Source organism: Acidobacteriota bacterium, assembly GCA_016196035.1.
Classification (GTDB): domain Bacteria; phylum Acidobacteriota; class Blastocatellia; order RBC074; family RBC074; genus JACPYM01.
In genome coordinates, this window is record JACPYM010000010.1 from 57,672 (window position 1) to 115,342 (window position 57,671).

The following is a 57,671-nucleotide window of genomic DNA, read 5'->3' on the forward strand; positions in this document are numbered from 1 at the left end:
ATTCACGTCGCGGGCGAAAAGTTCGTGCATAAGCTGTAAGCGCTGCGGCCTGAAATCACCAACCGCGCGGCTGCCCTGGCACTGAGTCCGAGCAGCCGCGCGGGAATAGCAGGCTGCGGCCTGCGCTCAGTTTGCCAATAGGAGTAGTTATGAAAAGGCAATTCTGTGGATTTTGTCGAAGCACCTTTTTGTCTGCGCTGACTCTGATTGCCTTGCTGTCCAGTGCGTCTCAGAGCGCATTGGCACAGCAGCAATTGAAGGCAACCGCCTTCGCCCCGCCAGCCGCGCAAAAAGACAATGCCAGCCGCATCACCATCAGCACCGAGTTGGTTTCGTTCACCGTGACCGTCACAGACAATCAGGGGTGTCACGTAACCGGACTCGACCGCCGGGCCTTTGCGGTCTACGAAGATAACGTGCGGCAGGAGCTTAACTTTTTTAGCGACCGTGACGCGCCTGCTTCGGTCGGCGTGGTCTTCGATGTCTCCGGCTCGATGCGCGGGGAGAAGGTCATTTTCGCCAGAGAAGCACTCGCGCGCTTTATTCAAACCAGCCATCCCGAAGACGAATACTCGCTCATCAGCTTCAATGATTCTGCCAGGTTGCTGTTCGACCGCACGCGTGACGGCGAGGCGCTGCTCGCGCAGTTCGGCAGCGTTCATCCACAGGGCAACACGGCGCTCTACGACGGCGTTGCCCTCGGCCTCGAGGCGCTCGCGCACGGTCGTTATGCGAAGCGGGCGCTGATCGTCATCAGCGACGGCGAAGACAATCGCTCGCGCTCCACTTTCAATCAGGTTAGGCGGAAGTTACAGGAATCGGGCGTAACGATCTACACCATCCTGATTGGCTCGCCGCCGCCCCACAGCAATGGCGGAATCGTAATGGGTCAACTGGCCGCAGCTTCCGGCGGGAAATCTTTCTCTCCGGGCGATGGTGAAGCGCTGAGCGAAGCCTTCGAGCAGATCGCGCTGGAACTGCGCCATCAATACTCCCTCGGCTACACGCCGACGAACGTCACTGACGACGGCCAATGGCGTCGCCTCAAAATCATCGTTACGCCGCCCGCTGAATCGCCGCGCTTGATTGTGCGCAGCCGTAAAGGTTACTACGCAGCCGCCAGTCTGGCTGAGCGCGCTGAATCGGCCAGTGGCGCTGACATTGCTGCTCAGCCAAGTGCCGCAAGTGCCGGTAGAGGGTCAGAGTGTTGTCAGTGTCCTTGTGAATGTTGCCCCGCCGCTATTGCACGCGATCAGCAATCTCAGGTGCTACGCTCCGAAGCCGAAGGGTGTCAGTGTTGAGCCGGTGACGATTGCCGAAGGAGAGAAGGAGAGTTTTTGATGAAGCGAAAAAACTGTTTTAGATTGTCCGCAGCTTTGCTCTGGCTGAATTGTGCCGCCGCGCTTGCCCTGGGGCAAGTTGCGAGTGTGCCAGTGGAATCGGCGCCCGCGCCCGCCAGCGCTGCGCCGATCTCTGTCTACGCGCGGCTGATTGATCCGGCGAAGGGCATGACAGCGGATGATTTGGTGCGCTATGCCTTGGAACACAACGGCGAGTTGCTGGCCGCGCGCAGGATGATTGCCGAGGCGCAGGGGCGTTTGCGGCAAGCCGGTTTGAAAGCCAATCCGATGCTGGAAACCAGCGGCAAACAGGCCGTGACCACGCCGGACAACAACCAGATGTTCAGCGTCGAACTGCCGCTGGAATTGGGCGGACGGCGGCAGGCGCGCGTGCTTGTCGGTCAGCGCGAAGTCGAAATGCGGCAGGCCGAAGTCCGCGATTTCGAACGCAAGCTGGCCGCCGAAGTGCGGATGAAATACGCCGACGCCATTGCCACAGCGCGCAAGCTGAAATTGACCGAAGAGTTATTGGAATCCACCCGCAACTCGCATCAACTCGTGCAGGCGCGCGTCGAACACGGCAAGAGCGCCGTGTTGGAAAAGAACGAAGTTTGGGTCGAACTCAATCGCGCCGACGCGGCTCGCCTCAATGTCGAGAGCAAAGCCGAAATCGCTTTGCTGGAATTGAAAAAAGTCATCGGCGCGCCGCCGGAAGAGCAGTTGGAACTGCGCGGCGAATTCGCTGCTGTTCAGCCTGCGCCCGCTGCTGCCGAACTGTTAAAACAGGCATTGGCGATGCGGCCTGATTTGATGACCTTGCGCGCGGCGGAACGTCTGGCCGAGGCGCAGATTGAGCAGGTGCGGCGCGAAGGGCGCATTGAGGCCAGCGTATTTGCGGGCTATGAGCGGATGAGCAACGGCTACGATGTGCTGGGCTTTAACGAAGCGGGCCGCTTGACGCCGGTCAATGCGGTCTTTCATTACGCGACCTTTGGCGTGCGCTTTACGCTGCCGACCAGAAACAAGAATCAGGGGATGATCGAAGCGGCAGTCGCGGCGGCGGAGGCGGCACGGCACCGGCGCGAATTCGCCGAACTGGTCGTGCGTAATGAAGTGGCTTCCGTCACGGCCCGGCTCGAAAGGGCACGTGCGGCGCTGGCTGTCTATCGCGAGCGCGTGCTGGCCCCGGCGCAACAGAATTTGGACGTCGTGCAAAAGACTTACACGCTCGGCTACAAAACGGCGCTGGATTACCTGACCGAGCAGCGCCGCTACATCGAGGTTGAGAACGATTACACCGAAGCGCTTAAGGAATACTTGGAAGCCTTGGCCGAACTGGATCGCGTCGCGGGCGTGACGCTACGAGAGGAGAAGCAATGAAACAGCAACGTTGGTTGTGGATTGTCGTAACGGTTTTTGTATTGGCGGCTGCGGCTGGCGGATTCTGGTTCTGGCGCGGCAAGAGTTCAAGCAGTGTGGCCGGGCGTCCGGTGCCGACGCCGGATTTTGACGTGGCCGCTACGCCCGCGCATGAAACCTCGGTGGCGCGCCCGGATGATATGTTGATTAGCTTGCCGCCGGAAAAACTAGCCAACGCCAGCTTCAAAATCGAAGCCGTGCAACCCGCAATGGCTGCGCCGACTAGCGGCGGCTTGCGCGCGGTGGGCACGGTGCAATCCAACCCGTACAAAGAAACGCCCGTGATGCCGATTGCGGGTGGCATCGTGCGCGCCGTCAACGTGACGCTGGGCGAACAAGTCACGCCAGGCCAAACGCTGGCGACCCTGTTCAGCACGGAACTCTCCGAAGCGCAGACGGCTTATCTGAAAGTCCAGGCTGAGATCGAAAAGCATCACAAACATTTTCGCCGTGCCGCCGATCTGGTCGAACTGGGCGCGATCAGCCGTGAGGAATACGAGGACACGCAGTCGCAATACAAGACCGAGCAGGCCGAATTGGGCGCGGCACGGCAACGGTTGGTGCTCTATGGGCTGACGGCCAAGCAGATTGATGCGTTGCAATCCGGCGCGGAAGCGAGCGCGTTGATTACGATCACCGCGCCCGTTTCCGGCCTCGTGCTCAACCGTCTCGTCAACCCCGGTGAAGTGGTCAACATGGGCAAAGAACTGTTCCGCTTGGCCGACCTTTCGACGGTCTGGGTGATCGGCCAGGTTTACGAACAGGATTTGGCTCGTGTGCGTGTCGGGACGGCGGCGGCAATCACGGCGGCGGCCTATCCGCAACGCCGCTTTACCGGGCGTGTCTCATATATTGACCCGCGCATCGAACCGCAAACCCGCACGGCGCAGGTGCGCATCGAGGTCGGCAACGCCGGGCAGCCGCTCAAATTGGGCATGTTCGTTGATGTAAATTTTGGCGGCGACGTGCCAACCAGGACAGAGGCAAACGCGGCGGTGAGCGTTCCGCAATCCGCTGTGCAATTGATCGGCACGAAGCCGGTGGTGTTCGTTGCCACGGCAGAGGCGGGCGGCTTTGCCCAACGTGCGGTTCAGGCTGGCCCGGCGGTGAATGGCGTCGTGCCGGTCTTCGATGGTCTTAGTCTCAACGACCGCGTGGTGACGGAAGGCAGTTTTTTGCTGCGCGCGGAAAGCTTGAAACTCGATCCGGCCCAGACGCGCGAGGCTGCGCCGGAACAGCGTGCGCGGGCTGACCAGCACAAGGCAGCGCCAGCAGACAAGGCGGCCACGGCGGCGGAAATCCAAACGGCCACGGTCGTTTTGAATGAGAAAGGTTACCAGCCGGGCACCCTGCGGTTACGTCCCGGCATCCGAGCGCGCGTCACGTTCCTGCGCAAAGTCGAGGCGACCTGCGGCACCGAAATCGTGCTGGCGGATTACGGCATCAAACGCGCACTGCCTTTGGGCCAGCCGGTGACCATCGAATTCACGCCGGCCAAACCCGGCGAATTCAAATTTTCGTGCGGGATGGATATGTTGCAGGGCAGCATTGTGGTGAAGTGATCCGGCTGCGTTTTTTATGAGTGGAGCTTACGAAGGACGTTGCCACAGAGGCACAGAGACACCGAGAAAAGACTTTGAGACCAGCGCACTATTTTCCCCTCTGTGCCTCTGTGCCTCTGTGGCAATGCCTTCCAAAGCTTTTGCGCTTTAATGAAAAGTCTACGAGAGGCAAGTTGAGTGGATGGAAAAACGAAGCGGTTTGGCTTATGCTGACGCCGCTTTTTGAGCGCCCACAAGGCGTTTGGGTTTGCTGCCACTTGCGGATCCCCGCTTTCCCAAGCTTCCCCTGACCCAAGCTTCCCCTGAATTGATGCGCCCGACCGAGCAAGTCAACCAAACATGATCCCGCATTTCCGGAGGAATTATTTCAGTGCAATCCACTGCCAAAGCGAAAGCCGCCAAATCGGCTGAGTCCGTCAAGTTTGCCGCGTTAGATCAGCGCGAAATCAGCGCCGTCACGCCGAGTTGGCTGTTACGTTACGCCGTTGTGGTGTGCGGCGCGTCGGTGATGGTGGTGGAAATTTTAGGCTCGCGCATCTTGGCCCCCACCTTCGGCACGACGCTGCACGTCTGGAGCGCGTTGATCACGGTGACGCTGGCGGCGCTGGCGCTGGGTTATTCCTTTGGCGGACGGCTGGCCGACGACAAACCTGGATTGCGCACCTTGATGATCGTGATCGGGATTTCGGCGGGGACGCTGTTGCTGTCTGACCTGCTCACCGCGCCCGTCTTGCGTTTTGCCTATGGCGGCGGAATGGTTATCGGGACGTTTGTGGCCGCTGTCTTGCTCTTTCTGCCGACGCTGTTTTTGCTAGGGATGGTTTCGCCGATGGCCGTGCGCGCGGCAGCCGATCAGAACCATTTGGGCCAGAGCGTGGGGAACCTGTATGCGCTCTCGACGGTCGGTTCGGTCGCGGGCAGTTTGGCCGTGTCGTTATTGCTGATTCCGCGGCTCAACGTGCACACAGCGGTGATTTTGACGGCGGTGGCGCTGGGCAGCGTGCCGCTGTGGTATTTGCTGAGCGGCGCGAAAAAACAAATGGGCGTTTTGCTGTTGATGGGCCTGGCGCTGGGCGGTGTTGCCACCAAAGTCCTGGGCGAAGACGCCGACCGCACGATCTATTACAAGGGCCGCCCCTTTCCGGTCACGGCGCGCGAACCGTCGTCGTATGGCGATCTGGTCGTGAGCGATCATCAGGGTACCAAGTATTTATTTCTGAATGGCGTGCAGCAGGGTTCGTTGCGTGGTGACAATTCGGGCGCGCGTTATGCCTATGGTTTGGAGCGGCTGGCGACGGTCAACGGGGTGCCCAAAAACATGCTGGTCTGGGGCCTGGGCGCGGGCGTCTATGCGCGCAAGATGGCCGAGGCAGGCACGCAGGTCACGGTGCTCGAGATTGACCCGGCTTCGGAAAAAATCGCGCGCGAACATTTTGGCTTGCCAGCATCAGTCAAAGTCATCATCGGCGACGCGCGGACAGAGACGTTGCGGCTGAATGAAAAATACGAAGTCATCGTGCTGGACGCCTTCAGCGGCGACACGCCGCCCTTTCACCTGTTGACCAAAGAAGCGTTTGAAAGTTTGCGCACACGCCTCGCGCCCAACGGCTTGATCCTCGCCAACATCGTCGGCGCGGCACAGGGCGAAGGCTCGCGCGTCGTGGCCTCGGTGGTCAAAACGCTGGCGGCGACGTTTGGGAACGTGAGCGTCTTTGCGCCCAATCGCAAACTGGATGCGCGCGACGATCCCAACTATGTTTCGACCATGTTCCTGGTCACAGGCGCATTGCCCGCCCAGGCGGCGGCGTTCCCGTTACCGGTGCCGAAGGAAATGCAAAGTTATTTAGACAGCGTGCTCACGGCGCGCATCAACGATGTGACGCAAGAGGGCGCGGTGCTGTTGACCGATGCTTACGCGCCGTTAGAGGCGTGGTCAGACGCGGCGGTCAGAGCGATGCGTTAAAGCAGGCAGAACTTACGCAAGGATTTGCCACAGAGGCACGGAGACACAGAGGAAGACCGCGATCTGCGGCAGAACTGTAACAAAGCTCTGTGGCTCTGTGGCTCTGTGGCTCTGTGGCTCTGTGGCTCTGTGGCTCTGTGGCTGATTTGGTTGTGTTCAAGGTGCCCCGAAATAAAACGATTGCTTGCGGCCCAATCGCCCTCGCGCGGTTGGGTGCGAACTGGAAGGGTTGGCGAATGAAAAGAACACGTTTTTCATCTTTGTTATTGCTGGTGACTTGTTTGGTGCTGGTGGGTGGCTTCCTGGGCGACATGCGTTCGACCGCGCATTCCAGCGCGTCTTATAGCGCCGTGCCTGCCGCCGCGTTGAACAAGCTGGCGCCCTGGGTGCTGGCGCATTCGACGCAGGGCGCTGAGATCGAATTTCTGGTCGTGCTCAAAGACCAAGCCGATTTGAGCGGCGCGGCGCAGCAGACGACCAAACTGGAAAAAGGCCGCTTTGTGCGTGAGACGCTGTGGGCCAAGGCGCAGACGGCACAGGCGCCGTTGGTTGGCTGGTTGAAAGAGCGCAACCTGTCTTACCGGTCGTTTTACATCATCAATGCGCTGTGGGTGAAAGGCACGCGGGCCGTGGCGGTTGAAATCGCCGCTCGCCCCGAAGTCGCCCGCGTCGAAGGCAATCCCTTGTTAAGCGGCCTCAGTCCCATCGAACGCGAAGCCCAACCTGATGACAATCAGCGGCTAATGGCTGAGTTGAGTGTCGAACCTGGTGTCAGCGCGATTCGCGCGACCGAGTTGTGGGCTTTGGGGTTCAACGGGCAAGGCATCGTCGTTGGCGGACAGGACACCGGCGTGGAATGGACGCATCCGACCTTGCGGCTGCGCTATCGCGGCTCGGCCAGTCCGGTGGTCAGTCACGATTACAACTGGCACGATTCGGTGCACACGGGCGGTGGCGCTTGCGGCCCTGATTCACCCATGCCTTGCGACGATCACAATCACGGCACGCACACCTTGGGAACCACCGTCGGTACGGATGGCGACGCCAATCAAATCGGCGTCGCACCGGGCGCGCAATTCGTGGCCTGCCGCAATATGGATCGCGGCAACGGCACGCCCGCGACCTATCTGGAATGCTTTGAATTCATGCTCGCGCCCTATCCGGTCAATGGCACTCCTGCGCAAGGCGATCCGAGCAAGGCGCCTGATTTGACGGTGAATTCGTGGACGTGCCCGGCGTCGGAAGGCTGCGCGCCCGATACGTTGCGGCTAGCCGTCGAGGCGCAACGCGCGGCGGGCATTTTCACCGTCGTTTCCGCCGGGAATAGCGGCCCCAGTTGCGCGACGATCAGCGAACCGCCGGGCCATTACGCGGCGGTTTATTCGGTGGGCGCGTTTGATGCGCGGACGGGCATCATCGCCAATTTCAGCAGCCGTGGCCCGATCCTGGTGGATAACAGCGGGCGCGGCAAACCGGACATCGCCGCGCCCGGCGTGGCGGTGCGTTCGGCGATTCGGGGCGGCCTTTACGCCAGCTTCAATGGGACTTCGATGGCTGGGCCGCACGTGGCGGGCGCGATTGCCGTGTTATGGTCGGCGCGGCCTGAGTTGAAAAATCAATTGGCCTTGACCGAGGGTTTGCTGAACGAATCCGCCGTGCGCGTGGACGCGAACACTTGCGGCGGCAACGGCGCGCAAAACAATGTGTATGGTAATGGGCGGTTGGATGTGAAAGCCGCCTATGATCTGGCGCTGGCCGATGTCTCGCCTTTGTCCGACACGATCAGCTTTCGCGGTGGCAACGGGAAAATCCAAGTCAAAGCCCTACCCGATCTGAAATGGCGCGCCGTCAGTAACACGCCGTGGATCACGTTCACCGGCAGCAGCGCAAATTTCACGGGCAGTGACAACGCGCAATTCACGGTGGCCGAAAACAACAGCCCTGAGCCGCGCAGCGGGATGATTTTGGTCGCGGGCCGCCCGATCACGATTACGCAATCGGGCACGGCGCCTTTCGCCGTGGCCGGGCGCGTCGTGGCGCAAGACGGCACGCCCGTGGCGCGCGCGACGATCTTGTTCACCCACGTCAAAGATGGCGCACCGGGGCCGGCTTCCGTCCTTACCGACGACGAGGGGCGTTGGAGCCGGGCCGGTTTTGAACCGGGCGTGACGTACCGCGTGCGTCCGTCCAAGGGCCGCCAGTCGTTCGAGCCGAATGCGCTTGATTTTGCCGCGCCGGTGACGAACCTCAATTTCACCGCCATCAATCGCCGCATCATCTTCGGCGCGCAGTAGCCGTGATGATTTGCTGAAATGGAAACCGTGCTGACGACTTCGCCGCCACTGGCCGCCCAATTCATACGGCGCGGCGAAGTCGTCGCCTTTCCGACCGAGACTGTCTATGGTCTCGGCGCCAATGTTTTTGACGAAGCGGCCATCCGCAAAATTTTCCAGGCCAAAGGCCGCCCGACCGACAACCCGCTCATCGCCCACGTCGCCAATCTGGCACAGCTTCAAACGCTAACCACGCACTTGCCCGCAAACGCCGCGCAACTCATCGCCGCCTTTTTCCCCGGCCCGCTGACACTGGTGTTGCCCAAACATCCGGATGTATCGTTGCTGGCGACAGCCGGTTTGCCAACCATCGGCGTGCGCATGCCGCGTCACGCGCTGGCACTCGAATTCATCACCGCCTGCGGGGTGCCGCTGGTCGCGCCCTCGGCCAATCTTTCTGGCCGGCCCAGCCCTACGACCTGGCAAGCCGTGCAAGCCGATTTGGACGGGCGTATCGCCTGCATCCTGCAAGGTGAGCAGGCCGAAGTGGGGCTGGAATCCACGGTCGTAGATTGCACGGGCAATGCGCCGGTTGTTTTGCGCGCCGGGGCCTTGACGTTGGAACAATTGCAAACCGTGCTTCCCGCCAGCCGTTTGGCGAGTCAGCACGACGTTGCCGTGCCGAAAAGCCCCGGACTGAAATATCGGCATTATTCGCCGCAGGCGCGCGTCGTGCTGATTGATAACGTGGCCGGGCTGAGCGCCAGCTTGGCCGCAGCGTTTATTGGCTTAAACGCGCCGCCCCGCAGGGACGAATTTCGCTGCCTTAAGCTTTGCGCCAACGTGGCCGAATATGCGCACGAGGTATTCAGCTTTTTTCGGGTTTGCGATGCAGCGGGCGTGCGGGAAATTTATTGTGAGGTCGTCGAAGAGCGCGGCTTGGGGCTGGCCTTAATGGATCGCCTCAAACGCGCGGCCCAGAATGTGGCGCCAGCTTAGGCCAAAAAAATAACCCTTGGCCTGGCGCAAGGGTTATCTCAATTTCAGTTTTATGGCGGCTCTGCCTTACCACTGCAAGACCATCAAGATCCATAACAGCGGCAAGTAAATGACCGAAGCTTTCAGCAACCGCAAGGCATTCTCGCGGGTCAATTCCTGAGCCGCTGCAAAACTTGCGCGCAGCAAGTAAACGCCCAGCAGCAAGGCGCCCGCCAAATAAACAGGCCCGGAAAGACGCAACAACGTCGGCAACAAGCTGATCGGCAGCAACGCCAGCGAATAACCCACAATCTCGCGCGCCACGGCTTTGCCATCCGGGCTGACCACGGGCAGCATGCGAATACCCGCCTGCGCATAATCATCGCGATATAACGTGGCAATGGCGTGAAAATGCGGAAATTGCCAGAGGAAAAGAATGCCGAACAGCACCAGCGTTTCGACGCCAACCGCATTGCGCGCCGCCGTCCAGCCCAACACCGGCGGCAAGGCACCGGGGAAGGCTCCGATGAACGTGCACCACGTCGTGCGCGTCTTGAGCGGCGTGTAAAGGAAAAGGTAGCTCGCAAATGCCGCCAAGCCCCAATACGCCGTGAGCGGGTTAATGAAATAGGCCAGATAGATTTCGGCCAGCAGGGAGATAGCCAGTCCAAACCAGAGCGCTTTGACCGGCGCGATCAGGCCCGCCGGTAAAGGCCGTCCTTGCGTGCGCGGCATCCGCGCGTCCAACGCGCGTTCCCAGTATTGATTCAGCGTGGAGGTGCCGCTGACCAACAGGCCGACACCCAAAGCGACGTGCAGCAGACCGGTCACGTTGACCGCGCTGACCGAACCGAGTGTATAACCAGCCAGGGCGGAGAGCGTGACCAAAAACGTAATGCGCGGCTTGGTCAGCGCGCAATATGCAGAGAGCTTGCCACTCCAACGCGGCGCGGGCGCTTGACGCAGCTTCGCCGGAACCGCAGCCGGTTCGACCCCGAACTCCACACCAGCAGGCGTGGCGGGCGTTAATACTTCCATTACACAACCTTTCAAGATGATGAAAAATGAAGGTGACAGCACTTAAGTCGCGGCCAAGATAGCAAAGCGGTTGTGCTTTTCCAAACGGCGTGTTCAGGCCACGGGCGCTGGCTTGGCCTGAAGTAGGGCAGGCGGCAACTTGAAGCGTGCGGATTGTTGACTTGACAGTCTTTGCGGCGGCTCCCTATACTCCGCGACTTGCAAACGCCCGGTCAGTCTCGTCTGTGGCGCACATCATTAAGTTCTGAAGAGAGTTTTCAAGGAGAGTTTCGAGTTATGCCGAATCATAAGTCTGCTGAAAAGCGCGACCGCCAGAATGCGCGCCGCAATGTCATCAATACCGCCAGCCGCACGCGCTTGCGTTCCAATATCAAAAAGATTCGCACGGCCCTGGCCGCCGGCAAGAAAGACGAAGCCCAGGCCTTGCTGCCCGCCATCGTTTCTGTGATTGACAAGTCAGTGCAAAAAGGCGTCCTGCACAAGAACGCCGCCGCCCGGCACAAAGCGCGCCTGACCGGCCACGTCAACGCATTGCTGGCCAAGTAAGAGCCGCAGCGCACAAGACATTCAGACCACAGTGAAGTTCGCCAACAGCCTGATTCGCAGCGGCGGGTCAGGCTGTTGCTTTGTACAGTACCGCGCGCGTGAGCAAGCGGAGCGTGTTGGTTGTCTCAACCGGTTTAGAGCTGAAGCTTCCGCTTGCGCGCGCGCGCGGTACCGCATTCAATTCAGTTGCGCCCGGCGTTGTTTCAAACCGGCGATTTTCTCTTTGATTTTTGCCGCGTCTTTGGCGTCCGGCGCGCGTCGCAGGTAGGTTTCCAGGTCGGCCAGCGCGGGGGTCAAGCGTTCCAGCGCGGCATAAATCAAGCCGCGATCCCGCACTTCATTGAGCGCGTCGGGTGTGATGAGCAGGGCGCGTTCGATCACGCCGAGCGTTTTGTGGTGATCGGCGGCGCGGGCGTAAATGCCTTTCAGGTTTTGCAGCATGCGCGTGAGGATTTGTTTTTTGCTGACGGCGGTTAGGAACGAGCGTTCAAAGACGACGCTGCCCTGGTACATCTGCAAGACCATCTGGAAGCAATCCGCTTCTGACAAGAGCCGCCCGCCGTGAAAGGGGTCAAGCAAGATTTCATCGTCTTCAGCCTGATACTTGACCAGGAAATGGCCGGGCATGCCGACGCCCAACACGCGCAGTCCCAGGCGGCGCGCCACTTCCATGTAAACCACTGAAAGCGTGATCGGAATGCCGCTGCGCCGTTCGAGCACATCACTGAGAAAGCTGTTGCGCGCGTCGAAATAATTTTCGGTATTGCCGCGAAAGCCCAATTCGTCAAAAAGCACATCGTTTAGCCGCAAGAGCCGGGTGATGGGCGAGGCATGGGTGTCATCATTGCTGCGCGCCCGGGCCGCGAAATCGTCGAGTTGGGCCAGGTAAGGTTCAAGTTCCAGTTGCGGATATTCTTCCGCCGCGAGCAGCAACGCGGCGCGGTCAAGTTCCAGTTCGTCTTCGTTGCGCGCCACTTGCAGGGCGAATTGCGCGCGGGCTTCTGTGGTTTTCATGGCGGGCGAAGTTTAACACAACGCCCTGGCTGTGCAGTCGCCACAGGTTTGCTCTTCACTTTCAATGGTGCTCAGCACAAAATGCCGAATCGTTATGACAGGACTCACTACACAGCAATTACAGGCGTATGACCGCGACGGCTTTCTGGTGCTGGAAGGTTTTGCCAGCCGCGCCGCGTGCGAACGGTTGCGCGCCCGCGCCCGGCAACTGGTGGCGGATTTTGATCCAGCCGGCGTCATTTCGATCTTTTCGACGCGCGAACAGACGCGTACCAGCGACGAATACTTTTTGACCTCCGGCGATCAAGTGCGCTTTTTCTTTGAGGAAGAAGCCTTTGACGCCGCGGGCCAGTTGCGTCAAAGCAAAGAGCATTCAATCAACAAAATCGGCCACGCGCTGCACGACCTCGATCCCGTGTTTGCTGAATTTTCGCGGCAACCTGGGTTGGCTGCGGTTGCGCGCGACTTGGGTTACCAACAGCCGTTGTTGCTCCAATCAATGTATATCTTCAAACAGCCCAACATCGGCGGCGAAGTCGTTTGTCATCAGGATGCGACGTTCCTCTATACCGAACCGCTCAGCGTGACCGGTTTCTGGTTCGCGCTCGAAGACGCGACGCAAGCGAACGGCTGTCTGTGGGCGCTGCCGGGCGGGCACAAACTGGGATTGAAAAAACGCTTCGGACGCGACGGCCAGAGTGGAACCAAGTTTGAAGCTTTGGATGACACCCCCTTCCCGCCAGACGGCTTGGCGCCGTTGGAAGCGCCTCAGGGTACGCTGATTATCTTGCACGGCTTATTGCCGCATCTGAGCTATACGAACCGTTCGCCGCATTCGCGCCACGCCTACACGCTGCATTTGGTGGACGGCGCGTGTGCTTATCCGGCGGACAACTGGTTGCAACGCGCGCCTGCTTTCCCGGCGCGCGGGTTTTGAATAAGACGATGGAGATCAAGCTGAAACATTGCACCCTGCGGCCCTGGCAGCGGGGTGATGAAACCGCGCTGGCGCTGCACGCCAACAATTACCAAATCTGGCGCAACGTGCGCGACCGCTTCCCGCACCCCTATTCGCTCGAAGACGCCGAACGCTGGATCGAACACGCCCGCAACGAAGAACCCCTCACCAATTTCGCCATCGTGGTGGAGGGCGCGGCGGTTGGCGGCGTCGGTCTGGTCTTTCACGATGACATTTATCACCGCTCCGCCGAACTGGGTTACTGGCTGGGCGAAGCCTATTGGGGGCGCGGCTTGATGACCGAAGCCGTGGTGGGTGTGGTGGATTGGGCTTTTGCCAATTTCGACATCGCGCGTATTTACGCCGGCGTGTTGGAATGGAACCCGGCTTCGGCGCGCGTGCTCGAAAAAGCTGGCTTTCAATTTGAAGCCCGTTTGCGCAGGGCCGTCACCAAAGAGGGTTTGACGATGGATGAATTGATGTATGCCCTGGTGCGCCAGTGATGAAAGCCGTTCGCCGAACAGTCGCTGTGTGTTGACGCGCTGTGCCACTGCGCGTTTTCCTGACCTCGCCAATTTCAAACTGGTGTGACTTTCCAAAGCCTGCCCTCGCCTGCCAAAACAAATCTTGTCCAACCGAACAGGCGCAAGGAAAATTCTTTTTTCCGCCGCCGGTAATATCGCGCGCTTTCCAGAAACATTCTCTGGCGTCAGGCAACGCTGCCAGGCAGCAGCGGGAGAAGGTGGGGTGCGGAGGAGGAGCGTCGGTGACGGCGCTTGCTCGCGCCGGCAAAAGCGAGTTGATTACGAAAGGAGCAAAACCATGAACTGTTCGAAATGTCAGGCCCAACTGCCGTTGCCACGGAAACCCGTTTCGCTGGGCCAATTGTTGTTGGGCGGCTGGACGTGCCCGCATTGCCACCGCGTGTTGGATCATCAGGGCCGCGAGATCGTCGGCGAATACCAAACGGGTAAGGCCGCGTTGCTGCTCGTCCTCTTATTCGGTGGGATTGGATTGAGCAATTACCTGGCGTTTTGGGCGGGTCGCAGCGGCTTCGCATTCCTGACGCTCATCGTCACACTGGCGGTGAGTGGGTTAGGCAGCGCGGCCATCCAACCGAAAACACGTCTTCAATAAATGGAATAAATGGCAAAAACCAAGAGCTTTACTGGGAGAACTTTTATGCAACTGAATTACCGCAGAATACTTTTCACCTTCGTCAATGCCGCGTTGTTGTATGCGGCCACTTTGATGGTCACGCCGCTGCCGCCGAGCGTCACGGCTTTTGAACGTGTGCAGGGGCAGGACAAAGCGGGCAAAAATTGCGAACGCATTGATTCGCCGGGCAGCAGCACCTTCGGCAAATGCGAGAACGTTTGCAAAGACAAAGAAGTCACCCGCGATGCGCCGAACAACCGCTGGGTTTGCAAAGCGGCGAAAACCGTCGGTGCGCAAACCGGCGCCAATCATGTCCCGCTCAATGGTCAGGTGCTCGACGCGGGCAGCAAAGCACCCGCCAAAGCGCCGCGCACTGAAGGCGTCAAAGCGGGCAAAACCAAAAAGAACTGAGCGTGAACCCAAATCAAAGAGGTGAATTATGAAAACGCAAGTTATTCGTTACGCATTCTTACTGCTACTTTGTGCCTTGCTCGGCGTCATCGGCGCGCAGGCGCAAAAAGGCAAACCCAAGATCAACGCGGACGCCACTGTGGCAACGGCCAACAGCGCCAACGCCACGGGCCAATGCAAAACGCCGAAGCCTCCCAATCGCGGCTGCAAAATCACTTGTAAGCCTTGTCAGGTGCCGGTGTGTGAAAACGGGAAGTGGCAATACGAAAACATTGAAATTGATAAAGAGCAATGCCGTCCGCATCCCAACGACGATGGCGGCGTGTGCACGATTGGCACGAACGAGTATTGTCCGCCTTCGTGTAAGAAATGTATTCGGCAGTAGTACTCCATCAAGCTGTAAGTGATGGATGCTGAGAGCGCATCCGGGATGTAGGGCGGGATTAAATCCCGCCCTACATCCCTCATTTTCAGCTTGATGGAGTAGTAGGCCCCTTCTCCCTTGTTAGCGCTTGGCAGTGGCGCCAACGCCAGCGGCGCAAACCCAAGACCTGGGTTTGCGCCGCTGGCGTTTTTTGCGTATTGCGCAGGCCGCCTTGCCGGTGTGAGCGTTCGCCTTGACCATGCGACCTGCTTAATCGTAGTTTCTCTGCCTGCCTGCCAGCCTTTGGGCCGGTAGGTGCAAGCAAGCCGCGATGCGAAATCACAAGACAAAAAAACTGGCTGACGGCGCGCCCGAATCCGAGCGCCTGGCCGAAATCTACCACGTCGCCGCCCAGATTATCTGCGACAAGGGCTTCGATGCGATGACGATGAACGACATCGCCGCCGCCGTCGGCATGACCAAGGCAGGCGTCTATCACTACATTCAGGGCAAGCGGGAATTGCTGTTCGGCATTATGGATTACGGCATGACGCAACTCGAACAGCGCGTCATTGCCCCAGCCCAGACCCAGGCTGACCCGGAAGAACGGTTGCACTCCATCATCGCCGCCCACGCCCACATGATCGCCAACGGCGAACACGCCATCACCATCGTTGTGGACGAAGTCGCCGGCCTGGACGCGCGCGCGCGCAAAGCGATCAATGAGCGCAAGCGCGTGTACTTTGAATTCCTGCGCGCCACGCTCGACGAACTGAAAGCCCAGGGCCGCATGCAGGACGTAGACACGACGGTCGCGGCCTTCAGCCTATTTGGCATGATCCTCTGGCTGCCGCATTGGTTCCGCACGAATGGGCGGTTGGACACGGAACAGGTCGTGAGCGAATTGATCAAAATGGCGAGTGCCGGACTGGTGCGCGCCGCCACGAAAGCTGTTCGCAAGACAGCGCGCACGTGATTTTGTACGGCAGGCTGCCAGCCTGTCGTTGTTTCCGCAATGTGTTTGATTTGAATTCCGCAACAGGCTGGCAGCCTGTTGTACATCTTTCTCAGGAGCATTTATCCAATGAGCGAACTTGTCACCCTAAGTAAAGACGGCGACATCGGCGTTATCATCGTCAACAATCCACCCGTCAACGCCCTCAGCCCCGGTGTGCCCGAAGGCATCGCGGCGGCCATCCAGCAAGTCAGCGCCGACGACGAAATCAAAGGCGCCGTGCTGATTGGCGGCGGGCAGACCTTTATCGCTGGCGCGGACATCAAGGAATTCGGCAAAGTGACTTCCGGCCAAAAGAAAGAAGGCATCAACTTTCTGGATTTGTTGCGCACGATTGAAGATTGCCCGAAACCCACCGTCGCGGCAATTCACGGCACAGCCTTTGGCGGCGGTCTGGAAACGGCAATGGCCTTTCATTACCGCGTCGCCGTGCCCACGGCTCAGGTCGGTCAACCCGAAGTCAAACTCGGCATCATCCCCGGTGCGGGCGGCACACAACGCTTGCCTCGTCTGGCGGGCGTCGCCAAAGCCGTGCAAATGTGCGCTGATGGCAATCCGGTCAAGGCCAAAGACGCCGAGGCCGCAGGCATCATTGACCGCGTCGTCGAAAGCGATTTGTTGCAAAGCGCGCTGGCTTTCTTGCGCGAAAAGATTGCGAGCGGCGAACAACCCGTCAAAACGCGCGAACGCAATGACAAGCTCGGTGATGCGGCGACCAATACGCCGATCTTTGAAGCCGCCCGCGCCCAAGCCAAAAAGCTGATGCGTGGCCAGCTCGAATCCATCATGGCCCCGCTCGCCGCGATTGACGCGGTTGAAGCTGCCACCACGTTGCCTTACGACGAAGGCGAAGCGCGCGAACGCGAACTATTTCAGCAATGCCTCTTTTCCAACCAGTCCAAGGCCTTCATCCACGTCTTTTTCGGCGAGCGCGAAGTCGCCAAGATTCCCGATGTGCCGAAGACCACGCCCTTGATCGAGATCAAACGCGCCGCCGTCATCGGCGCGGGCACGATGGGCGGCGGCATCGCGATGAATTACGCCAACGCGGGCATCCCCGTCATCATCAAGGAAACGGCGCAAGACGCGCTGGAGCGCGGCATGGCGACGATTGCGCGCAACTATTCAAACTCGGTCAAGAAAGGCCGCTTCCCACAGGCCGTGATGGATCAGCGGATGGCGCTCATCACGCCGCAACTCACCTGGGACGGTTTCGACCAGGCCGACATCATCACCGAGGCTGTCTTTGAAGGAATGGCGCTCAAGAAAGAAATCTTTGGCGAACTCGACAAGATCGCCAAACCCGGCGCGCTTTTGGCCTCGAACACTTCAACGCTGAACATTGATGAGATTGCTTCGGCGACCACGCGCCCCGAATGGGTCATCGGCCATCACTATTTCAGTCCGGCGAACGTGATGCGCCTGCTCGAAATCGTGCGCGGCAAAGCCACGAGCAAAGAAGTCATCGCAACCTCGATGGCGCTGTCTAAAAAGCTAAAAAAAGTCGGCGTGTTAGTCGGCAATTGCTACGGTTTCGTCGGCAACCGCATGCTGCATCAATACGGACGCGAGGCGCAGTTCCTGGTCGAAGAGGGCGCGGCCCCGCAGGACGTGGACAGCGCGCTGACCCGCTTCGGCATGGCGATGGGACCGCTGGCCGTGGGCGATCTGGCCGGCCTCGATGTCGGCTGGCGCATTCGCAAAGAGCACGCGCATCTACGCAAAGAGGGCGAACGCTATCCGCTGGTCGCCGACGAATTGTGCGAACGCGGGCGTTACGGGCAAAAGACCGGCGCAGGTTGGTATAAATACGACGAGAACCGCAAAGCCATTCCTGATCCAGCAGTTGAAGCGTTGATCGAAAAGCTCGCCGCCGAAGCGGGCATCCCGCGTCGCGCGATTAGCGAAGAAGAAATCATCGAACGCACGCAATACGCCCTGATCAACGAAGGCGCCAAAATCCTGGCCGAAGGCATTGCCCTGCGCGCCGTGGATATAGACATCATTTATCTCAACGGTTACGGTTACCCGGCCTGGCGCGGCGGGCCGATGTGGTATGCCGATACGGTTGGTTTGAAGAAGGTGTATGACCGCGTGTGCGAATTCCAAGCGCAGCACGGAGCGTTGTGGGAACCGGCGGCGTTGTTGAAGGAGTTGGCGGAAGCGGGGAAGACGTTTGCGGAATTTGATAAGGCGAAGTGAAGGCTGGGTTCATTGCGAAAGAGTGTTTTCCTGTGCGGCTTCTTCTCGGTCGCATGCGAGAAAACACTCTTCGGCGCAAAGCAGCGATTCTTCGTCGGTGAGTGGCCCTGCGTCTTCGTAATCATAAACCGGCTCGCTTGGCGATGCAGTGGTGATGGCGCTCATTGGTTTGCCTCCGGCGCGATTATGTCATGCGCGCAACAAGCGGCGAAAGCGCGGGAAAGATGCGCTATGATGCGCGCGATAGCCAACTTGCTTGAGTAGGAGAACACGCTATGACGACTGAAACTTTGCAACTCACCGTCACCGGGCTGCCGGTGGGAACGCGGGCGGCGTTGGAGCGCATCGGCAACCAAAATGGCCGAAGCCTGGAAGATTACCTGCGCGAACTGATCGAAATCGAGGTGCAGTCGCAGCAGCCATCTGACGTAGCAACGAGCAACGGGACGGCGAAAAGCTTTGACCCATTGCGCCGTCGAGAATACGAATGGATCAATCAGCACCGGGACGAATATGCCGGGCGCTACGTGGCGCTCGTGGGCGACCGACTCGTGGCGCACGCGGCGACGCTCAAGGAGTTGCACAGCCTGGCGCGCGAAACTGGCGCGCACCGTCCTTTCTTTGCACGAATCGAAGCGAAGGATGAACTGCCGTTTGGAGGCTGGTGATTATGGCGCATCAGTTGGAGGTTGAACGGGTGTTGCAATACGAGACGCGTCAGGCGGGCATCAACGTCCCGATCACGCTCCGGGCGGGCGATCTTTACGCAGACATCGCCGCCAAACTCGACACTGGCTGCACCGATTGCATTTTTGAGCGGGCGCACGGCGAAGCATTGGGCCTGGACGTCGAGAGCGGCAGTTTGAAACGTTTTCGCACCGCTACCGGCAATTTCCCGGCCTACGGGCACATGGTTACGTTGGCAGTGGAGGAGTTCGAGTTTGAAGCGCTGGTCTATTTTGCCGCCGATTATTTCTTTGACCGCAACGTCGTTGGGCAGCACGGCTTTCTGAATCATCTGTTGGTTGGGTTGGATGATTACGCTGGCCAGTTGTATCTCAACGACAATGCCACTTCCGCTGTCAGCGCCTGAGGCCACCCGCTCTTCCGCCCGGCTTTTGCCGCACCCAGCCAGACGGAGAAACGCCCATGCATAATCCCTTCACCATCGGCAGCATGATTCAAAACCCGGCGGAGTTTGTCGGGTGCGCGGCGGAGTTGCAGTTCCTGCTGACGCGGCTGCGGTCGCTGCAAAGCTGTTCGGTCGTCGGCGAGCGGCGCATCGGCAAGTCTTCGTTGCTCTATCACCTGCACCAGACGGGCGCGGCCCGGTTGGGCGAAGCGGGCTTCCGGTTTGTTTATGCCGAACTGGCTGATGCCGCCGCGCAAACCGTCGTGGATTTTTTGCGCACCGTACTCGACGCGGTGCAATGCCCTACTGACACGATCAAGGACGACAACAAGCCGAGCCGCAACCTGACGGCCTTCGATCAGGCGATCAAGGCGCGGGCCGAAGCGGGCGAGCGCCTCGTGCTGTGTCTGGATGAATTCGAAGCCCTGTTTGAGAATCCGGCGGAATTCAACAATGCGTTTTTCAATCACCTGCGCACGATGGTCAAGCATCTTCGGCTGGGGCGGCTGGCGCTGGTGACGGCTTTCGCAAACGCCGCTTTGCCGTTCTAAGATTGGTCTATGGAGCCTGATTGTAGATGCTAAATGAAGCTAAATATCTCGAACTGATTCTGAACCCTCTTCGCGTTTGTGCTCGGTATAAGCCCAAATTCGGTCAAGGGGCAAAAGGGACTGGGCTGACATTGCCGCAATTCCAGCAACTTTATCAAGGTGATCCATTTTATAGCTGGTTTGGTCTTGATAATCCGCTGATGTACGCTGCTCACAAAGCGGCAGGTGGGATGACCAGCGTTTATCGGCAAATTGGTATCGGTTGTGAAAAGCTATTTCGCGTTGTGTTACAAGACGCGCTTGGCCTAGATGATGCCGATACTATTTGGTCTTATGAAGTGCCACTTATCAGTGGCAAGACTCGCACGCTTGCTCTGGACGGAAGAGTTTTACTTGAAAAAATTGCAGACGAAACAAAGCGGAAACGCTTTCAGGCCTGGATGAAGCAATCTTCGGCCCTCCTTGGTATTGATCCGAAAGTGTTCTCGACCTTGACCGGTACGGTGTTTGAGGTGCGGCAAGGCTATAAAAGCAAGGACTCAAAGCGGCAGAACGCCGATATTGCCAACGCAGCGACGGCTTATACGAAAGCCTACTTGCCTTGTGCTGCCATTCTCTCCGCACAAATTGATGGCGACATTCTGCTGCGGTATCGCGCTGAGAAATGGGTCGTACTCACTGGGATCGAAGGCGTCAATGACCCTTTGACTTCGACTTACGATTTTATGCGTGATGTCGTGGGCTACGATCTCGTGGCCTTCTTCCAACGTAATCAGCAGACGCTGCGTGCTGAAATTGATACCGTACTCAAAGCATTGCTTACGCCGGAGGCTGCCGTATGAGACCTGCCTTCGAACGCGAACGACTCCTTCAACGAGCGGATTACACGTATAAGTTCAACACCCAAACCGGCAGACATGGTTGGTTGCGTCTCACGCCCGCCTATTCATTGAAGATCGTAGAAGAACTCGTGGCCGGACATGAACAATCACAGCGCATCTTCGATCCATTCTGTGGAACCGGAACCACAGCCCTGAGCGCCGCCTATCACGGACACGAAGGCGTCACCACCGACATCAATCCTTTTTTGGTGTGGTTTGCTCAAACGAAGACGGCGCATTACACGCCCAAAGAAATATCGGCGGCACAAAACGCTTGTGCCAGTGCGCTTGATCTGGTGCGGCGCAAAGCCACTGAACCGGTCGCTGCGCCACCGCTGCACAACATTGAGCGTTGGTGGACGACAAAGGCGCTCGACTTTTTGTGTTTGCTGCGCGCCGCGATTTCGGCGGTGAGCCAAGAGCGAACCGCCGTGCGCAATTTGCTGTCAGTGGCTTTTTGCCGCTCGCTGATTGCGCTCTCGAATGTCGCATTCAACCATCAATCCATGTCGTTCAAAGATGACGCCCAACTCGCCTTGGATTTCGATCTGGACATGGCAGGAATGTTTACTAAAGACGTGCGCTTTGTTTTGCAAGGCGCGGCTGAAAACCCGGTGGGCAAAGCCGTTGTCGCACTCGGTGACTCGCGCCGTCCCGCGAGTGTGGTGCAAGGGGCGTATGATTTAGTCATCACCTCGCCGCCTTATGCTAATCGCATGTCTTACATTCGTGAGTTGCGTCCCTATATGTATTGGCTCGGCTTCTTGCAAGACGGGCGCAACGCGGGGGAACTGGATTGGACAGTGATTGGCGGAACCTGGGGTATTGCCACCAGCCGTTTGATTGAATGGCGACGCGCTGACGAACATTTCAAGAGCGAACGACTTAGCGCCGTACTCGATCAGATCGCGCACGCCGACAACAAGAGCGGCGTCGTGCTGGCAAATTACGTCGCCAAGTATTTCGATGATATGTGGGCGCACTTTCAAGGCTTGCCGCCTGTCCTTGCGCATGACGCGGAAGTTCATTACATCGTCGGCAATTCGACCTTTTACGGTGTAGTAGTCGCCACCGAATTGCTTTACGCCGAAATGCTGGCAGCGCTCGGTTTTCGTAACATCGAGTGCAAAGCGATTCGCAAGCGCAACTCCAAAAAAGAGCTTGTCGAATTCGATGTGGTCGGGCGATGGCAAAATGGTGAGCGGCGATAAGCCTTATCGTTATCCCGTAAATCCTGTCCAAGACCCGCGTAGGAGGAGTGAATGGAAATTGCAATCTTGTTATTCGACCGGCTGACCGCGCTCGACGCCATCGGGCCATATGAAGTGCTCAGCCGCATTCCCAGCGCGACCATCAAAATGGTCGCTAAACAAGCCGGGCCGCTACGCAACGATACGGGCAGTTTGGCGTTAGTGGCCGATTACACGCTTAAGCAAGTTCCAGCGCCCGACATCTTCGTTGTGCCAGGGGGGCCAGGGCAGATGGCGTTGATGGATGATGAAGAGGTCTTGAACTGGGTGCGCCGTGCGCACGCAACGTCGAAATGGACGGCTTCAGTCTGTACAGGTTCGCTGGTGTTGGGTGCGGCGGGATTGCTGAAAGACTTGAAAGCGACTTCGCACTGGCTGGCCTATGATGCATTGCGGGCATTGGGTGCTGAGCCGACCGAACAGCGCGTCGTGATCGCAGGCAAGATCATCACAGCGGCAGGTGTCTCGGCAGGCATTGATATGGCGTTGACGCTGGCGGCGCGCGTTTGTGGTGAGGCCGTCGCGCAAGCCATACAGCTTGGCATCGAATACGACCCACAACCGCCATTTGACGCCGGGTCGCCGGGCAAAGCGCCGCCCGCGATTGTCGAACGGTTGCGCGCGCGCAGCCGCTTCATTCTGCAAGGGCAGTAATTTCAAATTTGCAATTCTGAATAGGAGAAACCATGAGAGAAGTCGTAATCGTTGACAGCGTGCGCACGCCGTTAGCGAAATCGTTTCGCGGTTCATTCAACATGACCAAGCCCGCCGATTTGCTGGCGCATGCGATCAAGAGTTTGCTGGAACGTGCACCGCAAACTGCCGCCGAGATTGATGATGTGATTGCCGGCTGCGCACAACCCAGCGGCCAGCAAGGGCAAAACGTCGCGCGCATCAGCGCGTTGATGGCGGGCTTGCCGCCTTCGGTCGCCGCGACCACCGTCAATCGGTTTTGTTCATCCGGCTTGCAAGCGATTGCGATGGCGGCGGCGCAGATTCGCGAGGGCGCGGACGTCGCGATTGGCTGCGGCGTCGAAAGCATCTCGTTTATGAAGCGCGATTTTGAGCCGCAGCCGTGGATTCAGGAACATTACCCCGGTATTTACATGGTCATGGGCGATACCGCCGAAGTCGTCGCCAAACGCTATGGCATTAGTCGCCAAGTACAGGATGAATACTCGCTGATGAGCCAACAACGCACGGCGCGCGCGCAGGCCGAAGGTTTTTTCAACGACGAGATCGTGCCGATGCAAGTCACGCGCGGTATCCTCGATAAAGCGACCGGCCAGATCGCCAGCACCGAGGAACACCTCTGCGACCGTGACGAATGCAATCGTGCCGACACGACGTTGGAAGGTTTGCTGGCCCTAAAACCGCACTTTGACAAAGAGAGCGGGCAGGGCAGTGTGACGGCGGGCAATTCGTCGCAACTGTCGGATGGCGCTTCGGCCACGCTCGTGATGTCGCGCGAACGTGCCGACGCCTTGGGCCTTAAACCCAAGCTGATCTTTCGTGGCTTTGCCGTCGCCGGTTGCGAACCGGACGAGATGGGCATCGGGCCGATTTATGCTGTGCCCAAACTGCTCAAGCGCCACGGCCTGACGGTCAATGACATTGATCTGTGGGAGTTGAACGAAGCCTTTGCCGTGCAGGTCGTCTATTGCCGCGACTTCCTCGGCATTTCGCAAGACAAGCTCAACGTCAATGGAGGTTCAGTTTCGATTGGGCATCCGTTTGGCATGACCGGTTCGCGCATGGTCGGCACGCTGGCGAATCAGATGCGGCGTAGCAGCGCACGGCTCGGCGTGGTGACGATGTGCATTGGTGGTGGGCAGGGCGCGGCGGGCTTGTTCGAAACCTGCAATTGAAACTGAAACTGCGGTCATGGCTGGCGCGAGATCCCAGGCGTGACGCAAACGCATGCCTCAATTCACGCGGCAACGCTCAAATCAGCGAGGCACCGCATTGTCGGCGGGCTTGGATGTAGCTGTATCAGCACCGCTGGTAGAGGGTAAGGTGCATTTCAAGATGAAGGTCACGCCGCTTGTGCCGAGCAAGCGGACCGTGCCTTTCGCGCTGACTTCAGCGGTGAAGAAAATCGTATCAAGCGAGAACTCGCCGAAGTTTCCCGGCGTCTTTTGCACCACGCTTTGCATACTTCAAGAAATTGGCGGAGGCATTGTTCCAGTTTTGCCGCGGTTATTTCCCCATCCCCATAGCGTATTTCGCTTAGCTGATCGAAAAGATCTCCACGCGAAGCCGTCCCCCGTCATAGTCTTCACGGCCAAAGATATTGAGGGCGGATGATTGTGGCAATCTCTGTTGTTTTTTCATGAGAAGTGTTCCTTTAACCGAATGTCGGGATCAGCATAAAGCGTGTAAAGAATGCCAAGCGGATTATTATACTTCCGCAGCAGTTCGTAACGCGCGTGATGAAACGCCATCGCGAGTGACGCATTGTCCAAAAGTTTGCGGTAAAACTCGATGGAAAAGAAGGAAGCTACTTCATCAGGAATCGGAGCTTCCGTACCGATGAAGCCGCGATTTTCGTTGTCCTCCAAAAAGAATTTCAGGAACGACGTGAGATTGTGTGGATGACTGAGCGCGCTGCCACAAGAGTTGAAAAATATCAGCGGAAAAGCCTGGCAGTCAGGTGGCGACCCTAGTAAGGCGTATACGCGTTTGATTTCTCTGACCGTGACATGGCGCAAATACTCTGGCGCGTGTGCCAAAGTTAGCGAATGGTCTTCCGCATTGTCATTTGTAGTGTCGCTATGGCAAGCGAAGTGTTGAATTTGATCGGAGCGCAAATCACGCGGTGCCGTAAACCTTAAAAACGGATCATGGATGTGTTTGACAAAATGTTGAGTAACATCCTCGTCCAGCAACTCATCTTTTGGCCAAGGGCCAATCAACTCAACCTTACGATGCTTCTCCAGAAACTTGATCTCTTTTTTCACCCCTGCAAATCCGGCATGCTGAAAAAATTTAAGGGGTAACTGAGGGTTACTTTCGAGAAACGGCGCGATGCCACGTTGCGCCTTGGGTGGAATTCGTTCAACCACCAAAACAAAACCCAGAAAGCGACGTATGAAAGCCATCAGTCGGTCGCGATTGTCAAAGGCAGAAGGAAATTCAAGTTGTTGGTCTACCGGGTCAAAAACCGGCAAATATTCCAGCGGGATGAGATCACCCACGGGCGCTTTCACATGAAGCGTAACCAGCAGGGGAACAGATTGCCGGTGCGGCGCGCTTCCATAGGTATCATGAAAAATGGCTTTTACTCCCGACCACTTTTTCCCGAAAAGTGCCAGACTCACTTCCCGTGTGTATCCGTGAAGTTCCAAAAGCGCCTCATCGACTTCGGCGGAAGGCAGCGGCCATTTGAGTTGTTGCGCAAGCGTTCGCTGAAATTTCTCAAGGCACTTCTGCAATCCTGCGCGCAACTCGGATAGACGAGCTTGATTGAAGGGTCGTTTGATCTTAATAGGCGCGGAATTAGGGCGTGAGAACTCCCACTTACTCCCTTTGGCATTGATCTTGATCTTGATCGTTAGAGGACGGCCCTGTGCCGCAGTGTCGAGGGGGATGGGTTGCGTCATGACCGAGGAGCGCCTCCTATGCGATTTGAATGGTAAACGACAAGTACTGAATCAGGCGATTTTTTTGATAAACCCCAACGGAAGCGTCATGTTCGCCAGTTTCAACAGGAGCAGTAAAAGGAAGCTCTATTATTTCTGAAGGCTTGTCGGCTGGCGCTTTGACAGACTTCCGAATGGCATCAGGGAAAGATGACTCGATTTCTATTTCCAGATCGAACGTCGGTTCGTCTACCGTTTGCCCGCCCCTGATCAAAACGGCTTCCGCCATGCCTGTGGCAGGTCTTTCCGAAAGCAATTGCACCTGAAGCTCACACGCCGCACCAGCTTCCAGTGCCAATATCCGTTCTTTGCCTTGCGGTGACAGTTCCTTGCCCTGCGAGTGAAGACTGGCGACAATGAAACCTTCGTAATTGTCCAGTGGCTCACTACGAAGCGTACCTTTGAGTTCATCCGCGATGGCACCGCGCACTTCAGTTATGAGTTCCTTGCTGAACAAGGCACGTACCTTTTGGTCAGCTTGCTCCTGCTGCTGCTGCTCAGTTTGAGCCGTCTCATCCAACGCACTGCGGATTTCGTCAATCAGCCCCTTCCCATTGACTGAATGTCCGTCCAGGTTAGGGGAGATTTTTTGCTTGTCCAAAAAACGTACCGTTGCCGGATAACTCTTTTGTGCAATCTCAGTGAGACGGCGCGTGATTTCAAAGTACGTATCAGGGTCATCAGAAAAACTGCTCATGATAACTTTAGGCAGTTTCTGACAGGTCGTTTCAGCTAAAAGCAAACCAGAGAAGTCGTGGGATTGCCGATCATCGTTCAACCGAACGTCGAAAACCGCCAGCGCCAGTTCATGCTGCCGTTGCTGGGCAATCTCACGAGCTTGCCCTGGCGATGTGGCTTGGGCGACTTCGTAACCATGCTCTTCAAGCAGTGCAACAACTTGCTCACGGAATTCGTCATTATTTTCAGCTAGCAGGATCAGTTGCTTTGGCATTTCGAATGCTCCTTCATTTATCCTTTTTTGTGCCTGATGAAAGCTCGCGGCAAGCGTTGGTTCTCAGCGAAAGCCGCGCGACTATAAAGCTGCCGCAATGCAGGGGCAAGCAGTCTCAGCATAGTGGTAGCGAAATCATCATCGTCGTACCGTCATCACCAGTATGGGTACAACGCAATTGGCCGTCGTAGGTATCGACAATCAACCGTGCGATGAGCAATCCCATGCCGCGACCGCGTGACTTTCTGATTGGTTCACGAAGAATCAGGATGCGGATTTCTGGCGGGATTCCGAACCCGTTGTCGGTAACAAAAATTTCTGCCAGCCCACTCACATTCCGGCTGCCAATAGACACCTTGCGTTTAGGCCGCCCTTCCGTAGCCGCCATCGCGTTATCCACCAGCGTACTGAGTGCTTGTTCCAACCATTCTGGGCTGACAGTAATGGTTGCATCTACGTATGCTTGCAGATCAAGTTGGAGTGACACATCAGGATAGTAACCATAAGCCCTCCATTTCTCAGCTTGCTTTGCTAGAAAATCGTTCAACTTGATGCGCTGTCTGCCTTCTGCGGTAGTGAGTGATGGCAAGGCGGGCATTTGCTTAAGTTGGTCAGCGTGACGACGGAGCTTCGCGGTGCGCGCAATGATTTCATCACCCAATTGCTGACGCTCCAATTCTTGTTGGAGTGATGCGGCCTCCATACTCAAGCTGATGGCGCGATTGGCAATGGTGTGGCGTTGCGTTGCACTGCCGATGCCCATCCAAGCTAGGCTCTGAGCGCGTTTCAATGCCTGATACCGGCGAGCGTTCCGAACTGCGATAGCGGCTTGCGCCGCCAGACTCTCAACATTTCTTTCATCCTCTTCGCTGAACGCCGCAAGGTCGGGATGCTCGATAGTAAGGACTCCAACGACCAGCCGCTCTTGCTGCTCATTCTCAAGAATAAGCGGGACAGAAAGTTGTGAATTGATTTCTGACTTGAGCACATAGTAGTCAGGGTCCTTGTTTACATCGAAAACGTTTTGCGTTTTTCTGGTCTTCACCGCGCGTTGCGGTATTCCGCGAGGCCGCCCAGTTGGTGATTCATCAAAGGAAGGGAGTACCGATTCGGGTTTAAGCTGCCGCCTAATCTCTTCTGAGCTGGCTGCAACGAAATTAAGTAAGCCAGTTTCTTCGATAACGCCGATATGGCTGAAGCACCCCTTATCCGCGCAAGCGCCGACAATCTGTAAGGCCTGTTCCGAAATTACTCGTAAAGTTTTCTCCACATCATCCACATCCCGCATCACCTCCTTCGTGGCGTTGAACAGCCCGGTTAGCACGTCAGCACGTTTTTGCGCCTTTGCCAGCAGTTGCCAGTTACGCACGGCAATCGCGACCTGGCTGGCAAAATGCTTGATACGAGTGGTTTCGTTTTCGGTGAAGCGGTGCGGGTAACGATAGTTGAAAAACATCACTCCGACATTGCCTGCGGTAGTGAGGAGCGGTGCAACGGCAAGCGATTGAATCCCTTCCTCAGCCGCGAAACGCGAGTGGTGAAAGAGTTCGTCCTGACTGACGTCTTCGATTACATATAATTCCCGCTTCTCCAGCATTCCATGCACAATAGGGCTTTTCGGGCCAGCCATGTGTATGCCGAAGCGTGCTTTTTCCGGTTCACGAACCCCAATGTTGAATGGCTCAGGATTCAGCCGTTTCGTGTCGGGGTCGTAGGAGTAAAGCACAATGACGTCGCAATTGATTCTCTCTCTGGTGGCCTCAACAACTTGAGAAAGGAAATCAGATTTAGCGAGCGCCGTCAGCTCAGTCACCTTGCGGGCGGTTTCCTGTTCGTCGCTAATTTGCTGTAACAATCCTGTTTTTCGTAGCGAGAGTGCGGCAAAGGCGGCAAAGCTTTCCAGCAAATGCTGGTCATATTGCTCGAACCGGCGCGGTTCACGATAGTGCAGGTAAAGCACGCCCACTGCCTCGTCCCCGACCTTGAGCGCCACGCCCTGAAAACTTTTGATGCCATAACCCATAAAGCGAGCGCGTGTTTCTACTGACATAGATGACTCAGCGGATTCGAGGTCTGGTTCGGCCATCCATCCCCGCTCTAACAACGTGTAAGATGTGCGCCTCGGTTGAGGTGGGTCAGCTTTCAGTTTGGTCAGCAAATCAGGCGAACCGCCAGCAACGATAGGGTTATCTGATATGAACTGGTTCTGTCCTTGATCAAAAACCCAGAGAACGGCGAAATCAGCGCTGACCAGTTTCCGTGCCTCTTCGACAATGGCCTGATGGGTTTCCGACAATTTCAACTTATTGTCCAGCACCTGTGTGGCATGGTGAAGCAAATCCAAACGTGCCTTATGCTCGTTGACCAAGGCGTGTGCGCGAGCATTTTGAAGGGCAAGCGCAGCTTGAGCAGCTAGCGCTTCCGCATGTTTCTCGTCTTCCTCATCAAATGCTTCGCGGTCAGGGTGTTCGATGGTGAGTACGCCCATAACACGCTCACCAATGAAAAGCGGAACTGACAATTGCGAATTGATGTAAAGACGCGGACGAAACACATCGGGGTCGCTTTGCACATCACCGACATTTTTCACCTGGCCGGTTTTAGCTACCAGCCCGTTGATGCCGATACGCTCTTCTGGTCGGGGCAGATTCACCAGCGCCATCTCCGCGCGTAATTTATGAAGTTCCTCTGCCGGGCTGGCAGCAACAAAAGAAAGAGTGTCATCTTTAAGTTCGACAATGTGCGTGAAGCACTGATGGTATTGGTCGGCTCCGCGAAACATTTGCAAAGCCTGATCGGAAATGGCCCGCAAGGTTTCTGGTAGTTGCAGGCTGCGGGTTATAGCTTTCCCGGCCTCCAACAATCCTTCCAGCACTTTGGCTTGTCGGACAGTAGGGAGATAAAACTGAGCATTAAAAATTACGGTGCTTGTCTGATCGGCGAACAACTGAATGTTGGCGACTTCCTCATCGGTAAACACATGGCGAGAGCGATAGTTCGCAAACATTACCCCAATCGTCTGCCCGGCGGCTTTCAGCGGAAACACTGCCAGCGACTTGATGCCTTCTCGATGAGCGAACGGGGTGTCTTTGAATTTTGCATTGGCCGTCACATCCTCAATCAGTTCAGGAGCCGCACGCCATAGCGAATCGCGGACGAGTTGGCTGGGGTGTTGACCGGTGGTGGCTTCTTTCGGGTAAGACAGTCCATCAGTTGTAGGCGGGTATTCAAGTCGTTGGATAAGCGGGTTGTAGACATACAACGTCACCGCATCGCACCGGATGATATTTCTGGTTTTCTGCGCAATGGCGGTCAAGACCTCAGTGCGCTTGCCGTGTGCCGTTGCCTGGGCGATGGTGGTAGCGATCTCGGTGGATTGCTTGATTTGCGCAAACAGCACGGCTTTTTTGAGCGACAGCGCGGCAGCCGTTGAAAAACTTTCAACCAGTTGTTTATGTGCCTCACCGAAAACGCGTGTGGTGCGATAGCCTGCCAACAAAAAACCAACTGGTTCCTCGCGGACTTTCAAGGCTATTACTTCCAGACTGACCATCTCCATCTCCTCAAACCATTTTCGATGCTCAGCCTGAAACATTTCCGGTGCGACTTGCTTTAGATCAGGGATAAGGAGGTAGCCCAGTTTGATGGCCTCTTTGGTCAATTTGGTTGGGCGCGGTGGGTCGGCAGCGAATTGTTCCCAAATCGCTGGTGGTACCCCTACGTTCATCATCTCCTGGGGAACAAAACGATCGTGAGCATATTCATAGCGCAAAAAGAGTGTGGCATCAGCGCGCAAAATATCCTTAGCTAGCTTGACCAGATTTTGCTCAAGCTGCGGTAAATCGAGTTCTTCCGCCATCTCCAGCGTGGCCTGATGCAAACGGATCAACTCTTCCTTGCGGCGATTGATGAGCAGTGGTGCCGTAATCTGTGTGGCAACGCGGGTGACTAAGTCGCGATCCCCGGCCGTGAATTGGTGGGGCGCAGCGGATCGGTGTTCGCCAATTTCGAGGAACCCGACCAACTGCTCGTCTAAGTGCAACGGTACGATCAGCAACGCCTGAAGCGGATGGCGTATATTGAGCGCCGCTGAAATCTTTTTCAGTATTTGCTGCTGACGTATTTCAGCACTTCGCAACAACAGCGGTTGCGTGCGGTTGAGCACGTCTATCAACCCGGGCCAGTCATTAAATTTCACGCTTTGCCATGCGCCTTCCTGCCATTGCAGCCCGCCATTGATATTCGCATTGAGGCAGGCGGCAACTACCCGCAGCATTTGGTTATGCTCGTCCAACAACAAAATGCGGCAGAACGTGTGTGGCAAAGCGCGCAGCATTTTTTCAGCCAACATAGGTAATCCGTCTTCCCGCTCGACCAGGGTCGGGGCTTCCAGCAAGAGCGCATGCCGGTCGGCCAGGTGACGCAAGGTGTGATCAAAATAACCGACGCTGCCACAACGCTGCCCGCGGGCGTTGTAAAGCCAGAAAGCCGTCAACCGAATTGGTACGCTCTCTCCATCGCGGTGTCGCATGAAGGTATCGTATTCTGTAAGCCTGCCTGCTTCGCTCTGGTGCAGCTTCGCGCCAATCCGCCGTGGTTCCTCTGGCTCGACATACAGCATTGTTACTTCAGCACCCAGCACGTCAGCGGCGCGATAGCCAATGATTTTTTCAGCCTGCCGGTTAAGAACGACTATCCGTCCTGACTGATCTACGGCAATCACGCCGGTCGGGCCATTATCAATCACATTGGCTAAGTCATCTTTGAGTCGGGCGAGATCGCTGATTCTGGCCTGTCCTTTTTCCAAGACTTCAGCTTGTTTTCTGGCTTGTTCCAGCGCCTGTGCTATCTCCAACGCCGTCGCAGCCTGTTCTGCCAGGCTGCGGCATAACTCAACCTCAACCGCCGTGAATTCGCGTGTTCGCCCAACACTATCCAGGCCGAGCGAACCGAGCAGCCGCCCTTGATAGATGACTGGAACAAGCAAGGTCGAGCGAATGTCCTGATTAAGCAATATCTCGCGCCCCGCACCAAGCGGTTGATCCGCCGTTACGTCGCCGATCACAAGCGGTTCGCGCAACGTGACGAAGCGCTCCGCCGCTGCCGCCCCGCGCACGGGAATCACGCGCCCGACTTCGCCCAAGTCTGGGAATTCGGCATAGACGCGTCCAGTTTCCAACCGCTCATCAAAGAGTACAAAGCCGCAGTGCCCCACCTCAAAAAATTGGACAGCCGCCTGACAAGTAGCCTGCAACACCTGTTGCGGGCTTTGGCTGGCCAGGATGGCCGTGCTGAGTTTGATCAGTTGTGCGAGGCGAGGCATGTGCTGCTCGTTCATAGGATTTCTGGCATAGGGTTTCTGGGGACTGCTATGAATTCGTGAAACTGCTGGTGAGGGGATGCCTCTTTCGTGGGCGGGGCGGATAATGCCTCATTATGAAGCTGCGGGGCAAGGTAAAAAAACCTGCTTTTCAGGGTAGAAAACCTGAGTGTCAGGCTACGGCTACTGTGTCGTTGCCGAACCTGACTGGTCAAAGCCAGCAAAGCAAGCTACATTTTCGCCGCAACAAACCAACCCAAAATCAGGAGCAAAAAACGGATGCAAATGCCGGATGGTACACAAAGACATGTCTTGGATTTATTCCGCCTCGACGGCCGCCGTGCGCTGGTCACGGGCGGCTCAAAAGGCCTGGGCCGTGTGATGGCCCAAGCGTTGGCCGAGGCGGGCGCGGATGTGGCGATTGCTGCACGCACGCTCAGCGATTGTCGGCAGGCGGCGGATGAAATTGCTGCCGCGACGGGCCGCCGTATTGCTGCCTTCGCCGTTGACGTGACGCAAGAAACCGATTTGCAGCGGCTCGCAACGGAAATCGAAGCCGCGCTTGGCCCCGTGGATATTTTGATCAACAACGCGGGCATCAACATTCGCGGCCCAATTGCCGAGATTGCCGAAGCCGATTTCAGCACCGTGATGCAAACGAACGTGACCGCTTCGTTTCTATGCACCAAGGTCTTTGGCGTGCCGATGGCAGCGCGTGGCTGGGGGCGCGTGATCAACCTGGGTTCGATCATGTCGGTCATTTCGTTGCCGCAACGCACTTCGTATGCGACCTCGAAAGCGGCCATCCTGGGGCTGACCAAGACGCTGGCGCTGGAATGGGCGGCGCAAGGCGTAACGGTCAACGCCATTTGTCCCGGACCGTTTGCCACCGACATGAACAAACAATTGCTGAATGATCCGGCCAAATACAAAGATTTCATCGCGCGCATTCCGGCGGGCCGCTGGGGCGAGTTGCACGAGATTGCCGGGCTGGCGTTGTTTCTGGCTTCGGATGCATCGGCTTATGTGACGGGCAGTGCGCTGTTTGTGGATGGCGGGTGGACGGCGCAGTAGGCTGAGATGTAAGAGCCGTGATTACCGAAGGCTGAATCGGCTAGAAAAAGAAGGGGCGATGATTCATCGCCCCTTTGTTTTCACTACCGGAAAACCAGCTATTGAGAGAACACAACAAAGAAACTTCGGGCGCGCCGCTTAATCGTAGCCACCCGTGACACTGCCGACGTTTTGCGCCACGCTGCCGCCGCTATTCATCACTTTGACCAGCGCCGTTTTGAATTTGGCCATCTCTTCTTTGGTGCCGATCGTGATGCGCGAGTGCGTCGGCCAGACTGCCCAGGCGCGTCCGACATAAATCTTCTCTTTCTGCATCGCTTTCATAAACCGCTTGGCGGGCATTTTCACATCCAGCATGAAGCAGTTGCTGACCGAGGGCAGGTAGGCAAAGCCGTTCTTGTCGAGAAAGCTGAAGACGTCTTCGCGGACGTCTTTGATCAGTTTGCGACGTTCGGCCACCAGCGTCTTGGCTTTCAGGCTGGCTGTGGCGGCAACCATGCCGGTGACGGGCAAGGCGCCCGCGCCATAATTTTTCAGCTTGGCCAACAGGTCGGGACGCGCAATCGCGGCACCGGCACGCAAACCAGCCATGCCATAAATCTTCGAGAACGTGCGCAGGATGATGACGTCCTTGTCCATCGAGACGAAATCGCTGGCGAAGGCTTCGTCGCTCAGGTGAATGTAGGCTTCGTCGAGCAGGATGACGCAGCCTTCGGGTTTGTTGGCGATGGCCCAGGCGATGTCGGCGCGCGGCGTGATCGTGCCGGTGGGGTTGTTCGGGTTGCAGATGTAAATCACGCCGGCCTTGTTTTCGTGCGCGGCTTTCACCATCGCTTTGACATCGTGATAGGCGGTTTTTTCGGTAAGGGGCACTTTTATGACTTTCGCGCCGATGAATTGCGCGGCGCGGGTTGGCGCTTCGTAGCCGGGATCACCCATCACCAGTGGTTTTTCTTTTGAGGTATAGGCCAGCGTGACGCGATGCAACGGGTCGCTCGACCCAGGAAAAGGCAGCACATAATCGGCGTCGAGGTCTTCCTGATCGGCTAGCGTCTTGGCGAATTCATCCGTCAGTTCGTAAGAGTATCGCCCGCCGCCTTTGAGCGCCTTGGTCATCGCTTCGATGGCTTCGGGGCAAGGGCCGAGCGGGTTTTCGTTGGCGTTGATCTTGACCGCATCGGCGGGAATCGGGCCGGTTTTGGAAAGTTGGGCGTAAGCCAGATTGGCCTCGCTGTACCAGGGCAGGGCCGCGCCTGCGGTGAGCAAAGCAGCGGCGCGTCCAAATGAACGGCGCGAAAGTATGGTTGGTTGCGGGTTACTTCGAGTAGCGTTTTGAGCAGGGTTCATAGTCGCAAGTCCTCCTGAGATTGACTACCGGTTTAAGCAGAAGCTGACGCGCGGGGCGCAGCCGTGGGAAGTGCCATTGGAGTTGAAACGAGTGTGGAAAGTGGAGCCGCGTCGGGACGGGCATCGCTATAAACGATGGTGCCGACGGCGGCCAGTAAATCGGGTTGGTCAAAGGCGGCGCGCAGCGTTTGATCCAGGCCGATCAAATGCAATTCGCCGCCGCGTTCGCGCTGCCGTTGGGCGAGTTGTTTCAAACAGGCCGCTGCTTCCGAATCAATCGGGCGCGCTTCGGTCAGGTCGAGGACGAGCGTTTGCGCGGTCACTTCGCGCAACAAGCGTTTGAGCACCTTTTCGCTGGACGCAAAGAAGAGCGGCCCGGTCAGCCGGTACATTTGCATCTCGGATTGCAGGCAGGCGGTGAGCGCGCCCGTGTCGCCCGTGCTCACCGCAGGTGGTTCGCTCTGCGGCATGACTGCTTGTAATTGGGTGGATTGCGCAGCGCGTTCGACAAAGAACAGCATTGCCAGAATTGAACCGACGCCGACGCCGACGATCAAATCGCTGATAATCACCAAGCCGAAAGTCAGCAGAAAGAGCACCGCATCCAGCCGATCTGTTTTCCGCAAAGCGCGGAAGCGTTCCCAGCCGACCAGTTGCAGCCCGACCGCGACCGTCACGGCGGCCAACACGACCAGCGGAATCTGGCTGATCAAATTGCGTAGCGGCAACAGAAAGAGCAGCAACACACCGCTATGTGCCAGCACCGACCAGCGCGTGACCGCGCCCGCGCGATGACTGGCCACGGTGCGCGCCAGCATCGCCACACCGGGCGGCGCGCCAAAGAAGGGAGAAACGACATTGGCTAAACCTTGGGCGACCAGTTCACGATTGAAGCGGACTTCGCCGCTAGCTTCTTGCAAGCGGTCAGTGACGACGACGGTGAGCAGTTGATTGATCGTGATGAGTCCCGCGAGCGCAAAGGCCGGATGCAGCAACGCCGAGAAGGCGGAAAAATCCAGCGCGTTCAAGCTGGGATGCGGAAAGCTGTCGGGCAACGCGCCGACCAATGGCAAGGCCCAGCCGGAAAGCTTCGCGGCCAGCGAAGCGCCGACCACTGCGACCAACGAAGCAGGGAAATTCGGTTTCCAAAGCGGCAGCAGGAACATCGCGCCGATCACGAGCGCCGTGATACTCAGCGCGTGCGGGTCACTGTGCGTTGCCACACGCAAGACGGCCCAGCAATCATCAATGATGCCGAGATCGAAACTTACGGGCTGTGGTTTGACGCCAAAAACGACTTTGAGTTGTGAGGAAACGATGACAAGCCCGAGACCGCTGGTAAAACCCGCGACCACCGATTGCGGCAAGTAGCGAAAGAACCGGCCTAGCCGCAGCACACCGATCAGCACCATCAGCACGCCGCTCAACGCGCCCGCCGCCAGCGCCGCGCCGATGCCGTGCGTTTTGACCAGACTCGCCAGCACCGGCACCACCGTCGCCGAAAGCCCGCCCACGACGATGGGCGCATCCGAAAGCATCCCCGAAATGAAACCGCCGATGATCGAAGTGTAAAGACCAGCTTCGGGCGGCAAGCCGATGGCGATGGCGAGCGCCATGCCGTAAGGAACCGCGATCAACGCGGCAATCGTGCCGCCGAAAAAATCACCGCGCCAACTGGTGGTCAGCGCGCTCACGGCGCTGTTGAAGCGTCGTTGGAAGTATTGGCGTATTTGGGGCGCACGCTGGGTGGCCGACACGATTATCGGCTCTTCCAACGCGCGCCCCGTACAGTTTGCAGCTTGCTTGGTCATACTCTTGCTGAATTTGTTTGTAGTCCCACCTTTAGGCCAATGAGGTTGAATTAGCGTTGTCCGACAAGCTGCCAGCTTGTCGCCGGGCTCGGCCCCTACTGCATTCGCCAATACTCGACAAGCTGGCAGCTTGTCGGACAGCCCAGCGCGAATTGCTTAATTCAACCTCATTGGCCTAAAGGCGGAACTACGAACGACCGTGAGCTCATCTCTGGTTACCACATCAGCCGTAAGCTGATTTGCACAACGCGCGCGAAGTTGGCTTGCGAGGTGATGCGTCCGAAGTTCGGATTACCCACCTGCGTGTTTGGCGCGCGGAACACCGGCGTATTGAAAGCGTTGACCGCTTCCAGCCGGAACTGCGCATTGAAGCCCTCGACGATGCGCGTGTTCTTGAGCACCGACAGGTCCCAATTCCGCGTCATCGGCGAACGCACGCCAATCGTGCGCGGCGCATTGCCGAAGGTGTTGGCCGACGCCGCGCTGAAGGCCGCCGCATTCAGATAGCCGTCAATGCGCTGGCTGACTGAGCCGGACGTTGCCGGATCAACCCCCAGCACGATGTTTGGGCGTTGGCCTAAACTGAAGGCGTTCGTGTTGTTGACTTGTTGTGTGAGCGAAAGCGGAAAGCCGCTTTGATAGGTGACGATGCTGTTCAACTGCCAGCCGCCGACCAGACGATCCACCACACCGTTGGCACCCGCCAGTAATGACTTGTTCTTGCCGAACGGCAGTTCGTATGTGCCACTGACGGTGAAACGGTGCGGCGTGTCCACCGACGACAGCCCGTAATCGCGCGCGCGGTTGTAGGTGTCAATCACGCTCGACGTGTTGTCGGGCGCGAAGAAGTTGCCATTGCCCGTGATGTTGTCGAGCAGTTTGCTGAAGGTATATGCCGTCAGAAACGAGAAGCCTTTTGAGAAACGTTTCTGCGCTTTGATGGTCGCTGCGTTGTAAAACGAATTGCCGCCGCTCGCGCCCAGCATGAGCACGTCGCCGAATTGCGGGAACGGACGCAGCAGTTGGGCTTGCGCGACGGTCGCCGAACTCAGGATGCCGACGCCCGCCGGGGTGCCGAAAAACGGATTGGTCACGCGCGTCTGCAAATCGGCGCGCGACATGAATTGCGGCGCGAGTTGGTTGATGTTGAGCGCGCCGTTGTTGATGCCGCCGATTTGCAGGTTGGTGCCGCGCGAGCCGACATAGCCGACCGTCAACGCGATGTTGCCGGGCAATTCGCGCTGAATGTCGAGCGAGTATTGCTGCACGTAGGCAGCTTGGCGGTTTTGATCCACAAACGAGACGTTCTGGCCGACCTGCGTCAACAACCCCAGTGAACTGCCGGTTGGTTTGAGCAAACCGCTCGGGAATGGGTTCGACAGGTAATTGGCTGGCGTCAGCCCGCCATCGTTCGAGGTGACCATATTCGTGATGGCCGAAAAGCCCAGCGCGCCGTAGCCATCCACCGTCGGGCCTAGGCTGAAGATCGCGGGCGCCCACAAGATGCCGTAGCCGCCGCGAAACGTGGTCTTGTTATTTAGCGTGTAGGCGAACCCGATGCGCGGGCCGAATTTGTTCTTTTGCGGGCGCACTTGCTGCGTCGGCGCGCCATTCACGCCCGCGAAGAGCAAGCCGCCTTTGACGCCCAACCCGGCAGGCTGCACCGGAAATGCTGCCGAAGGATCGAAGCCGACCGTGATGTGATCCGCGCGTTCCTGCAAGCCCTTTTCGTATTCGTAGCGCATGCCAAAGTTGAGCGTCAGTTTTTGCGACAGGCGGAAATCGTCCTGCACATAGCCGCCGAAATAGTTGACGTAAACCGACAACGGCGTGACCAGTTGCGTGCTGCCAGCCGAAGCTGTGCCGAGCAGCATGCTAGCCAATTCATTGCCGCCCGCCGTTGTGGCGGCGTTCGGATTCGGCCCTTGCGTGAAGCCGCGCGTGAAGGTGAAGGAGCCGCTCGCCTGCCCGATGTTGTAAAACTCCAGCGAGAGTTTGCGGTAATCGAAGCCCGCTTTCAGGCTGTGCCGCCCCAGCAGCTTTGACACGCCGGTCAGGAAGTTGTGCGAATACCAGCGGCGCTGATTCGGCGCGGCGGAACCGAGCGAACCTTGCGAGGGCGAACCATAAGCGCCGCCCGTGCCGATGGCGGGAAACTTCTTGAACGCGATTTGATTGACGTAACTCGACACAAACCCCAATTGCGCCGGATCGAAGCCCGCGCTGACCGTGTTTACGTTGTCATCGAAAGTGTTGTAGCCGTAACGCACGCTCAAGATAGTCGTGTCATTCAGCGTGAAGATATTGTTGACAGCCAGCGCGTCCACATTGCGGAAGAGCAGGCTGCCGCCCGGGTTGGCGATGTTCTGGTAATAATCGGCCACCGGCTCGCGGCTGCCATAACGCAGGTACGCCGCCGAAGCTTTGTACCAACTGGCGAAGTTGTGATCGAGCTTGAATGTCTGCTGGTCGGCGCGGTCGTTCAGCGTGCTGGTTGCTGCGTAATTGTTGCGCCCCGACGCATCGCCTGGACGATTGGCTTTCGGGAAGAATTGCAGCAGGGCGCGTCCGACCGGGTCTTGCCGGTTGGTCGGAATGATGTTGCCAGCGAAGGCATCGCGCACCAATTGCCCGTTGACCGTGCGCGTGGTCAGCGGGTCATAGACCACGACAGGCAGCCCGCCGTTCTTGGTCTGCGAGAAATTGCCCTGGCGTTCCAAATCGGTCGGGACGGTGAAGGTCTCGCTCAAGAAACTCTGCATGCGATAGCCTTCCATCGCGATCCAGAAAAATGTCTTGTCCTTGCCGTTATAAATTTTCGGAATGTAAACCGGGCCGCCGATGGAGCCGCCATACAGCCCGTAATCGGCAGCGGGCCGTTTGATGCCGTTGCGATTGTTGAAGAAGTTATTTGCTTGCAGCGGATTTGGGCGCAGGAAGCCGAATAGGCTGCCGTGCAATTGATTCGAGCCGGAACGCGCCGCCACGTTGAAGACACCGCCGCCCGTGCGCCCTGCTTCGGCGTCGTAATTGTTGACCTGCATCTTCAACTCTTGAATCGCCTCGAAGGTGGGAATGATGACCGCGCGGTTGCCGATGTCGGCAATGGGCACGCCGTCCAGCAAATAGTTGTTGCCGCGCACCGGGCCGCCCGCGAGCGAAATTTGCGACGAACCGCTTTGATCCTGTTGGCGATTGAAGGTTGGGTTGCCCGCCGGAATGTAGTTCGGCGAGATGGCGGCGAGCGAAAACGGATTGCGCCCCGAATTGGGCAGATCACTCAAGAACTGTTTGCTGATGACCTGTCCGACAGAGGCGTTGGCCGATTCGATCAAGGGCACTTCATCGGTGACGACGACGGTCTCGGCTACGTCGCCGATTTCCAGCGCCAGATCAAGCGTGATTTGTTGTTGCGTCTCAACCAGGATGCCGGTGCGGTCAACCTTCTTGAAGCCCGCCCGCGTCACCGTGATCTTGTATTTGCCAGGGTCAACGCGCTCGAAAACATAGCCGCCCGCTTCGTTGGCGACGGTCGTGCGCGCAATCTGTGTCGCTTCGTTGAGCAACGTGAGCGTCGCACCGGGGAGCGCGCTGCCTGAATTGTCATGCACCGCGCCGCGCAGGCTGCCCTGAAAGGATTGTCCCAGGCCCACGGTCGCGCCGCCGCAAAGCAGCGCGCAGCCCAAACACAAACGGGTCAGGGTTTGTAAGTAGGGATTGAAAAAAATGTGCCGAAGAATCGTGGTAACACGGGTCAATGTTTTGCCCGCGCAAACAGGTTTTGCTAGCATTCGCGCACTCCTTCCTGATCGTAACGAGACGGAAGTTGAAGAAGACCCCGCGACAGGCCGCCAAGCTCACGCGGGGTTTTCGTTTGTTTTTATTCGGATGAATCTCAGTAAACAACGCAGCCGCTGACGGCAACCTTTAAGTAAGTGGACAAAAGTTCTTGCACAAAATCTTTTCACCACGAAGAAACGAAGGACACGAAGAGCAGCGAAGAAACGTCAATGTTGAGCAGCAACTTCCTGCTTCCGCTCTTCGTGCTCTTCGTTTCTTCGTGGTTGTGAAAGAACTTTTGTCTGCCTACTTAGCTGCCAGCCAGCCGGCAAAGACACCTCACGATTTGCATTCGGTATGCCAAACCCGGCGCGCCGCCGTGCCAACGCAGTCAAAGTGCTTCGCTTACTTCAGGATGAACCTGCTGGCAGGGCTGGCGGTAAGCGGAAAAAGCGGCAGGCAAAGGCGCACAAAATTGTTTGGTTGTGGCTGGAATCTGAAAAAACTGTAGGTTATGTGAATGAGGACAACCGTCTGTAACAACGCGAATAGCATGTGCCACCTGGGTACGCACCGCTTCCAGCGTGCAGTCTCGGTGGCAGATCACTTCCTTCCGGCAGGAAAACCTCTGTTGCCAAGCCTGCACGCTGGAAGCGGTGCGTACCCAGGTTTCTTGCCGCTGCGACTGCAATAGACAAATATGTCGCGGGCCGAAAGACGCGGCACGGAATTGTCGCTTGATGGGCAGTGAATTATTTCTGGCGTTGCGCCAGCGCATTGCGCTGACTCACGACATAGGCGCGAATGGCCTCGACCTGTTCGACGGTCAACGCCTGTTTGAACGCGGGCATGCCGGCTTCGGCACGCGCGCCGTCCCGCACGATCTGCTGATACTTGCCAAAAGTGCTCGGCGCTGAGAGTTTCAAGTCCGGCAACACGCCGCCGCCTCCCACCGCTGTTAATCCGTGACAAACGGAACAGTGTTGCGCAAACAAACCTGCTCCTTGGGCGAGTGTTTCTTTCGACGCTGTGAGTTCGAGCGACGTGATCTTTGGCATCACAGGCGGCGCGCTCTGGGCCAATATGCCTTTGCCATTCAACGCAAAGGTTAGCAAGCGTCCGGGCACGACCGGCGCGGGTGAATAGCCGCCCGTCAGCGCAAACGCGCCGCCCCAGCCGGCCATGATCGAAACGTATTGCACGCCGCCCAACTCGTATGTCATCGGTGTTGCGATCACGCCCGTGCCGACATTGACCTCCCACAGCTTCGCGCCTTTGTCCGCGCTGTAGGCGATGAAGCGGCCATCCGACGTGCCCTGAAACACCAGATTGCCCGCCGTGGTCAGCGTGCCGCCGTTCCACATCAGTTGGTAAGGCGCGCGCCAGCGTTCTTTTTGCGCGACCGGGTCCCACGCCAACAGATGGCCCGTCGGGATAGTGGGCGGCAATTCAACAAAAGGCGTCCAGTCCAAGCCGACATTCCACAAGCCGGGCCGGTACTGAAAACGCTGGTCGCGGATGTAGACAAAACCGTTCTCTTGCGCCGGGATATAAACCAAACCCGTTTGCGGATTGAAGGACATTGGCATCCAGTTGTGCGCGCCCAATGGCCCAGGCATCTGTTGCGAGGGCGCGTCGGGATAACGCACACCGGGGTTTTCGATAGGCCGCCCAGTTTGTTTGTCTACGCCTTTGGCCCAAGTCACCGTGGCGTAGGCTTCCGCCGAAAGCAACTCGCCGGTCGCGCGATCCAGCACGTAAAAGAAGCCATTCTTTGGCGCTTGCATCAATACCTTGCGCGCGCGCCCGTTGATTGTGAGGTCGGTCAAGATCATGTGCTGCGTTGCGGTGTAATCCCACTGATCGCCAGGTGTCGTTTGATAATGCCAAACCAATGCGCCCGTCGCCGGACGCAGCGCGAGGATTGAAGACAGATACAAATTGTCGCCGCCGCCGGGGCTGCGCACGTGCTGATTCCACGGTGAGCCGTTGCCTGTGCCGACGTAAAGCAAATCGAGTTGCGGGTCATACGCCACGGAATCCCACGGGGTGCCGCCGCCGCCAACCTTCCACCATTCGCCTTTCCAGGTGGCCGCAGCTTTTTTCAACGCTTCGTTCTCGAATGGTTTCGCCGGATCGCCCGGCACGGTGTAAAAGCGCCACGCCTGTTTGCCGGTCGCCGCGTTGAAAGCCGACACATAACCGCGCACGCCGTATTCGCCGCCGCCATTGCCGATGATGACGTTGCCTTTGACCACGCGCGGCGCGGCGGTGATCGTGTATGACTGCGTTTGATCCACCGTCACGACTGACCAGACAAGCTTGCCCGTCGCGGCATCGAGCGCGATCAAACGGCCATCGAGCGTGCCGACGTAAACCTTGCCTTGATACAGCGCGACACCGCGATTGACGACATCGCAGCAGGCCTTGGAACCGAAACGATGCGGCACTTGCGGATCGTATTTCCAAAGCAGCTTGCCAGTCTTGGCGTCCAGCGCATAGACGATGCTCCACGAACCGGTCGTATACATCACGCCGCCCGCGACCAGTGGTGTGGCTTCGAGGCCGCGATCTGTTTGCGTGTCGAATGACCATACCAGGCCGAGTTGCTTGACGGTATCGGCGTTGAGTTGTTTGAGCGGCGAGAAGCGCGTCTCGGCATAATCGCGCCCGTGCGTCAGCCATTCGCTGGCGCGCGTTTCGACGTTGCGGAGCGCGGCGTCATCAATCGTCTTTTTCTGTGCTGGTGTCGAGAGCGAACAAAGCGTGAGCCAGCCGCAAATGGCTATCAGTAAGAATGCGCGTTTGGTTTGCATAGTCGAAAGCCTCCGTGGCAACGCTGATAGTTGAATGAATCTGGGTACGCACCGCTTCCAGCGTGCGGCTTCGATGTCAGACCGAATCAGGCCGGAAGGTTTCCTTTCAGCCGCAATCCGTCTGCTGCCGAGTCCGCACGCTGGAAGCGGTGCGTACCCAGGTGTGGGCTGTTACTTCACTTTGCCCGGCCCATACAAGGCGCGCCCCACTTTTGCGCCCGTGTGTTCGCCGTCTTTCAGCACTTGCTGGCCGTTGACGAAAACGTGTTGCACGCCGACCGAGTATTGATGCGGTTGCTCAAACGTCGCCTTATCGGCAATCGTGTTTGGATCGAACACGACGACATCGGCGAAATAGCCGGGTTTCAACAACCCGCGCCGGTCGAGTTCCAGCGTCGCGGCGGGCAGGCCCGACAACCGGCGCACGGCTTCTTCGAGCGAAATGACTTTTTCCTCGCGCACGTATTTGCCCAGCAGCCGCGCAAAACAACCATAAGCGCGCGGATGCGTGGACGACTTCAGGAACGCGCCTTCCGCCGCCATTGACGCGGCGTCAGAACCGAACGAGACCCAAGGCTGGGCGATCTGCTTTTTGATGTTCGCTTCCGACATCATGAAATAAACCGTGCCGACGCGCGAGCGGTCTTCCAGGATCAAATCCATCACGGTGTCGGCCGGGTCTGTGCCGCGCAGCTTGGCGACTTCGGCGAGCGTTTTGCCCGCCAGCGGTTTGAGTTTTTCCGAGCGAAACCCGGCCAGCAGGATGCGGTCGAGCGAGCCGGGCAGCAGGAACATGTTTTCCCAGTCGTTGGTCGGCGTGCGCATTTCGGCGGCGATTTTCTGGCGCGTGGCTGGGTCTTGCAGCCGTTTGTACAGCGCTTCGTAACCGCCATCCAACACCCAGGGAGGCATCGTCGAAGTCAACCCCGTCGCGCCCGCCGTGTAGGTGTACATATCGGCGGTGATCTTCAAGCCCTGCCGGCGCGCCTCGTTGATGCGTTTGATGACGGCGTCCAGCTTCGGCCAGTTCTGTTCGCCCGAAGCTTTGAGGTGATAAATCTCGGCGGGCAGCTTGGCTTCGCGCGCGATGCGGATGGTCTCTTCGACGGCCTCCATAAACTGGTTCGCCTCGCTGCGGATGTGCGCGATGTATTTGCCGCGATATTGCGACGCCACTTTGCACAGCGCGATCAACTCGTCGGTCTTGGCGAAAAAGTTGGGCGGATAGATCAGCGCCGTCGTGACGCCCAGCGCACCCGCTTCCATCTCGCGGCGCACCAGGTCTTTCATCTGTTCAAGCTGGGCGGGGGTGGGCGCTTTGTCTTCCAGCCCGATGACGTGCGTGCGCACCGTGCCCGCGCCGATGAACGAGGCGACGTTTTGCGAGATGCCGCGCTGTTCGAGATAGCGCAAATACTCGGCCAGCGTCGTCCAGGGCATGTCGTATTTGTAATCGCCCTGCGCGGCCAGCGCCGTGCGTTTCATCTCGTCGCTCAGTGGCCCCATCGAAGACTCGCCGAAAATCTGCGTCGTCACGCCCTGCCGCAATTCGCTGAGCGAGCGGTAATCCACGATCAGCGAGGTCTCGGAATGCGAGAGCATGTTGATGAAACCGGGCGCGACGGCTAGTACTCCATCAAGCTGTAAGTGATGGATGCTGAGAGCGCATCCGGGATGTAGGGCGGGATTAAATCCCGCCCTACATCCCTCATTTTCAGCTTGATGGAGTACTAGGCCCTTGGCCTCCACTACGGTCGTGGATTTGGCTTTGGACAGATCGCCCAGCGCCACGATGCGGTCGCCTTTGATGCCGACATCGGCGCGGCGCGGTTTGGCGCCGGTGCCGTCATAAAGCGTGCCGTTGCGGATGATGAGGTCATAGGTGCGCGCGGTCTGGGCGCACACGAGTGAAAAGGAAAGGAAAACGAGCAACAAGCTAACGAGTGGTTTTTTCATCTTGTGGTTCTCCAACTGAAGAGAGTGCTGCCACGACTTCTATTGCGGCATTTCACGGCATTTGGACTTGTGCTACCTTACGCCGCATGGAAGAAACGCTTTTACAACGCATCACACTCAACCCCGAAGTTTGCTTTGGCAAACCGACCATTCGGAACATGCGCTACCCAGTCGAAATGATTCTGGATTTGCTCGGCGCAGGCATGACGTTTGAAGACATATTGACCGACTATCCCGACCTGGAAAAAGAAGATTTGCAAGCCTGCCTTTCGTTCGCCGGCAAACTGGTCAAAGTGAACTCCATCCATAAAGTAATCTCGGCCTGATGAAATTCCTGGTTGATGCACAATTGCCTTATCGCCTAAAACTCTGGCTCGTCGCAAAAGGTTTCGACGCCATTCATACAGACGACTTGCCAGCGCAAAGCCTCTCGACGGATCTGGAAATTGTGCGGATTGCGGATGCCGCAGGCCGCGCGGTCATTAGCAAAGATAGCGACTTCCTCAAACTGCACATCTTGCAGCACAAGCCTGCGCAATTACTGATGCTCACCACTGGCAACATCATCAACCAACGATTGCTTGCGTTGGTTGAGCAAAATTTCGAGACAGCTAGCCAGTTGTTCGAGTCCTATCAGGTCGTCGAAATCAGCAACTCCTTCGTCATCGGCCACAGCTTCGAATAGCTACTTCGCCTTTGCCAAATTGACCACGATGTCCCAATGAAAGCGCACAAACTTGTGAATGGCTTCTTCCAGCACGCGTTCCTGATCGCTGTGCGCGCCGTAACCTTTCGGTCCGTCTTCACTGTCGGTCATTGGCCCGACGCCGTAACACTCCACGCCCTTCGCACGCAGATAGGCCATATCGGTCGCGCCCGTGCTCATCGTCGGCAAGGTCACCGTGTTGTAATGCTGTTTGACGGCGGTTTCCAAAACATGAAACGCCTCAGAGTCAATGCGCGAAGGGCGCGCGAGGGGGCGCGTATTGCGGTCGTTTTTGGCGACGGTGACCGCCGGGTCGTTGATGACCTTGCGGATTTCGGCAATCAGATTGTCGAGGTTCTCGTCCGGCAAGGCGCGCACGTCCAGCGTGGCTTCCGCTTCCGACGGAATCACGTTGACCTGATAACCGCCCTTGATGATGTTGGGCGAAATCGAAGTGCGCAGCATCGAATGATGGCGCGGTTCGTTGACGGCGAAGTATTCCTGAATCGTGGCGGACATTTCAGGGTTGGCGACGTTGCGGTAACGGTTCGCTTCGACGGGCATGCTGATGCTGGCGAGGCGTTCAAAGTACGCCTTGGTCGTCTCGTTCAAGCGCATCGGCGTTGACCACGCGGAGAGTTTAGTGATGGCCTGCGACAGATGGACGATGGCGTTCGTGCGCAGCGGCACCGAACCGTGCCCCGCCGGGCCGCGCGCCGTGAGCGTGATGCCGTTCGGAATCTTTTCGGACGTTTGCACGGTGGCGAAACGAATCTGGCCGCCCGTGCGCGTGACGCCGCCGCCTTCGGCAAAGCAGAACTCGGCGTCAATTTCGGGCCAGTATTTTTCAACCATGAACGCGATGCCGAATTGCGTGCTGGCTTCTTCGCCCGCTTCGGCCAGGAAGATCACATCGCGGTCGAGCGGCACGTTCAGTCGTTTGAGCATGACCATCACCATCAGACAGGCGACGGCATTGTCTTTGTCATCCACCGTGCCGCGCCCGTATACATAGCCGCCTTCGCGCGTCGCCGAAAAGGGCGGGTGCGTCCATTTGGCCGGATCAACCTTGACCACATCGGTGTGGCCCATAATCAACACAGGGCGCTTCTTGCCAGTGCCGCGCAAGCGTGCGACCAGATTCGGACGATTGGGATCGTTGGCGAAGGTTTTGTTCTCGATGCCTTCCTTGTCCAACACGGATTTCAGGTAGTCCACGACCAGCTTTTCATTGCCCGGCGGATTGCTGGTGTCCATGCGCAAGATTGCCTGAAAGTGGCGCATGGTCTCTGCTTCGATTTTGGCCCAGTCAGGTTGTTGCGGTTGTGTGGTGGCAGTACTGGCAAAAAGCATGGGTAGCAGTAGCAGCGCAACCGCCGCTTGAATCATTCGCTTGGTCATGAGTTTTCCTTTCGGTTTTTGTGTCTTGAGGATCACGGTAGCGTAACCCGCCGAGGTTGCGCGGTTCGAGCAGCAAACCCCTTCAAGGGAACAACGCGCACTCGGCAGTCACGCAAATTGCACGGCGTAAACTGGCGCGCCAGCCATCCATCATCACGCCGCGCAACCTCGGCGGGTTGCGCTACCGTGACCACCGGTTTTTACTTCACCGCTAACAAACTCGCCGACGTGCGGAAATACAGCACACCTTCAGAAATCGCGGGCGTCGCCAGGCACGGTTCGCCCATGTCGTTTTTCGCCAGTACTTCAAACTTGGGACCGGCCTTGATGACGTTGACGATGCCTTGTTCGGTCGGGCAATAAATCTTGCCATCCGCCGCGACCAGCGAGGCTGAGCAGGCCGAATCCGCGCCCAGCCGTTCTTCATACATCTTTTCGCCGGTCTTGAAATCGAAGCAGCGCAGCACGCCGTTGTGATTGGCGAGGTAGATATAGCCGTTGTAGACGACCGGCGTGGAAAGATAGGCACCGCCATTGGGCGCGCTCCAGACGACGGACTCGTTGCTGGTGGCGCCTTCGGCCAGCGAGATGTCGCCGTGGGCATTGGGGCGCACGGCAAAGAGCGGCGTCTTGCCGCCGTGGGCATTGGTGAGCACGAGCAGGCCATCGGCGACAAACGGCGTCGGCACAGGGATGTCGCCGCCGCCGCGCAAGCGCCAGAGTTCTTTGCCCGTTTCAAAATCATAAGACGCGATGTACGGGTAGCCGTTCGTGATGACCTGCGTGCGCATTTCGTCGGCATGAATGAAGGGTGTGCCCCAACTGTTCTCACACGCGCCTTTGCGCGAAGTGCGCCAGTGTTCTTTGCCATCCGCCAAACTGAACGCCGCGACGAACGGGTCTTTGGGATCGTCGCACAGCAGCACGATGCGATCTTTGTGCAGCGCGGGCGAACTGGCATAGCCCCAGGCGATGCTGCGCCAGGTGACATTGATCGGGCCGAGGTCTTTTTGCCAGAGCAGCTTGCCCTTGAGATCGAGGCAATACAGGCCATCCGCGCCGAAAAAGCCGATCAGGTATTTGCCGTCGGTGACCAGCGTCGTGTTCGCGTGCGAAGCTTTTTCGTGGCGCACCGTCGCGGGCTTGGCTGTGCGGATGGTTTGCTCCCATTTTTTCTGGCCGGACTTTTTGTCCAGACAGAGGATCAGCCAACGTTGTTCGTCATTGTCTTTGGCGGGGCCGACATCGCCGTAATAGCCAATGCGCAACGAAGGCTTGCCGGTCTTGGGCACCGCTGTCGCCAGATAAATCTCATCCTTCCAGATGATCGGGCTGGAATGGCCCAGGCCGGGAATCTCACTGCGCCACAAGACGCCGCCGGATTTGCTTGCTGCCGGGTCTGCGTTCCATTCGGTGCGCGTTGGGAACCCTTCGGCAATACCGAGCGCGCCGGGGCCGCGAAACTGCGGCCAGTTTTGTTCGGGCTTAACAGTTGGTGTGGTTGCGAAACGCGCGGCGGGCAAGGCCGCCACCGTGGCCAATAGGAATGAACGGCGTGAAAGTGACATTTGCGAATCTCTCCTCGTTTTGGTTCAAGCCAGCGTCCGACAGCGCTGATTATGACGTGCTGGCGAACAGTTGGCGTTTGAATTGTCTCCGGTAAACATAGCGTAGGCTGACTGGCCCGTGCTTGTCTACGAGATCGCGGGGATTCGCAGTCAAACGCGGGCCAGTCAACCGACTTTTCGGCTGAGGCTGAAACGAGGGAGGTGCGCTGTCGGCGTGGCGAGAGCTATTGCGCGGGCGGTGCAGCCGGCGGTTTGATGTCGGTGAAATGCGCCGCCGCCAGCCGCCACACGCCATGCTGTTTGACCAGCGTGCCGGTGCAGCGCCAATCGGCCGTATAACTTTTGCCCGCGTTGTTATGGCCTTTGACCTTGAAGCGCGCGTTGTAAATCGCGGTCGTGCCGTAAATGACGACCTTGACTTCATCGGCTTCCCATTCGTCATAACCGGCATTGTTGGCTTTGAACCCGGCCAGCCAGCGGGCTTTCGTGCTGGTGTTGCCGCCGGTCAGCGTGAGGATGTACTCGTCAGTCCAATAACGTTCGAGCACGGCAATATCTTTTTTGAGCAAGGCGACGCGGCCTGCTTCGACGGCTTTAAGCACTTCCTGCTCGGCTTTGTTGTTGTGCGCTGTTTGACCGAACGCCAACGCGGACAGCGTGTAGACGAAGCAAGTGAAAAGCGTAATGCTGTAGATGCGGGTTTTCATGATGAATTCTCCGTGTGGTTAAGGTTGTGGATGGTCGGTGCTATTTCGGCAGAATGCTCAGGTCGGGGCGGAAGAGCAGCGTGTGGCGCTCAAGCTTGGTAATCGCGCCCGGCGGCATTTTGGCCATGACTTTGCGCACTCCTTCTTCGCCAAGCACTCTGGTCAGCGGATTGAGTTGATCCAACTCGGCGAACTTTTCATGTGGTGTGATGACTAGATGCCCCGTTGTCTCGCCATAGCTCAAGGCCGCGCGAATCACACCATAGCTGTCGGATTTTTTCAGCGGCGGCAGCATTTCTGCTTTCATCCAATCCACCACTTCACGCTCTCTGCCATAAGCGATTTCGGTCATCGTGAACGAAGCCAGCTTCGGCGTTGGCGCATTCGCTTTGATGTAACTCAAGTCCGGCCGCACCCGAATCACGAATTGCCGCACGCTGTTGTTCAGGCTGCGCGCCTTGTTCCAGAAAGCGGTGACGGCTTCGCGGCTGCCCAGGCCATTCAGCAGCACGTCATCTGCTTTGTCTAGCGCGGCGAAATTTTCGAGCGGCAGGATGAACCACGATTCATAGCTCTGGCCGTAAACCGAAGTCCAAACTTCCATGTGCTTGCGCCCGCCTTTGACGTTGGCCGGCACGACTTCGTTTTTGATGAACTGGAGCGCCTCGCTCCAAAGTTCGGGCTTGGCGCTGTAAACCGTGACTTGGTACAGCCGCTCTTCGTTGGCGGATTGCACGAACGATTTGCCGGTGGGCGCGGCGGTTTGTGCGAGAGCATTTCCGGCACACAGCAACAACAACACAAACGCCAGCAGGCAAGGGGTGTTTCGTTTCATAGCGGTTTCTCCTTTTTGATGATGGGTGAATGTGGGTTACGGCAGCGGATTCATCGTCACTTCGCGCATCAGCTTGCTGGCGAACTGTTCACCGATCTGAGTGCGCCGGGCGTTGGCCTCCTGTTCCTTTTCGGCTGACCCGTAATGTTTCAACCGGATAGCCGCGACTTTGGGGGTAAGGCCGTCGAGCGCCGCCCAGTTTCTGTAGCCGATTGCGTATGCATAGTCCCAATCGCCAGGGCTGTCGTTGGTGCTATTCGCGTAGAACTTGTAATCCACGATCAGCCCCTGCTTTTTGTATTCGTCGAGGATCGGGCGTGTGTTCCGCCGCATATCCAACAGCACGTCATCGGCTTTACCCGGTAAGGCCCTGACGTAAATGACGCGCCACACCATGCCGGGTGTCGTATGACTTGATGTCTGCGCGAAAGCGCTGGCGGTCAGCCAGCACAGCAAGGTGACGAGCGGAAACAGTTTGTGTGAGATTCTCGGTTGCATACGTTTTTCTCCTTTTTGAATTGAAGTGAATGGTTGGTGGTTATTGGTTGGCCAAAGGCGGCGGTTCTTCCAGCTTGAGTTGTAACTTGGCGCCTGCCATCGTCGCCTCAGTCTCGGCAGCTTGCAGCTTCAGGCTGCGTTCGTAATCTTCGCGCGCTTCGTCGCCCCGGCCCAGCAGCCGTTTCACCCAACTGCGATTGAAGTAAGCGACCGCGAAATCGGGTTTGATCTCAATGGCGCGGTCATAATCGTTGAGCGCGCCTTTCAAGTCGCCCAACGCCTTGCGCGTCAAACCGCGATTGCACCAGGCGGCGGCCCATTCAGGATTGATTTCAATGGCGCGGTTGTAATCGTCCAGCGCGCTCCGGTAATCGCCCAAATCGTGTTTGACGCTGGCGAGGTTGTTAAACACCAGCGCATTGGCGGGCGCCAACTGCGCCGCGCGTTCGTAATCGGCGCGCGCCCCGGCGTAATCCTTGAGTTGCTGTTTGATCAGCCCGCGATTGTTGATGGCCAGCAGCGATTTCGGTTCGAGACGCAAGGCCGCGTTGTAATCGGCCAGTGCGTCTTCCAACTCACCCTGCGCCGCATGGGCATTGCCGCGCTTAATCCAGGCCAAGGTGTATTTGGGATTGAGCCTGAGCGCGTGATTGAGATCGCCAATGGCCTTCGGCAATTCGCCCAGGTCGTAAAGCGCGACGGCGCGGTTGTACCAGGCGCTATCCAATTGCGGGTCGCTGGCGACGGCGAGATTGAAATCGTCGAGCGCGCGCCTGAACTCGCCTTTGGCCATTGCCACATTGCCGCGTTCTAGGTAGGCGCGGGCCGAGTCGGTGCGCGTGTTTTGCGCTCGCACGAGATTGCCTGCCGCTGTCAGCCACAATGCAAGAGCGCAATAGGCAAAGGCTGTTGCTGTCTTGCCTGCGCGCGTGAGTCTTTGCGCTTTGACCGAGTTGCGCCAAGGCACACGTCCGTCATGAGGTTGCTGGAACATCGTTTCACTCCTTTGAAGTTCAGTTGTTGATTGCGTGTTGGCGCGCGCGTTACTTCTGCCCGCGCCAGGTTTTCTTTTGGCCTGCCTTGGACTGATTGGGACGGCTAATCTGCCAAGCTTGTGGCCCTCCCTATTGACAAAGGCGTAATTCAAGGGCAAAAGCGGCCATGCGTTTGCAAAAAGGCTGAATAAATGTGGCCTTGATAATTTGGGCCAACCGCGCAGTTCAACTCATCACCAATAGTTATTTGGAAAGCCTTGCGTATGCCTGCTTCATCTTCACAAGACGTGACACAGTTGCTAGCCGCTTGGAGTGCGGGCGATGAAGCGGCGCTCGCGCGTTTGGTGCCGCTGATCGAAGCGGAACTGGAACGGCTGGCGCGCGCTTACTTGAGCAAAGAGCATCCCGGCCATACGCTGCAAACGACGGCGCTGGTCAATGAAGCGTATGTGCGGCTGATCGGCTGGCAGAATCAGGCCTGGCAGAACCGCGCGCATTTCATCGGCGTGGCGGCCAGCCTGATGAAAAAGGTGTTGGTTGATCACGCGCGTCGCCGCCAGAACCGCAAACACGGCGGTGATCTGGTGCGCGTTTCCTTAACCCACGCGGCGCTCGAACCGAACCAAAGCGATCCCGATGTGCTGACGCTGAACGAGGCGCTGGAAGAATTGGCCAAACTCGACGCGCGTCAGGCCCGCATCGTTGAGTTGAGCTTTTTCGGCGGTCTGACCAATGACGAGATCGCCCACGTGCTGGGCATTTCCGAACGCACTGTCCGGCGCGAATGGAATATGGCGCGCGCCTGGCTGTACCGTGAATTGACAAAGCAGTAGCCAATCTATGCGAGGCAAGTCCGATGACGCTCGAACGCTTGCCGCCCGAACGCTGGCAACAGATCAAAGCATTGTTCAACGCCGCCCAAGACCGCGCGCCGCAAGAACGCACGGCCTTTTTGCGCGCTCACTGCGTGGACGATGAAGAACTCTTGCGCGAAGTAAATTCGCTGCTCGCGGCGGATGCTGCGGCGGGCGATTATTTACTGAAGCCCGCCCTCGAACTCGAAGCCCATGCACAAGCCACCGACCAGCAAACTGCCCTCATCGGTTGTCAGCTTGGCCGTTACGAAATCCGCGACCTGCTCGGCGTGGGTGGCATGGGCGAAGTCTGGCGCGCGTATGACGCCCCGCTCAACCGGTTTGTCGCGCTCAAGACCCTGCCTTTGCGTTACACGTGCGACGCTAGCCGCCTGCAACGCTTTATCCGCGAAGCCACGACAGCCTCCTCGCTCAATCACCCCAATATCATCACCATTCACGAGATCGGCCAGCTTACGACCGAGGCGGGCGAGCTGCATTTCATCGCCACCGAACTGATTGAAGGCATAACCTTGCGTCAGCGGCTCGATACCGGCGGACGCTTGCCGTGGCGTGAAGCGCTTGCAGTTGCCGTCCAAATCGCCACTGCGCTCGATGCCGCACACCGCGCGGGCATCGTGCACCGCGACATCAAACCCGAAAACGTCATGGTGCGGCCTGATGGTTTGGTCAAAGTGCTTGATTTCGGTTTGGCGAAATTGACAGCCCCTGCCACGGGCCCGCTGGTCGAAGCACAAACAGGCGCACCCGTCCCTGCCGGGCAAACGCAACCTGGTATGATTCTGGGCACCTTGCGCTATATGTCGCCCGAACAGGCGCGCGGTCACACCGTGGATGCGCACACGGATATTTTCAGCTTGGGCGCTGTGCTGTATGAATTGCTGACCGGGCAACCGCTCTTTGCGGGTGAAACCAGCGCCGATGTGATTGCCGCCATCATTCACAATGAGCCACCGCCATTGGCTGAAGTTGCACCTGACGCTCCGGCTGAACTGGAACGCATTATGTGTCAGGCACTCGCCAAAAAATCGGAGGATCGTTATCCCACCGTGCGCGTTTTGCAAGACGAGTTGCAAGTACTCAAGGGGAGCGGGGAACAGGCGAACCTGGCACCTCTTTCAACCCGCGCGAATAGTTCATCCGCCGTTATACGTTGGCGCGCGCCGCGCTTTGCGCTTTGGCAAATGGCGTTGTTACCACTGTTGGTGTTGTGCGTGGTCGGTGCGCTTTGGTGGTGGAAAAACAACCGAAGCGGACAGCTCGAAGCACCTCTGCCTAGTTCGCTCAAAATCACGGAAGTGCATAACTGGGCGAGTACGCCGGGCGAAGTTTATAGCGAAGGAAAAATTTCGCCTGATGGCAACTGGGTGGCGTTTACTTCGACCGAAGGCGGGCGCAAGAACGTTTGGTACAAGCTGTCCACAGGCGCGGGGAAAGCGCGCCCTTGTACTGACGACGAATTCAATAACGATGAGCCAATCTGGTCGCCCGACAGCAAAGAACTTGCCTTCATTTCCTGGCGCGGAGGGACTCCTGGCCTTTGGCGCATTTCGATGACAGGCGGGATGCCCGCATTACTCAAGAAGAGTTTTGACGATGGAGCAAACGCTCCGCGGTTAAAGTATTGGTCAAAAAATGGATTGATTTATTATGAGTCGAAGCAAAATCTTTTTGCCTTTGAAATTAGTTCCGGGCGCACGGAAAATCTGACTAAATTTGGCTCCGGCACAACAGACAAGGCGTATTTCAGCCCTTCACCGGATGGGCAGCGGATTGCTTATGTCGCATCCTTAGCAGAGGGACATTCAGTAATGGCTGTCGCAACCAACGGCGAGCAACCTAAACGGGTCGCCAGTCTGCCGGTCGAAATCAGAAACACAGTATGGCATCCGGATAACCAACGGATTTTTTTTAGCGCCAAGATCAACGGCGTGTTTCAAATTTTCGTAGGGGATCTGGCGGGTCATCAGCCTGTGCAACTTACTCTGGGAGAGACCGACAGCTTGGTCCTAGATGTCTCTACAGATCGTAAGAGCATCCTCTTTGGTACTTCCAAAGAAACCTCGGATTTGTGGGGAGTGAATAAAACGAAAGCACAAGAGTTCGTAGTAGCCTCAGACATCAATGTCAAGTTTTGGCCTACGGTTTCTCCTGATAGTCGAGTGATTGCTTATCAATCGGTCAGGGGGGTAACCGAGGGGGGCAAAATTATTAATGGCAGTAACATCGTCACTCAGTCGCTGGGTTCGGCCCTTCCAAATATACGCATCAACAATGGTTTCTTACCGCAATGGTCGCCGGATGGAAAGTCACTTGCCTTTATGCGCCGGTTAAATAATGCATATAACATCTGGGCAATTTCTGCGCAGGGGGGTGCTGAGCGGCAAATCACTCAGGCAGGTTGTGCGGCGATTGGGAACACCATTATGCCTGCCCATTTGTTGCAAACCAGTTACTATGCGTGGTCGCCTGACAGTAACAAGTTGGCCTATCTTGCCAGAAGGAATGGGCAGCGTAACCTTTGGTTGATCAATGCGGATGGCTCGAATGATACGCTAATTCCTACAGTAGATGACTCGAATTGGGTGATTGATTGTCCGTTATGGTCAGCGGACGGCAAGCGTATCGCTTGGTCGGCCTGGGCACAAGATAAAAAGGTGGCTGGCAAAATATCATCTGGTTTATGGGTCACGGAGTTGGAGACGAAAACAACAAAGCCGGTTTATCAAACGGATTATTCATTGCAGTTGATTGGCTGGTCGCAAGCTGAAGAGTTTTTGATTTTCTCCACGCATGAAAAGATCCTCAGTCTAACGAGACCCGCTCTGGTGACATTACACAATGTTTCAGTCGTCTCGAAAGCCGTTCACTCTATCACGACCTTGTTTTCTACTTATTTCCTAAATCTTCATTTGTCACCTGATCGCCGCACTCTGGCTTATGTTGCCCGTCAGGACGATAAAGATAACCTTTGGCTGGTGTCTGTGCAGGGCGGTAAGTCGGTACGGCTTACTACTAATCCAGACCCGCATCTTTATTTTTCCAACCTGGCCTGGGCGCAGGATAGCCAAAGCATTTATTTTGGGAAACAAGCGCGGTATAGCCAGCTTTTCCTGCTGGATGGATTCTGAAATATATTTTTTGCTGCCGGCGTGTCCGTTTTTTTCTTTTTTTACGCTTTAACCACCTGTGACGAATAAAAGTGCGTTCGGCACGGCAAAGGGTAACAGGTTCACTCTCGCGCGAGGTGTGAAGGTGGCGACCCGCCAAGCCGGAAGCGTTTCTTGAAAACCAAGTAAAAGGAGCATCAAGTGGAAGAAAAAGACACACCTAAGTCAACAGCGGATTGCGCTGGTAAGACAGATGCCGACATCGTCAAAGCGGTCATGGATGGACTGGCGGCAGCTTTTCCCGTGCACTCCATCCATAGCCCGGTCTTTAAGGATGATACGGGCAGGATCTTTCTATACATCACCTGCAAGGACGCTGCGGTCACATTGCGCGGCTTGGCCAAGTCGGCACCTGGCTTGCCAAGAGAGGCCGCAAAAACAAAGGTCACCGCGGTTGTTCAGGCGGTTAGTTGTGTAACGTCAGTAATTGCCAATGGCCTTGCAGAGATCAGAGGGCCGGGCTGCGGTGAGGGGCAAAAGAAATGCGGGGAAGCCTGCATTGGCGTTGACGAGCCTTGCCCGCCAATGGGGACGTAGAAAGCTTTTCCCTTTGTGAAGCCGCATAAAGCAGACATACGGCGGTGAGTAAGGCTCAGTGCTCTCTTTGTGTGGCTTCGCGGGGAAAATTTCAGAGCGCCAGCCGGCTTCATGTGAAGTGTATGCGTTGAGACTGACGGTTGGCTTCGAGTCGAAGTCAGTTTCATTGAATACGAGCACCGTGTCAGTTGCCCGCTTGTGAAAATGGCAAAAGAACATACTGGCAGAGAGACATTATGAACGGCGAAGAACAAAACGTGTCATCACCAACAGCAAATAAGTCACGGGATTTATCAGAGGATGAGGCTGACAAGCCACCGCCACCGCGTGACGAGGCGAGAGAGGCGAGAGAGGCTCGTCGCAAAGAGAATATAAAACGACTCAAGGAATACTACGATGAGCAATACGATAAATTGGGTATCAAGCTCGACGTAGGCTCCGATGGAATAGAACTGAAAAAAGTTCATGAAAAGACGCCTGATTTTGTCAGGGCGCAAATTCAACATGATTTTCTCCGGTTAGCGGAAGCAGCAAAGGAGCAAGAGATGCTGGAGCTAGCTCAGCAGATCAAAAGGTTTGACTGGCGGAGCCTGGGTGTTACGCCGCTTGTGCGTGATCAAGGTGATCGCACGATGACGTGTTGGGCCCATGCCACGACAGCGGCGTTTGAGAGCAGCCTGATGATTCAACGCGCCAGAGCTGAGCTAACGGCGAACGGCATTAACAAAAAAATTGCCGAGCAAGATAAAGTTTCTGGGGGCTTCAAAATCTCGTCTACCGGGGGGCAAAGCACTTTCACATTTGAACCTGCCCTGGCAGACCTCAGACGCTGGATTCAACACCGCCAAGCAGGCCAACACGAGAAAATTCAACTAGACGTAAGACGTGTCGTTAAGTTTGTCAAAGCAGCCGTCAAGTCTTCCGAGGAAGCGGCAGAGTATCACGAGAATGCCTTTAAGTATTTTTATGATCAGGGTGCTCCGCTCGAAGCCTTGATGCTTTATTCCGAAGCCGGTGAGATCACGCTGCAGTTCGAGCAAATCCCCGAAATTGAGATGAAGGAAGGTTCCGCCTTCATCAAGGCAGTAGCTTGGGATTACGTCACAAAAAATCTAACCATAGACCCGAAAAACCACTTTCCCTCAGGCTCGACTGTTCCTCCGCCTGTAGAAGAAATCAAAGTCGCTTTGCTGGAATACGGGCCGCTCGTGGTTGGGATGGCTTTGGATAGTAACAGTGAGTTTTCGAAATATAAAAAGCTGCCTCTGGAAAAAACTACAGCGCCTTCTCTCGTTTTCCCGGAGAAGGATGAGGTAGTCGAACTGGATCTGCCTGATCACGTTTTGTTATTGATTGGTTGGGATGATACGAAAAACGCCTGGATTGTGCAGAACTCCTACGGCACCGATTGGGGATATTCGTGCGACGACCCGCGCGTCGGCGAAGACGGTTTTTCCCCGACTTGTGGATATGCATACATCAGGTATGGGAGCTGCAATATCGGCAGTGTTGCTTCGTGGATAGTCGCTCCTTTGCTGACCGCAGCCCAGGAAGAGGCGATGCGCAGTTTAGCCGCTGATTCAATTGCGGCAGCCACCAGATTGGTGAAGCAATCAGCAAATGTTGT

48 protein-coding genes (2 of these 48 cut by a window edge) are annotated in these 57,671 nt (G+C 57.2%); 31 read left to right on the plus strand and 17 right to left on the minus strand.

Features of this window, described 5'->3' with window-relative positions:
* From HY011_03965 to HY011_03995, 7 genes are all read left to right on the plus strand, one after another.
* Positions 1-39, plus strand: the 3' portion of a protein-coding gene (locus tag HY011_03965) for a hypothetical protein (protein MBI3422069.1). 444 nt of this gene lie to the left of the window's left edge; 39 of the gene's 483 nt are visible here — the last part of the coding sequence; its start codon lies off the left edge, out of view; it ends in the stop codon at positions 37-39.
* Between the two features lie 215 nt (positions 40-254).
* A complete protein-coding gene (locus HY011_03970) occupies positions 255-1,301 on the plus strand; it encodes a VWA domain-containing protein (GenBank protein MBI3422070.1) in 1,047 nt (348 codons plus the stop codon).
* A gap of 39 nt (positions 1,302-1,340) precedes the next feature.
* Positions 1,341-2,720, plus strand: coding sequence for a TolC family protein (locus HY011_03975; protein MBI3422071.1), 1,380 nt, complete (start codon positions 1,341-1,343; stop codon positions 2,718-2,720).
* Positions 2,717-4,321 carry an efflux RND transporter periplasmic adaptor subunit gene (locus HY011_03980; GenBank protein ID MBI3422072.1) on the plus strand — a complete coding sequence of 535 codons (1,605 nt, stop codon included), beginning with the start codon at positions 2,717-2,719 and terminating at the stop codon, positions 4,319-4,321. Before HY011_03975 ends, HY011_03980 begins: the two co-directional genes overlap by 4 nt.
* Before the next feature lie 370 nt (positions 4,322-4,691).
* Entirely contained in the window at positions 4,692-6,284 is a 1,593-nt protein-coding gene (locus HY011_03985) for a fused MFS/spermidine synthase (GenBank protein ID MBI3422073.1), read from the plus strand.
* Between the two features lie 236 nt (positions 6,285-6,520).
* Positions 6,521-8,578 (plus strand): S8 family serine peptidase, encoded by a 2,058-nt coding sequence (locus HY011_03990; GenBank protein MBI3422074.1) that lies wholly within the window; start codon positions 6,521-6,523, stop codon positions 8,576-8,578.
* A gap of 18 nt (positions 8,579-8,596) precedes the next feature.
* Positions 8,597-9,556 carry a threonylcarbamoyl-AMP synthase gene (locus tag HY011_03995; protein ID MBI3422075.1) on the plus strand — a complete coding sequence of 320 codons (960 nt, stop codon included), beginning with the start codon at positions 8,597-8,599 and terminating at the stop codon, positions 9,554-9,556.
* Between the two features lie 66 nt (positions 9,557-9,622).
* Here the strand turns inward: HY011_03995 and cyoE are convergent, their stop codons facing one another.
* On the minus strand, positions 9,623-10,573 hold the full coding sequence (cyoE, locus tag HY011_04000; GenBank protein ID MBI3422076.1) for a protoheme IX farnesyltransferase: 951 nt from the start codon (positions 10,571-10,573) through the stop codon (positions 9,623-9,625).
* A gap of 276 nt (positions 10,574-10,849) precedes the next feature.
* Here cyoE and rpsT point away from each other — a divergent pair, with 276 nt between their 5' ends.
* Positions 10,850-11,119: a 30S ribosomal protein S20 gene (gene rpsT, locus HY011_04005; protein ID MBI3422077.1), complete on the plus strand. Its 270-nt coding sequence runs from the start codon at positions 10,850-10,852 to the stop codon at positions 11,117-11,119.
* A 177-nt stretch (positions 11,120-11,296) separates the two neighbouring features.
* On the opposite strand, the gene HY011_04010 is transcribed toward rpsT, so the two are convergent.
* Positions 11,297-12,133: a transglutaminase family protein gene (locus tag HY011_04010; protein MBI3422078.1), complete on the minus strand. Its 837-nt coding sequence runs from the start codon at positions 12,131-12,133 to the stop codon at positions 11,297-11,299.
* A 94-nt stretch (positions 12,134-12,227) separates the two neighbouring features.
* Between HY011_04010 and HY011_04015 the strand changes: the two genes are divergently transcribed.
* From HY011_04015 to HY011_04045, 7 genes are all read left to right on the plus strand, one after another.
* A complete protein-coding gene (locus HY011_04015) occupies positions 12,228-13,070 on the plus strand; it encodes a phytanoyl-CoA dioxygenase family protein (GenBank protein ID MBI3422079.1) in 843 nt (280 codons plus the stop codon).
* Between the two features lie 8 nt (positions 13,071-13,078).
* Positions 13,079-13,594 carry a GNAT family N-acetyltransferase gene (locus HY011_04020; GenBank protein ID MBI3422080.1) on the plus strand — a complete coding sequence of 172 codons (516 nt, stop codon included), beginning with the start codon at positions 13,079-13,081 and terminating at the stop codon, positions 13,592-13,594.
* A 319-nt stretch (positions 13,595-13,913) separates the two neighbouring features.
* Positions 13,914-14,228, plus strand: coding sequence for a hypothetical protein (locus tag HY011_04025; GenBank protein MBI3422081.1), 315 nt, complete (start codon positions 13,914-13,916; stop codon positions 14,226-14,228).
* Positions 14,229-14,273: 45 nt separating this feature from the next.
* Positions 14,274-14,660: a hypothetical protein gene (locus HY011_04030; GenBank protein ID MBI3422082.1), complete on the plus strand. Its 387-nt coding sequence runs from the start codon at positions 14,274-14,276 to the stop codon at positions 14,658-14,660.
* 28 nt (positions 14,661-14,688) lie between these two features.
* Complete coding sequence (locus tag HY011_04035; protein MBI3422083.1) at positions 14,689-15,045, plus strand: hypothetical protein; 357 nt, start codon at positions 14,689-14,691, stop codon at positions 15,043-15,045.
* A gap of 310 nt (positions 15,046-15,355) precedes the next feature.
* Positions 15,356-16,000, plus strand: coding sequence for a TetR/AcrR family transcriptional regulator (locus tag HY011_04040; GenBank protein MBI3422084.1), 645 nt, complete (start codon positions 15,356-15,358; stop codon positions 15,998-16,000).
* 108 nt (positions 16,001-16,108) lie between these two features.
* Positions 16,109-18,241, plus strand: coding sequence for an enoyl-CoA hydratase/isomerase family protein (locus tag HY011_04045; GenBank protein ID MBI3422085.1), 2,133 nt, complete (start codon positions 16,109-16,111; stop codon positions 18,239-18,241).
* 9 nt (positions 18,242-18,250) lie between these two features.
* Here HY011_04045 and HY011_04050 read toward each other — a convergent pair whose 3' ends face one another.
* Positions 18,251-18,406 (minus strand): hypothetical protein, encoded by a 156-nt coding sequence (locus HY011_04050; protein MBI3422086.1) that lies wholly within the window; start codon positions 18,404-18,406, stop codon positions 18,251-18,253.
* Positions 18,407-18,516: 110 nt separating this feature from the next.
* Here HY011_04050 and HY011_04055 point away from each other — a divergent pair, with 110 nt between their 5' ends.
* From HY011_04055 to HY011_04090, 8 genes are read left to right on the plus strand one after another with little or no spacing between them, the layout of a single operon-like run.
* Complete coding sequence (locus HY011_04055; protein MBI3422087.1) at positions 18,517-18,909, plus strand: hypothetical protein; 393 nt, start codon at positions 18,517-18,519, stop codon at positions 18,907-18,909.
* A gap of 2 nt (positions 18,910-18,911) precedes the next feature.
* Positions 18,912-19,334, plus strand: a complete 423-nt coding sequence (locus HY011_04060; protein ID MBI3422088.1) for a hypothetical protein — start codon at positions 18,912-18,914, stop codon at positions 19,332-19,334.
* Positions 19,335-19,390: 56 nt separating this feature from the next.
* Complete coding sequence (locus tag HY011_04065; protein MBI3422089.1) at positions 19,391-19,924, plus strand: ATP-binding protein; 534 nt, start codon at positions 19,391-19,393, stop codon at positions 19,922-19,924.
* Positions 19,925-19,950: 26 nt separating this feature from the next.
* Entirely contained in the window at positions 19,951-20,766 is an 816-nt protein-coding gene (locus HY011_04070) for a hypothetical protein (protein ID MBI3422090.1), read from the plus strand.
* Positions 20,763-22,016 carry a DNA adenine methylase gene (locus HY011_04075; GenBank protein ID MBI3422091.1) on the plus strand — a complete coding sequence of 418 codons (1,254 nt, stop codon included), beginning with the start codon at positions 20,763-20,765 and terminating at the stop codon, positions 22,014-22,016. The genes HY011_04070 and HY011_04075 overlap by 4 nt, the downstream gene beginning before the upstream one ends.
* A gap of 51 nt (positions 22,017-22,067) precedes the next feature.
* Positions 22,068-22,709, plus strand: a complete 642-nt coding sequence (locus HY011_04080) for a DJ-1/PfpI family protein (protein ID MBI3422092.1) — start codon at positions 22,068-22,070, stop codon at positions 22,707-22,709.
* 32 nt (positions 22,710-22,741) lie between these two features.
* Positions 22,742-23,923 carry a thiolase family protein gene (locus tag HY011_04085; GenBank protein ID MBI3422093.1) on the plus strand — a complete coding sequence of 394 codons (1,182 nt, stop codon included), beginning with the start codon at positions 22,742-22,744 and terminating at the stop codon, positions 23,921-23,923.
* 52 nt (positions 23,924-23,975) lie between these two features.
* Complete coding sequence (locus HY011_04090) at positions 23,976-24,362, plus strand: hypothetical protein (protein MBI3422094.1); 387 nt, start codon at positions 23,976-23,978, stop codon at positions 24,360-24,362.
* A gap of 23 nt (positions 24,363-24,385) precedes the next feature.
* Here the strand turns inward: HY011_04090 and HY011_04095 are convergent, their stop codons facing one another.
* From HY011_04095 to HY011_04105, 3 genes are all read right to left on the minus strand, one after another.
* Positions 24,386-25,657, minus strand: a complete 1,272-nt coding sequence (locus HY011_04095; GenBank protein ID MBI3422095.1) for a CHAT domain-containing protein — start codon at positions 25,655-25,657, stop codon at positions 24,386-24,388.
* 16 nt (positions 25,658-25,673) lie between these two features.
* The gene (locus tag HY011_04100; protein MBI3422096.1) at positions 25,674-26,648 is read right to left on the minus strand and encodes a response regulator; all 975 of its coding nucleotides are present in this window, start codon (positions 26,646-26,648) and stop codon (positions 25,674-25,676) included.
* A gap of 115 nt (positions 26,649-26,763) precedes the next feature.
* Complete coding sequence (locus tag HY011_04105) at positions 26,764-31,986, minus strand: GAF domain-containing protein (protein MBI3422097.1); 5,223 nt, start codon at positions 31,984-31,986, stop codon at positions 26,764-26,766.
* 267 nt (positions 31,987-32,253) lie between these two features.
* Here HY011_04105 and HY011_04110 point away from each other — a divergent pair, with 267 nt between their 5' ends.
* On the plus strand, positions 32,254-33,042 hold the full coding sequence (locus tag HY011_04110) for a 3-oxoacyl-ACP reductase FabG (GenBank protein ID MBI3422098.1): 789 nt from the start codon (positions 32,254-32,256) through the stop codon (positions 33,040-33,042).
* Between the two features lie 138 nt (positions 33,043-33,180).
* Here HY011_04110 and HY011_04115 read toward each other — a convergent pair whose 3' ends face one another.
* From HY011_04115 to HY011_04125, 3 genes are all read right to left on the minus strand, one after another.
* A complete protein-coding gene (locus HY011_04115; protein ID MBI3422099.1) occupies positions 33,181-34,389 on the minus strand; it encodes a pyridoxal phosphate-dependent aminotransferase in 1,209 nt (402 codons plus the stop codon).
* 32 nt (positions 34,390-34,421) lie between these two features.
* On the minus strand, positions 34,422-36,200 hold the full coding sequence (locus HY011_04120; protein ID MBI3422100.1) for a SulP family inorganic anion transporter: 1,779 nt from the start codon (positions 36,198-36,200) through the stop codon (positions 34,422-34,424).
* A gap of 215 nt (positions 36,201-36,415) precedes the next feature.
* Entirely contained in the window at positions 36,416-39,991 is a 3,576-nt protein-coding gene (locus tag HY011_04125) for a carboxypeptidase regulatory-like domain-containing protein (protein ID MBI3422101.1), read from the minus strand.
* Positions 39,992-40,149: 158 nt separating this feature from the next.
* Here HY011_04125 and HY011_04130 point away from each other — a divergent pair, with 158 nt between their 5' ends.
* On the plus strand, positions 40,150-40,491 hold the full coding sequence (locus HY011_04130; GenBank protein MBI3422102.1) for a hypothetical protein: 342 nt from the start codon (positions 40,150-40,152) through the stop codon (positions 40,489-40,491).
* A 241-nt stretch (positions 40,492-40,732) separates the two neighbouring features.
* Here HY011_04130 and HY011_04135 read toward each other — a convergent pair whose 3' ends face one another.
* Positions 40,733-42,796: a PQQ-dependent dehydrogenase, methanol/ethanol family gene (locus HY011_04135; protein ID MBI3422103.1), complete on the minus strand. Its 2,064-nt coding sequence runs from the start codon at positions 42,794-42,796 to the stop codon at positions 40,733-40,735.
* Positions 42,797-42,967: 171 nt separating this feature from the next.
* Positions 42,968-44,752, minus strand: coding sequence for a D-aminoacylase (locus HY011_04140; GenBank protein ID MBI3422104.1), 1,785 nt, complete (start codon positions 44,750-44,752; stop codon positions 42,968-42,970).
* An 86-nt stretch (positions 44,753-44,838) separates the two neighbouring features.
* Between HY011_04140 and HY011_04145 the strand changes: the two genes are divergently transcribed.
* Complete coding sequence (locus HY011_04145) at positions 44,839-45,078, plus strand: DUF433 domain-containing protein (GenBank protein MBI3422105.1); 240 nt, start codon at positions 44,839-44,841, stop codon at positions 45,076-45,078.
* Positions 45,078-45,437, plus strand: a complete 360-nt coding sequence (locus tag HY011_04150) for a DUF5615 family PIN-like protein (GenBank protein MBI3422106.1) — start codon at positions 45,078-45,080, stop codon at positions 45,435-45,437. Before HY011_04145 ends, HY011_04150 begins: the two co-directional genes overlap by 1 nt.
* On the opposite strand, the gene HY011_04155 is transcribed toward HY011_04150, so the two are convergent.
* The 6 genes from HY011_04155 to HY011_04180 form a co-directional block, all read right to left on the minus strand.
* Positions 45,438-46,847, minus strand: a complete 1,410-nt coding sequence (locus HY011_04155; protein ID MBI3422107.1) for a M20/M25/M40 family metallo-hydrolase — start codon at positions 46,845-46,847, stop codon at positions 45,438-45,440.
* A 212-nt stretch (positions 46,848-47,059) separates the two neighbouring features.
* Positions 47,060-48,427, minus strand: a complete 1,368-nt coding sequence (locus tag HY011_04160) for a PQQ-binding-like beta-propeller repeat protein (protein ID MBI3422108.1) — start codon at positions 48,425-48,427, stop codon at positions 47,060-47,062.
* Between the two features lie 224 nt (positions 48,428-48,651).
* Complete coding sequence (locus tag HY011_04165; GenBank protein MBI3422109.1) at positions 48,652-49,134, minus strand: nuclear transport factor 2 family protein; 483 nt, start codon at positions 49,132-49,134, stop codon at positions 48,652-48,654.
* Between the two features lie 40 nt (positions 49,135-49,174).
* Entirely contained in the window at positions 49,175-49,969 is a 795-nt protein-coding gene (locus tag HY011_04170; GenBank protein ID MBI3422110.1) for a hypothetical protein, read from the minus strand.
* 36 nt (positions 49,970-50,005) lie between these two features.
* Complete coding sequence (locus HY011_04175) at positions 50,006-50,467, minus strand: hypothetical protein (GenBank protein ID MBI3422111.1); 462 nt, start codon at positions 50,465-50,467, stop codon at positions 50,006-50,008.
* Between the two features lie 40 nt (positions 50,468-50,507).
* Positions 50,508-51,461 carry a tetratricopeptide repeat protein gene (locus tag HY011_04180; GenBank protein MBI3422112.1) on the minus strand — a complete coding sequence of 318 codons (954 nt, stop codon included), beginning with the start codon at positions 51,459-51,461 and terminating at the stop codon, positions 50,508-50,510.
* A 264-nt stretch (positions 51,462-51,725) separates the two neighbouring features.
* Here HY011_04180 and HY011_04185 point away from each other — a divergent pair, with 264 nt between their 5' ends.
* From HY011_04185 to HY011_04200, 4 genes are all read left to right on the plus strand, one after another.
* The gene (locus tag HY011_04185) at positions 51,726-52,295 is read left to right on the plus strand and encodes a sigma-70 family RNA polymerase sigma factor (protein ID MBI3422113.1); all 570 of its coding nucleotides are present in this window, start codon (positions 51,726-51,728) and stop codon (positions 52,293-52,295) included.
* Between the two features lie 23 nt (positions 52,296-52,318).
* A complete protein-coding gene (locus HY011_04190; GenBank protein MBI3422114.1) occupies positions 52,319-55,468 on the plus strand; it encodes a serine/threonine-protein kinase in 3,150 nt (1,049 codons plus the stop codon).
* A 180-nt stretch (positions 55,469-55,648) separates the two neighbouring features.
* The gene (locus HY011_04195; protein MBI3422115.1) at positions 55,649-56,044 is read left to right on the plus strand and encodes a hypothetical protein; all 396 of its coding nucleotides are present in this window, start codon (positions 55,649-55,651) and stop codon (positions 56,042-56,044) included.
* Between the two features lie 236 nt (positions 56,045-56,280).
* Positions 56,281-57,671 carry the 5' portion of a C1 family peptidase gene (locus HY011_04200; GenBank protein ID MBI3422116.1) on the plus strand. It continues 130 nt past the right edge of the window, so the window shows 1,391 of its 1,521 coding nt (coding positions 1-1,391); the start codon lies at positions 56,281-56,283; the stop codon falls past the right edge of the window.

Bases quoted from the DNA above. Each gene is read 5' to 3' on its own strand.
- HY011_04010 (MBI3422078.1), bottom strand. From the start codon at position 12,133: ATGAAAACCACAGAAGCCCGCGCGCAATTCGCCCTGCAAGTGGCGCGC.
- HY011_04110 (MBI3422098.1), top strand. From the start codon at position 32,254: ATGCCGGATGGTACACAAAGACATGTCTTGGATTTATTCCGCCTCGAC.
- rpsT (MBI3422077.1), top strand. From the start codon at position 10,850: ATGCCGAATCATAAGTCTGCTGAAAAGCGCGACCGCCAGAATGCGCGC.
- HY011_04155 (MBI3422107.1), bottom strand. From the start codon at position 46,847: ATGATTCAAGCGGCGGTTGCGCTGCTACTGCTACCCATGCTTTTTGCC.
- HY011_04160 (MBI3422108.1), bottom strand. From the start codon at position 48,427: ATGTCACTTTCACGCCGTTCATTCCTATTGGCCACGGTGGCGGCCTTG.
- HY011_04035 (MBI3422083.1), top strand. From the start codon at position 14,689: ATGAAAACGCAAGTTATTCGTTACGCATTCTTACTGCTACTTTGTGCC.
- HY011_04175 (MBI3422111.1), bottom strand. From the start codon at position 50,467: ATGCAACCGAGAATCTCACACAAACTGTTTCCGCTCGTCACCTTGCTG.
- HY011_04015 (MBI3422079.1), top strand. From the start codon at position 12,228: ATGACAGGACTCACTACACAGCAATTACAGGCGTATGACCGCGACGGC.
- HY011_04140 (MBI3422104.1), bottom strand. From the start codon at position 44,752: ATGAAAAAACCACTCGTTAGCTTGTTGCTCGTTTTCCTTTCCTTTTCA.
- HY011_04050 (MBI3422086.1), bottom strand. From the start codon at position 18,406: ATGAGCGCCATCACCACTGCATCGCCAAGCGAGCCGGTTTATGATTAC.
- HY011_04055 (MBI3422087.1), top strand. From the start codon at position 18,517: ATGACGACTGAAACTTTGCAACTCACCGTCACCGGGCTGCCGGTGGGA.
- HY011_04150 (MBI3422106.1), top strand. From the start codon at position 45,078: ATGAAATTCCTGGTTGATGCACAATTGCCTTATCGCCTAAAACTCTGG.
- HY011_04185 (MBI3422113.1), top strand. From the start codon at position 51,726: ATGCCTGCTTCATCTTCACAAGACGTGACACAGTTGCTAGCCGCTTGG.
- HY011_03990 (MBI3422074.1), top strand. From the start codon at position 6,521: ATGAAAAGAACACGTTTTTCATCTTTGTTATTGCTGGTGACTTGTTTG.
- HY011_04045 (MBI3422085.1), top strand. From the start codon at position 16,109: ATGAGCGAACTTGTCACCCTAAGTAAAGACGGCGACATCGGCGTTATC.
- cyoE (MBI3422076.1), bottom strand. From the start codon at position 10,573: ATGGAAGTATTAACGCCCGCCACGCCTGCTGGTGTGGAGTTCGGGGTC.
- HY011_04095 (MBI3422095.1), bottom strand. From the start codon at position 25,657: ATGACGCAACCCATCCCCCTCGACACTGCGGCACAGGGCCGTCCTCTA.
- HY011_04145 (MBI3422105.1), top strand. From the start codon at position 44,839: ATGGAAGAAACGCTTTTACAACGCATCACACTCAACCCCGAAGTTTGC.
- HY011_04065 (MBI3422089.1), top strand. From the start codon at position 19,391: ATGCATAATCCCTTCACCATCGGCAGCATGATTCAAAACCCGGCGGAG.
- HY011_04090 (MBI3422094.1), top strand. From the start codon at position 23,976: ATGCCTCAATTCACGCGGCAACGCTCAAATCAGCGAGGCACCGCATTG.
- HY011_04025 (MBI3422081.1), top strand. From the start codon at position 13,914: ATGAACTGTTCGAAATGTCAGGCCCAACTGCCGTTGCCACGGAAACCC.
- HY011_04070 (MBI3422090.1), top strand. From the start codon at position 19,951: ATGCTAAATGAAGCTAAATATCTCGAACTGATTCTGAACCCTCTTCGC.
- HY011_04020 (MBI3422080.1), top strand. From the start codon at position 13,079: ATGGAGATCAAGCTGAAACATTGCACCCTGCGGCCCTGGCAGCGGGGT.
- HY011_04075 (MBI3422091.1), top strand. From the start codon at position 20,763: ATGAGACCTGCCTTCGAACGCGAACGACTCCTTCAACGAGCGGATTAC.
- HY011_04040 (MBI3422084.1), top strand. From the start codon at position 15,356: ATGCGAAATCACAAGACAAAAAAACTGGCTGACGGCGCGCCCGAATCC.
- HY011_03975 (MBI3422071.1), top strand. From the start codon at position 1,341: ATGAAGCGAAAAAACTGTTTTAGATTGTCCGCAGCTTTGCTCTGGCTG.
- HY011_04085 (MBI3422093.1), top strand. From the start codon at position 22,742: ATGAGAGAAGTCGTAATCGTTGACAGCGTGCGCACGCCGTTAGCGAAA.
- HY011_04100 (MBI3422096.1), bottom strand. From the start codon at position 26,648: ATGCCAAAGCAACTGATCCTGCTAGCTGAAAATAATGACGAATTCCGT.
- HY011_04080 (MBI3422092.1), top strand. From the start codon at position 22,068: ATGGAAATTGCAATCTTGTTATTCGACCGGCTGACCGCGCTCGACGCC.
- HY011_04120 (MBI3422100.1), bottom strand. From the start codon at position 36,200: ATGACCAAGCAAGCTGCAAACTGTACGGGGCGCGCGTTGGAAGAGCCG.
- HY011_04165 (MBI3422109.1), bottom strand. From the start codon at position 49,134: ATGAAAACCCGCATCTACAGCATTACGCTTTTCACTTGCTTCGTCTAC.
- HY011_04060 (MBI3422088.1), top strand. From the start codon at position 18,912: ATGGCGCATCAGTTGGAGGTTGAACGGGTGTTGCAATACGAGACGCGT.
- HY011_04105 (MBI3422097.1), bottom strand. From the start codon at position 31,986: ATGAACGAGCAGCACATGCCTCGCCTCGCACAACTGATCAAACTCAGC.
- HY011_04030 (MBI3422082.1), top strand. From the start codon at position 14,274: ATGCAACTGAATTACCGCAGAATACTTTTCACCTTCGTCAATGCCGCG.
- HY011_03980 (MBI3422072.1), top strand. From the start codon at position 2,717: ATGAAACAGCAACGTTGGTTGTGGATTGTCGTAACGGTTTTTGTATTG.
- HY011_04170 (MBI3422110.1), bottom strand. From the start codon at position 49,969: ATGAAACGAAACACCCCTTGCCTGCTGGCGTTTGTGTTGTTGTTGCTG.
- HY011_04135 (MBI3422103.1), bottom strand. From the start codon at position 42,796: ATGCAAACCAAACGCGCATTCTTACTGATAGCCATTTGCGGCTGGCTC.
- HY011_04125 (MBI3422101.1), bottom strand. From the start codon at position 39,991: ATGCTAGCAAAACCTGTTTGCGCGGGCAAAACATTGACCCGTGTTACC.
- HY011_04190 (MBI3422114.1), top strand. From the start codon at position 52,319: ATGACGCTCGAACGCTTGCCGCCCGAACGCTGGCAACAGATCAAAGCA.
- HY011_03995 (MBI3422075.1), top strand. From the start codon at position 8,597: ATGGAAACCGTGCTGACGACTTCGCCGCCACTGGCCGCCCAATTCATA.
- HY011_04180 (MBI3422112.1), bottom strand. From the start codon at position 51,461: ATGTTCCAGCAACCTCATGACGGACGTGTGCCTTGGCGCAACTCGGTC.
- HY011_04115 (MBI3422099.1), bottom strand. From the start codon at position 34,389: ATGAACCCTGCTCAAAACGCTACTCGAAGTAACCCGCAACCAACCATA.